Source organism: Clostridia bacterium (assembly GCA_012840125.1).
Lineage (GTDB): Bacteria > Bacillota > DULZ01 > DULZ01 > DULZ01 > DULZ01.
Window position 1 is genome coordinate 1 of sequence record DULZ01000026.1, and the last position, 57,671, is coordinate 57,671.

The following is a 57,671-nucleotide window of genomic DNA, read 5'->3' on the forward strand; positions in this document are numbered from 1 at the left end:
GGTCCTGCCGGCGGGATCGGTGGGAACGGGTGTTTCGGCCGGCGACCGGCCAGGGCCGAGCCTGCCGGAGGACAACAGGGTCGGCCAGGAAGAAAACCCACAGGTCCTTTTCCTGTGGGTTTTGGTCAGTTTTCTGGTCTTGATTCTCTACACCCTGCTGCAAAATGCGGGGATCCTGTGATCTCAGGAGACTTCCTGGAGGCCGTACAGGCGGCGGTAGAGCCCCCCTTTCGCTAAAAGTTCCTCATGGGATCCCCGTTCCACGATCTCACCCCGGTCCAGGACCAGGATTTCGTCCATGGCTTCCAACCCCGTGAGGTGGTGGGTGATCATGATGGTGGTGCGGCCCTCCATGAGGCGGTGGATAGCGGCCAGCACCTGTTCTTCCGTGACCGGATCCAATCCCTCCGTGGCTTCATCCAGGACCAGAATGGAGGGATTGCGCAGGAAAGTGCGCGCCAGGGCCACCAGCTGTCTTTGCCCGCCGGAAAGCTTCCAGCCACCTTCGCCGATGACCGTGTCAAGACCCTGGGGCAGGACCGCCAGGTGAGGTGCCAGGTGGACCCTTTCCACTGCTGCCAGGAGTTCCGCCTCCGTGGCATCCGGTTTGGCCAAGAGCAAGTTTTCCCGGATGGTGGCATTGAAAAGATAGGTCTGGCGGGAGACCAGGCCCACGGTGGACCACAGTTCTGCCTCGGAAAAAGAGCTTACTTCTCTGCCCCCGATGGTAATCGAACCCTCATGATAAGGCCAATAGCCCAGCAGCAATTGAGCGACGGTGCTCTTGCCCGCCCCGCTGGGCCCTATAATAGCCAATTTACCCCCGGCGGGAAGATGGAAACTAATGTTTCTCAGCACCACCTGCCCGGCATTGGGATAGGCGAAAGTCAGGTTGTGCACCCTTACTTCCCGGCCGGGATTGGCCATAGGCTGGGCAGCGGGTCTGGTGACGAAGGGGGGAGTATTTACCAGTGCCAGAACCCGCTCCCCGGCCTCTAAACTATCCTCTAAATGAGGGACCACCTGGGTCAGGTTGAAGATGGCCTCAAAGGCGGCCAAGACCCCCAGCGTCAAAGCAGCTACCCAAATCCCACGGATGTGCCCCGTGGAAGCAAAGTAGACGCTCAGGCAGAGGGTGGCAAACATGGCTAAATTGGCCAGCAATTGCGTCAAGGTGCCGGTCAAAGCGCTCCTGGTGTACACCAGCTGCTGCCATTGAGCAAAGGTATTGCCGTGGCCGGCGGCCTTTTCTGTCTGCCGGGCGGCCAGGTCAAAGGAAGTTACTTCCGTCAAGCCTTTGATGCTGTCTACCAAGGTGGTATTGAGCCTATCCCTGGCCCCGGCCAGCTCTTGCTTGAAGCGAGCCATTTTGCGCACCAGCCACGGCACGCCCAGGCCGGCCAAGCCGTAAAACAGGGAAAAGGAAAGAGCATACCCCCAGTGGAAACTGCCCAGCAGCACCGTGCCCACGATCCAGATTAACAGTGCCGTTAAAGGCGGCAGCAGTACCCGGAGGTAGATATCTTTCAACGCTTCCACATCGGCCACCAACCGGGCCAGGAGCTGCCCGCTGTGGTAACCCAGCAGCTGTCCCGGTGACTGTTTCACCAGGGAATCATAGATCCACAGCCTGATTCTGGTGAGGATGGCGAAGGTGGTGCGATGGTTGACATAACGTTCCGCGTACCGGAAAGCGGCCCGGGATAGACCGAAAAAGCGAACTCCGGCCACCAAGGTCATCAAATCCAGCACGGGCGGCTGTAGGGCGGACCAGGAGATTAAATAAGCGGAAGTAACCATGAGACCGACGTTGCTGCTGATGGTGGCAAAAGCCAGGACCAGTCCTAAGAGTACCGGTTTCCAGTAGGGGAGCATCAATCTGATAAATGGTTGCAGTACCGTCATCATTAAGCCACCCCCCGGTAGGCTTGGTGCAGCCGGTAATAAACCCCTTTTTGGGCTAACAAATTTTGATGGGTGCCCGTTTCCACGATGCGGCCCTGATCCAGGACCAAAATGCGATCGGCCATGGTGAGCGTGGATAAGCGGTGGGCGGTAATGAGGGCGGTGCGCCCCGCCAGGAGTCTTTCTAAAGCCTTTTGAATGAGTTCCTGGTGCTCCGGGTCCAGGCTGGCCGTAGCTTCATCCAAAAGAACCAAGGGGGCGTCCGTCAAGATGGCCCTGGCAATGGCCAGCCTTTGGGCTTGACCGGCGCTCAAGATGCGGCCTCCTTTGCCGATGACGGTGTCATAACCCTCCGGCAAAGAGGTGATAAATTCATGGCATTCAGCCTGTACCGCAGCCGCTTGAATGGACTGCAGGGAAGCATCCGGTTTACCCAAAGCGATATTTTCCCGGATGGTGCCGTGAAACAGGTAGGGAGTTTGGGGCACAAAAGCCACCAGTTTCCGCCAACTGCTGGGCTCCAAATCTCCCAGGGAAACACTGCCTATTCTAATTTCGCCCTGGGTAGGCTCCATGAAGCCCATCAGCAAGTGCAGGATGGTGCTCTTGCCCGCCCCGCTGGCGCCGACCAGGGCGACTCTTTCGCCCGGCTGCAGGGTAAAAGAGACATCGTGAAGCACCGGATTGCCGTTTGTATAGGAAAAGCTCACCTTTTCAAAAGTGATGGGCTCTTGGCACATGGCGGCTGTCGCCGGGATGGATTTGCCGTTCCCGGCAGGCAGGGGGCTGTCCAGCACGGCGAAGATGCTTTCCGCCGCTTTCAGGCCGGCGTTGCCGGCATGGTACTGGGTGCCCAGGTTGCGCAAGGGGGCATAGAACTCAGGTGCCAAGAGCAGGATAAAAAACGCCGTGGCAAAATCAATCCTGCCGAAAACCAACCGTAATCCTAAGGCCACCGCGACAATGGCAGTGCTGATAGTCATGAAGAATTCCAAAAAGAAAGCCGACAGGAAAGCAATTCTCAGCACTCCCATAGTCGCGGTTTCCCAACTGCGGCTCAGCCTGGCGATCACCTTACCCTGGGCGGCGGCCCGCCCCAATAGCTTTAGGGTCGGTAAGCCTTCCAGGACATCGAGAAAGTGGCTGTTCATGCGACCCAGAATATGCCACTGCTTCTTGGTCCAGCGCTCCGCCAGGTGGCCGATGAGGATCATGAACAAGGGGATCAAAGGTGCCGTCAAGATAAAAATAACGCCGGTCAGCGAGTCTTGCGGGAATACAGCGAAGAGAATCCCGGCCGGGATGACGGCGGCTAAGGCCAGGGAGGGAAGGTAGCGGGAAAAATAGACTTCCAGGGATTCCACCCCTTCAGTCACCGTATTGATTAAATCCCCGGCAGCCAGGGTGCGGCCGTGGACAGGCCCTTGTTGAAAGATGTGATCCAGTAAACGCTCCCGCAGGAAAGTCTTAATCCGGGTTGCGCCCCGGTGGGCCATGACTTCTCCCGCCCAGTGCACCAGGGCCCGGAGAACAATGATACCGAACAGCAAGGCCAGCCAGGGATACAGGTCTTTTGGCCCTTGACCTTCCAGAAAGGAATGGTTTACTATTTTAGCGATAAAATAAGCCTGGCCTAAGATCAGGATACCCGACAAGACACCGGATCCGATCACTGCAGCCAATTCAACCCGGATCCGTTTCGTCATTTTCATTAACCGGCGGTTTACCACGAGTATCCCCCCTTAAGTCTTGTAAACCCGGCAGTGAAAAAAGATAGGGCAACCGGCTCCAAACGGGGCGCGAGGAGTGTCCCAGAGATGGCAAATTAGGATTTCTACGCCTCCCGTCCAATCCCTTTATTTAACCGGCCGGTGACCCTTTTCTCTGCATGATATGCACGGCGCTCCTCTAGGCACCCCGGGGCGCCGGTTGCCCTTCGGTAGACCCGGGGCGAAGCGGGAAAGCTCCGCCGCCGGAATTAGTACTCCAGATCTTTCATATCCACGGGTTTTCTGAAGACCCAGTAAGCCCACACCTGGTAAGCTAAGACGATGGGGACCATAATAATGGCTACAATGGTCATGATGGTCAGGGTGGTTACGCTGGACGAAGCATTATAGATGGTCAAGCTCCAAGCCGGGTCCAGGCTGGAGACCATGACCCGCGGGAACAGTCCCGTAAAGACCGTGGCTACGGCAAACACGATGGTAAGGGCCGTGGCGATGAAGGACTTGCCGAACTTGCCTGCGCCAGCCAGCACATAGGACAGGATTAAAGCGACGGCGGCCAGCACTAAGGCGACCATGGAGATGAACTTGCCCAGAATGTCCGTTTCCAGCAGCATTAACGCCGCCATAGCCACAACAGCGACGATGGTGGCTAACCCTAAACGGGGCGCGAGTTTTTGCACCCGCTCCTTAATCTCTCCCTGGGTGCGCAGGCTCAGGAACAAGGCACCATGGTAGGAGAAGAGGAGCACAAAGGCCACGCCTGTCACCACGGTGAAGGGTGACAGCAGGGAGAAGAAATTCCCCACAAACTGCATGTTGGCATCAATGGGCACACCCCTAAGGAGGTTGGCCACCGCTACACCCCATAACAGGGCCGGGACCAGGCTGCCAAACCAGAGGCACCAATCCCATAAGGCCCGCCAGGTGGGATTGTCATCTTTGCTGCGAAACTCAAAGGCTACGCCTCGCACCATTAAAGCCAGCAGCATCAGGAACAGGGCGAGGTAAAAGCCGCTGAACAGGGTGGAGTACCAGTGGGGAAAAGCGGCAAAGATGGCTCCCCCGGCGGTCAACATCCAAACTTCATTGCCGTCCCAGAAAGGACCGATGGCATTGAAGACCACCCGGCGTTCCGCGTCGTTCTTTCCCACAAAAGGCAGCAGGATACCGGCGCCGTAATCAAAACCTTCCAGGAAGAAAAAGCCGCAGAACAGGACACCGACTAAGCAAAACCACAGTACGTTTAAGTCCATAAGGACACCTCCTCAGCTGGTACTGACGGCCGTTTGCCGATATCAATGCCTTCGGGACCTAACTTGGCGTATTTCACCAGCAAGTAAGCGTCGGCAATAACCAGCAAGCCAATCACCACCGTAAACACGCTCAAGGTGAGCAGCACCGCTCCGGCGGAAACATTGGGGGAAATGGCCTGATCCAGTTTCTGTAAGCCGTAGACGATCCAAGGCTGCCGTCCCATTTCCGCCACCACCCAGCCGGCCGTATTAGCAATGTACGGCAGGGCAATGGCCCAAGGCAAGACTTTCAGCAGTCCCCGGCTGTTTTCCGGTTGGCCGGAACGGGAACGGAAGAAGGCGGCAATCGCCAGCAGGATCATCAGCCCCCCCGACAGTACCATCAAGCGGAAGCTCCAGAACACCGGTTTCACCGGGGGGATGTAATCGCCTGGTCCGTATTTGGCTTCGGCTTCAGCCTGTAAATCCTTCAATCCCTTGATTTCGCCGGAGAACTTGTTGAAAGCCATAAAGCTGGTCATGGCCGGCAAGGAGATTTCCCAGTTGTTCTTCTGCTGGGCCTGGTTGATACCGGCTACGATGTTGAAAGGTGCCGGATCGGCAGTTTCCCACAGGGCTTCCGCCGCCGCCATTTTCATGGGCTGGGTGCGCACCAGGAACTGGCCTTGGGTATGCCCGATGACGGCCACCAGCAGCACGCTGATTAAACCGAAAACCGCGGCGATCCTAAAGGACTTGCGGAAGAAATCCAAGTTGCTCTTTCGCGCCAGGTGATAAGCGCTGACACCTAAGACGAAGAAGGATCCGGTGGTAAACCCTGCCGTGACCACATGGGGGAACTGGTGCCACACATAGGGGTTGGTGAGGAGTTCCAGGAAGTTGGTCATCTCGGCCCGGGTACCGGTCAAGACGTAGGCCACCGGGTTTTGCATGAAGGAGTTGGCGATTAAAATCCATAAAGAGGAGAGGTTACTGGCGATAGCTACCAGCCAAATGCTCAGGCAATGGACTTTCTTGGAAACCTTATCCCAACCGAAAATCCAAATCCCTAGGAAAGTAGATTCCAGGAAGAAAGCCAGCAGCGCCTCGATGGCCAAGGGCACCCCGAAGATATCGCCGACGAAGCGAGAATATTCAGACCAGTTCATGCCGAATTGGAAGACCATGACGATACCGGTGACGACGCCCAAGGCGAAGTTGATTACAAAGAGCTTGCCCCAGAACTGGGCCATTTTTTTGTATGTTTCATCATTAGTTCTTACATAAATAGTTTCCATGATGGCTGTCAGCAATGATAATCCAAGGGTCAGCGGTACGAACAGGAAGTGGTAGGCTGAAGTCAGACCAAACTGCCAACGCGCCAGAATTAGCTCAGTCATGAGTACCCTCCTTTACCTTAAAATTTATACCCAAACGGTAAACAATTATTGCAAACTACCCTCCTTTCTATTACAGAATTATGGATAGATTATGTGAAATTATAAGCAAGCCAGGGCAGAAAAGTAAAGGGCAGCTATCTCTTGCACTTGCGGCAGTTTTTGTATTGCTGGAGGAGCTCACCGAAATTATGCCGGGCCAGATCCTGGGCCAGTTTGTGTTGAATTTCACCAAGCACCTGATGCACCGGGCACCGATCAGACCAGTGCTTGGTACAATAATCCGCGTGGACGAAACAGCGGTTAATGGCAATCGGTCCTTCCACCGCTTCCACTACGTCCAACAAAGAGATCTCATGGGGCTCTTTCGCTAGGGCATAGCCCCCTTCCGGTCCGCGAAAGGAATGCAGGATGCCTGCTTTCACCAGGGAACGCAGGGTTTTGAGCAGGTAGCGCATGGGTATTTCTTCGTGTTCTGCGATATCTTTGGCGGTGACGACGACATCCGGTTCTAAACCGGCTAAGTAGAGCACTACGCGAAAAGAATAATCAGTGGCTTGTGTTAATTGCATTCTTTCCTCCAATGTATACCTCGCGAGTATAGTTTAATTTTAAAATAGCACGGTTTGGGTTCGCTGTCAATAATGATTATTAATTTGTAATAGTTTTGCAATAGATAAATTACCAGCTATTGGTTCAATTCGAGGTAATGCTAAAATTTTGATACTTCTCATTTTACTGGCAGGAAAAACCCTTTCTATGGCGAATCAATACGGCGAATTAATTCTGTGGAAATTAGTTTGGCCGGTGCTACGTGAACATTTTCACTTTATTGATGGCTGGGGTTTCGATTTCAAGGCCGGCGGCCTTGAAAAATATAAAAACGAGGAGCTGAGGTGCGTGTACAGAAAGGTAGTCCTGAATATCAACGGCATTGACCGGACGTTGATTGTCGACCCTGAGGCCACTTTAGCCAGTGTGCTGCGGGAACAACTGCTGCTCACCGGTTGTAAAGTAGGATGTGCTCAGGGGCACTGCGGCTGCTGTTCAGTGATCTTGAACGGCGAGGTGGTACGTTCCTGTGTCCTCAAGATGAGGCGGGTGCCGCCGGAAGCAAAGATCACTACCATTGAAGGTCTGGCCCGGCCGGACAACCTGCACCCGCTGCAAGTGGCTTGGATGGCTTACGGTTGTGCCCAGTGTGGTTTCTGCAGCCCGGGATTTATCTTATCTGCCAAAGTGCTGCTGGATCGGAATCCAAATCCCACGAGACAAGAGGTGCGGGATTGGTTCCAAAAGCACCGCAACGCCTGTCGCTGTACGGGGTACAAGCCCCTGGTCGATGCAGTCATGGCCGCAGCCAAAGTGTTACGGGGTGAAATGCGCAAAGAGGAATTGCTCTACCAGCCTGCCGGCAATAAGATTTACGGTACCACGTATCACCGTCCCTCAGCTCTACGGAAAGTGACAGGCACCTGGGATTACGGCGCTGACGTGGCGCTGCAAATGCCCCCCGGCACTTTGCACCTGGCCCTGGTTCAAGCGGAAGTTTCCCATGCGAGAATCCTAAAGATTGACACCTCGGAAGCGGAGAAGATGCCCGGCGTCTATAAAGTGGTGACCCATAAGGACGTGAAGGGCAAGAACAGGATCACCGGTTTGATTACTTTCCCCACCAATAAGGGTGACGGCTGGGATAGGCCCATCCTCTGCGATGAAAAGGTGTTCCAGTTCGGTGATGCCATTGCCATCGTATGCGCCGACACGGAAGCCAATGCCCGGGAAGCGGCGAAAAAGGTTAAAGTGGAGTTGGAGCCCCTGCCCGCTTACATGAGCGCCCAGGAGGCCATGGCGCCGGATGCCATTGAAATCCACCCGGGGGTCCCGAATATCTATTATGAACAAGGCATCGTCAAAGGAGAAGATACGAAACCGGTTTTTGAAACCGCCGACGTGGTGGTAGAAGTCAATACTGCCTGCAGCCGCCAGCCTCACCTGGTGCTGGAGCCCGATTGCGGCTGCGCCTATATAGACGAAGAGGGCAGGCTCACCATTCATTCCAAGAGTATCGGCCTGCATCTCCACCACGCCATGATCGCTCCCGGCATCGGCATCGAGCCGGAAAAACTGCGCCTGGTGCAGAACCCGGCCGGCGGCACCTTTGGGTATAAATTCAGCCCCACCATTGAAGCCCTGCTGGGAGTTGCTTGCCTGGCCACCGGGAAGCCCGTGGTGCTCCGGTACAACATGTATCAACAAATTACTTACACCGGTAAGCGCTCCCCCGGCTTTGTGAAGTGCCGGTTAGCAGCCGATAAAACCGGGAAGCTCCTGGCTATGGAAACGGACTGGACTATTGACCACGGGCCCTATTCCGAGTTCGGCGATCTCCTCACCTTGCGTCTGGCCCAGTTCACCGGTGCCGGCTATGATATTCCCAACATCCGGGGCAAAGGCCGGACGGTTTGTACCAACCACGCCTGGGGTTCCGCTTTCCGTGCTTATGGTTCGCCTCAATCTTTCCTGGCCTCGGAAATTGCCATGGATGTGCTGGCGGAGAAACTGGGCATGGATCCCTTTGAACTGCGTTACAAGAATATTTACCGGCCCGGAGCCACCACCCCGACGGGACAGGAGCCGGATGTATACTGCCTGGAAGCCATGTTTGACAAGCTGCGTCCCTACTGGGAGGAAGCCAAGAAGCGGTGTCAAGAGCTTTCCACGGATAAGGTCAAGCGCGGCGTAGGCCTGTCCCTGGGCATCTACGGCTGCGGCCTGGACGGCCCGGACAGCTCGGAAATCCATGTGGAATTGACCCCCGAGGGAGTAACCCTCTATGCCTCCTGGGAAGACCACGGGCAAGGCGCGGATATCGGCGCATTGACCCATGCCCATGAAGCCTTAAGACCATTGGGTCTCAAACCGGAACAAATCAAGCTGGTGCTAAACGACATGGCCTGCACCCCCAACAGCGGCCCCGCCGGCGGCAGCCGTTCCAACGTGATGACAGGCAACGCCATTAAGATCGGCTGTGAAATGCTCTTGAATGCCATGCGCAAACCCGACGGCACTTACCGGACCTACGACGAGATGGTGGCGGAAAACATCCCGTTGAAATACAGCGGTAAATGGGTCGCTTCCATGTGTACCCCTTGTGATCCCGAGACCGGCCAGGGAGCGCCTTTCCCGGTGTACATGTATGAATTGTTCATGCCGGAAGTGGAAGTGGACCTGGAAACGGGCAAAGCCCGGGTGGTCAAGTTCACCACGGTGGTCGATGTGGGCACCATTACCAACAAGACCGCCGTGGACGGCCAGATTTACGGCGGCCTGGCTCAAGGCATCGGCTTGGCTTTAAGCGAGGATTTCGAGGACCTGAAAAAGCATACCAATCTCCTGGCCTGCGGGCTGCCCTACATCTATGATGTACCCGATGATATCGAGATTATCTATAATATCACACCTCGTCCCTATGGGCCCAACGGCTCAGCCGGCGTGGGAGAAGCACCTTTGACTGCGCCCCACCCCGCCATCTTGAACGCCATTTACAATGCTTGCGGGGTACGGATCTATAAAGTGCCGGCCCTGCCGGAAGTGATTAAAGCCGAGTTGGAAAAGCTGGCTAACAAGTAGCAATAGTTTTCAGGAGACATCACGCAGCCGGTGCATGACGGCAGGCATCAAGTGGGATGCAGGTCCCACTTGATGCCGGTTTTCTACCGGAAAGGGGAAATTCCATGGATCAGAAAACCATGCGCGAACTGGAAGCAAAATGCATTCAAGAGAGTCCCCCGGGTTGTACGACGGCCTGCCCTGTGCATGTGGACGCCCGGGCCCTGATCGCGGCGGTGCAAAATGAGGACTTTGGGTCCGGTGTCAAAATATTTAGAAAAGTAGTGCCTTTTCCCAGGATCATCAGCCGGGTCTGTGATGAACCTTGTCAAGCCCAGTGTAAGAGGAAAGAAGCCGGTGATCCTATTGCCGTCAACGCATTGGAGCGAGCTTGTATGGAATACGGCGGCGACTGGGAACCCAAGCTTCTTCCGGTAGTAAAAAAAGGTAAAAAGATTGCGGTGGTGGGCGGTGGATTGAGCGGGTTGACGGTGGCCCTGGAACTGGCCCAAAAAGGTTATCCGGTGGTGATTTACGAAAAAGAAGGGGCTTTAGGGGGCAGCATCCGCGCCCTTCCCGCGGCCAAGCTGCCGCCGGAGCTGGTGGAGGCGGACCTGCGGGCGGTTCAGGAACATCCCTTGATTGAGATTAATCTCGGTATCGAAGTTGGGGCTGGTGGCTCCCCATCCCTGGTGGAACTCCTCCGGCAGTTTGACGCGGTTTACCTGGGTACCGGAAGGGGAGATGTGGCTTGTTTTGGGCCGGCCCTGGACAGCGAGGGACGGTTGAGCCCGGATCCCCTGACTTTGCAAACCGGCCATCCCCAAGTTTTTGCCGGGGGCACCCTGGCTCTCGGCGTGGCGGGTAAGAGCCCTATTATGTCCATTTCTCACGGTAAAAAGGCGGCCAACTCCATCGCCCGCTTGCTCCAAAATGTCTCCTTGACCGCCGAGCGAGACAAGGAAGGACCTTATCCCACCGCCTTGTATACCAATATCGCAGGAATACCACCTGCCAAAAGAGTCATGCCGGCCGACCCCCAGCAAGGCTTCACCCGGGAAGAAGCCTTGTTAGAAGCGAAGCGCTGTCTCCAGTGTGAATGTATGGAATGCGTCAAGGCCTGTGCGTACTTAGCTCATTACGGTGCCTATCCCAAACGCTATGTGCGGGAAATCTACAATAATCTTTCCATCGTCATGGGCATGCGGCATGCCAATAAAATGATCAACTCCTGCAGTTTATGCGGCATGTGCCGGGAAGTGTGTCCCAATGGATTAAACATGGGAGAGATTTGCCGGGCAGCGCGGCAGCTGATGGTCAGGACCGGCAAGATGCCCCCTTCCGCCCATGAGTTTGCCCTGCGGGACTTCCGGTTCAGTACCGGTGACCGGTTTGTCCTTCACCGGCACCAGCCCGGTTTTACCTCCAGCAGCGTCTTATTTTTCCCCGGATGCCAGTTGAGTGCATCCAAACCCCAGTATGTGCAAAAGCTTTACGAGTTGCTGTGCGGCAAAATACCCGGCGGTGTGGGCCTCAGCCTGGGCTGCTGCGGTGCCCCCGCCCAGTGGGCCGGCGCGGAAGAGCTTTTTCGCGAAACCCTGGCGAACCTCGAGCAAGAATGGCGGGCTCTAGGTTCTCCCCGGGTGATCACGGGCTGTCCTACCTGTTATAGCATCTTCCGCCAGGAAATGCCGGCGGTGGAGGTGGAGACCATTTGGACCGTGCTGGACCGGTTGGAGGTGGTGGAGGAAAGAGCCGGTACGGGACGCCCCCTGGTTCTGGCGGTGCACGATGCCTGCACCACCAGGCAAGATCAAGAGCTGCAGGATTGCGTGCGACGCATTGCCACCCAGCTGGGCCACCAGGTGGTGGAACTGGAGCGCAGCCGGTTGACAACGGATTGCTGCGGTTACGGGGGTTTAATGTCCTTTGCCAATAGGGAGGTGGCCCGGCAGGTGAGGCGGCGCCGGGTGGAAGAACACGAAGCGGATTACCTGGTCTACTGTGCCATGTGCCGGGATAATTACGCCAAAGAAGGGAAGAAAGTTTTTCACCTGCTGGATTTACTCTTTGGGGATCCCGCATTGACCGGTGCGGAAAAAGGCCCCGGCTTTTCCAAGCGGCAGGAAAACCGGGCCAAGTTGAAACAGTCTCTCTTGCAAGAAATGTGGGGTGAAACAGTGACCGGAGAACAAGCCGGGGTGAAACTGATTATTCCGGAACGGGTGCAAGAGCTTTTGGAAGAGAGGATGATTTTAGAAGAAGACCTGCAAGCTGTCATTGCCTATGCGGAGAGTACGGGTAATAAATTCAAGCATACGGAAAACAACACCTTTATTGCGTACTTTCGCCCGGTCACGGTTACCTACTGGGTGGAGTACAGCCCGCAAGGGGACGGCTTCTTGATCCATAATGCTTACAGTCACCGGCTGCAGATCGAAGGGTAGGGGGTATGGCGATGAACGGGGAAAACAATCCGGCCAAGGCTGTTATCTGTGCCAAATGCAATGAGCCGCTGGCCCTGGGAAAAGTAACCTTGTCATATTTAAACAACAGCTTTCCGGTGGACTTATATAAATGCCCCCAGTGTTCTTTAGTCTTCATTCCCGAAGAACTGGCTCTGGGCAAAATGGAGCAGGTGGAAAAGGCCCTGGAGGACAAGTAAATTTCGTCCCGGTCGCGGCAGGCCATGGCGGGCGTGACGACCGGTAAAGGGGTGAATAAGATGTTTAACGACGATTTCATCCGCATGCTGGAACTGCACCAGCAAGGGTTTCACTGCAGCCAAATCCTGCTGGCCCTGGGTTTGGAAAAACGGGGCCGGACTAATCCCGACTTGATTCGTGCCATGACCGGTTTAGCCGGGGGCCTGGGGTTTACCGGTAAACTCTGCGGGGCTTTAAGCGGCGGTGCCTGCCTGCTGGCCCTGTACGCCGGTCGAGGCAGTGTGGAGGAAAGAGGCGATGCCAAGCTGGACCTGATGATCAGCGAATTGGTGGACTGGTTTGAGGCCCAGTACGGAGGGCGGTACGGCGGCATAGATTGTGATGACATTTTGGAGGATAATCCCCTGAACCGGCCCCAGCGCTGTCCCCAGATTGTACGCGAGACTTATGCCAAAGTGGTGGAGCTCTTGACGGATCATGGTTATGACATAGAAGGATGACCGGTGGAAGGGGGGAGAACAGGTGACGGGGGGACCGGAACAACTGCTGGGCAGGACGGAAAGTGTTTGCCCGGAATGCTTGAAGGTGGTGCCGGCCTTAAGAGTGGCCGGGGCAGGCCAGGTCTACCTGGTGAAGGAATGCGATGATCACGGTGTCTTCCGCACTTTGATTTGGGAAGGAGAGGAGCATTACCGCCGCTGGGACATGGCCCGGCTGCCGGTGCGGGTGGACCACCCGGTGACGCCGGTGGACAAAGGTTGTCCCTATGACTGCGGGCCCTGTCCCGAGCACCGGCAAGACCCTTGCTGTGTGCTGCTGGAGGTGACGGGGAACTGCAATCTTAATTGTCCCATTTGTTTTGCCTCCGCGGCGGCGGGTAAAAGCCAGGACCCCTCCTTAGAGGAAATCCGGGATTGGTACCGCCGGCTGCATTCCCACGGAAGTCATTATAACATCCAACTGTCGGGAGGAGAACCGACGGTCCGGGATGACTTGCCGGAAATAGTCAGGCTGGGAAAGGAGTTCGGTTTTCCTCACCTGCAGTTGAATACCAACGGCCTCAGGCTGGCCAGGGAACCGGAGCTGGCCCGGAAACTGAAAGATGCCGGGTTAGACACGGTCTACTTGCAATTTGACGGCACCAGAGATGACATCTATCAAGCCACCAGGGGGCGGGCCTTACTGGAGGAGAAACTGGCGGCCATCGAGCACTGCGCCGCTGCCGGGTTAGGCGTCGCCCTGGTGCCGACCCTGGTAGCCGGGGTAAACCTGGATCATATCGGGGAGATCATTGACTTTGCCCTCAGCCGCATGCCCTATGTCAGGGGTGTTCATTTCCAACCTATCAGCTATTTCGGACGGTATCCCGGTGTCCCGCCGGTGCACCGGCTGACCATTCCCCGGATCTTAAGGGAAATCGAGGCGCAAACCGCCGGGAGAATGAGACAAGAGCATTTCGCTCCGGTTGGGGCGGAAAACCCTTACTGCACTTTTCACGGGAGTTTTACCCTGCAGCCTGACGGGACTTTGAAACCCTGGCGGGTCCAAGGCTGCTGCGGGCCTTCCCAAGAGCCGGTGGATCCGAAAGCCGGAGTGGCGAAATCAAGAACCTTTGTGGCCCGGCAGTGGTCTGCCCCGCCGCAGGCTGCCTGCTGTAACCGTGACCCGGCGGCGGGCCTGGATGAGCTCCTCCGCCGGATCCATACGTATTCCATCAGTATTTCCGGGATGGCCTTTCAAGACGCCTGGAACCTGGACCTGGAGCGGCTCCGGGACTGCAAGTTGTTTATTTTCAGTCCCCCGGGAAAACTCATTCCTTTTTGCGCCTTTAACTTAACGGCGCCGGACGGCCGGAGCCTTTACCGGCCCCGGCGAGGGGAGGATAGGCATGGGCCGGCCCCGCAGCAGCTTGGATGAGTGGGTGCGGGGGAAAGTGGGCCTCGGTCCCGGTGAAGAGCTGACCCGGGAAAAACTTGCAGATTACCAGCTGGGAAAACTCCGCGCTCTGGTGGATTACGTCTCCCGGCACAGCCCTTTTTACCGGCGGCATTTACAGGGTTATCCCCTGACCGCCCTCAATAGTTTGGACGACTTAGCGGAGCTGCCCTTTACCACGGAAGAGGATTTAAGGGCTGCCGGGTTAAAGATGCTGTGTGTCTCCCAGAGCCGGATCAACAGGATCGTCACCCTGGATACCTCCGGTACCACCGGCCGGCCCAAACGGATCTGTTTTACCCCTGCCGACCAGGCGTTGACGGTGGAGTTTTTTCAACAAGGGTTGGCCACCTTTACCTGGCCCGGGGAGAAAGTATTGATTCTCCTGCCCGGTGAGCGGCCCGGCAGTATCGGTGATTTGCTGGCCAGGGCCATGCAAAACCTGGGGGTGGTACCCATCCCCTTCGGCGTGGGACATAGCCTGGCGGAGATGCTGGCGAAACTGGCGGAGACCCAAGCCCAGGTGATCATCGGCATTCCGGTGCACGTGCTGGCCCTGGCCAGGTATCACCGGTTATGGGAACCGGAAAAAACCATTAACCTGAAAAGGGTGCTCTTGACCACGGATTATGTGGCTCAAGCGGTAGTGGAGGTATTGCAGGACAGCTGGCAGTGCGAGGTTTTCAGGTATTACGGCATGACGGAAATGGGCTACGGGGGAGGCATTGAGTGCCGCCGGCATGAGGGCTACCACCTGTACGAGGGAGATTTCCTCTTTGAAATCGTGGATCCGGTGCGGGGGACCAGAGTACCGGCCGGAGCCTGGGGCGAGGTGGTGGTCACTACTTTGACCAGAAACGGGATGCCCCTGGTCCGTTACCGCACGGGGGATATTGCCCGGCTGCTCCCGGAACCGTGTCCCTGCGGATCGGTGCTGGCCAGGCTGGGCCCCGTTAAAAGGCGGGTTAAAGGCTGGATCCGGGTGGATGACGAGACCGGTTTCAGCATCGGGGAGTTAGATGAAATCCTGTTTACCCTGCCGGGGGTGGTGGATTTTATGGTGTGGCGTTACGGTGCGGCGGAACCCTTTTGGTTGGAAATAGAGGTGGAGGCCATCGACCGGGCTTTAAGCCCCGGACAAATCAGGAGAGCCCTGGAGACGCACCCGGCCATGCAGTCATTGCTGGCCCAGGGCAGGCTGCAGCTCACCGCCCGGGGAATCCCGGCACCTGCTTGTTACCGACCGAAAACAGGTAAGAGGAGAATGGAGGTAAGAGTGACCCGTGGGCAGCCTTGAGAAAATGAAAGAGCAAATCAGCGCCTGTTGTCAAGCCGTGATGGAGCAGTTGGCCCAGGCCTGCGGTGATAATTATGAGGAATTGATCAAGAATTGGCTGGAAATCCATGCACATTATATACAAACCGTGAATTCTGTCCTGGAACAGTGGGCGGCGGGAGCATCCCCGGCCGGTGCCGCCGGGGATGCCGGTGCCATCTACGCCAGTGAAGCCGTGGTGGAGGTTGTTGAAGCCGGGACAGGAAGAGTCTTGAGGCGCAGGTTACCCATGGAATACTGGGAAACCGGCAACGGTATCAGGCTGGTGGGCGAGACGGTGGACGGGGTGGCCACGCACCTGGCTTTCCTGTCGGAAACCGGGGTCTTGCGCATGAAAGACATTTTAGGGCAAGGGCCGGATACCCCCCGTTGTGAATAAAGTGCGGCGGCTGTAGGGGAGCCTATTCCCTTGCAGCCTCTTTTTTTTGCCCGGGGACCGGATGCTTGGCAGGAGGGTAAGCTCCGGCTGGACAGGACGACCCTGGCTGTGTATAATGAGACCATGGGTGATTCCTCATTCAGTAGACATCATACCCGGCCGGGGAATGGTTCTTCCCAGGCCGGGGGATGCGGCGCTTTTACCCCAGAATGTCAACAATTAGGATAAGCCGGAGTTGATTATTATGAAAAAACTGAAAATTGAGACACGCCGCGGCCTCCGCATGGCGGTGGGGAAAAGGTCTTTCGCCGGCTACAGCCTCAATACCTGCTCTTACTGGGTGGACGGGGTCATCGTGGATACGGGACCGCGCAGCTTAAGAGCGGGGTTTCGTGCTTTTCTTGCGGCACAGCCGGTGGAAAAGGTGGTGCTGACCCACAGTCATGAGGATCACTGCGGCAACGCGGTTTTATTCAATGAAAAAGGCATACCCGTCTACCTGCACCCCGGTACCGTGGACCGGGCGGCGCAGCCGGTCCGGGTGCCTTTTTACCGCTGGGTTTTTTGGCGGCCCAGGTCCCCGTTTAAGGCGGAACCCTTGCCGGGGGCCATCGAAACCGCCCGGGGAAAACTGATCCAGGTGATCCCGGCGCCGGGACATGCGCCGGATCATGTGGCCTATCTGTATCCTGAAGAAGGCGTTTTATTTACCGGCGATTTATTCGTCAGCACCACTACCAAATTAGGCATGCGTGAGGAAGATTATGCTGCCTGGATGAACACCCTGGCAAAGCTGCTGGAGTATGATTTTGACCTGATCTGCTGCGGTCATGCGGGGATGGTCCCCAACGGCAAGGAGATGCTGGCCAAGAAACTGCACAAGCTGCAGGAACTTAAGGAAAGCATCCTCCATCTGAAGGAAAAAGGGTGGAGTGACCGGGAGATCGAGAGAAAACTGTTTCCCCACACCAGGAAAGTGGAGCTCCTGTCCGGGGGAGAATGGGGTTCCATTCATATCGTCCGTGCCTTGATGAACACCGGCAAGTGAGACCCCGGATCCGCGCCGGGGCAGGGGATTTCTCCCTGCCCCTTTTTGCCATGGTTGTGCTATCATTTTATATAGGATTTGTCGAAACCCTTATTGTAATCAACATGGAAAGGAAGCGCAGGACATTGTTTGAACTGGTCATTACCAATGGACTGGTACTGGACGGAACAGGTAGGGAAGCACAACCGGTGGATGTGGCGGTGGACCGGGGCAAAATAGCAGCCCTGGGCGCCAACTTGGCGGCCCAAGCCGCCCGGGTGATCGATGCGGGAGGTCAGTTCGTCACCCCGGGTTTTATCGATATTCATAGCCACGGGGACTTGATGCCTTTTATGGGGCCTCCCGTTCGTTACGCCAAGATCCTGCAGGGGGTAACGACGGAAGTCACCGGCCAGTGCGGTTTGGGTGTGGCTCCTTATTTAAAAGATACCATGGCGGGCTGGCGGGAATACCTTACCCCCATCACCGGCAATCCCGGCGACGAGCTGTGGGACTGGCCGTCCTTCGGGGATTATCTGGAGGCACTGAGGAAAGCCTCTTTACCCGCCAATATGGCTCCCCTGGTTTCTCATGGGGCCATCAGAGCCCAAGTCCTGGGCTTGGGTGACGTCCAGCCCACCGGGAAAGACCTGGAGCGCATGGGCGCCATCCTGAAGGACAGCTTTGAGGCCGGGGCTTTTGGTATTTCCTTTGGCCTGGCTTATGTGCCGGGGGTTTTTGCCCCGGCGGAAGAGGTGCTGGCTTTGGCCAGAATCGCGGCTGCTTATGATAAAGTGATGATGGTCCACATCCGGAATCACGGGAGGCTGGTGGAGCAGTCCCTCCGGGAAGTGCTGGAGATCGCCCGCGAAACCGGGGTGAGGCTGCAGATCTCCCATCTGAAATCCTATGCCAACCGCCGGTACGGGGTGGAGGCCGACCGGCTGATTGCCCCGGTGGAGGAAGCCAAGCAGCAGGGGGTGGATGTGGCTTTCGATGAGCACCCCTATACGGCTGGGAGCACCACCCTGTCCCAAATCCTGCCTCCCTGGGCCAAGGAGGGAGGGGGCGCCCGCATCGTGGAGAGACTGGGGGACCCGGCGGTGGTGGCGGCCGTCAAGGAGGCCATTGAGCGGGTGGATCAGGACCACTGGGACAATTACGTGGGCATGATCGGCTGGGACAATGTGCTGGTGAGTTCGGTGTGCTGCCCGGAAAACAGGGAGTACCAGGGAAAAAGCATCGCGGAGATCGCCCGGCTGCGGGGCGAGACAGAGATGGAGGCGGCGATATATTTGCTCACCAGCGAAAAGGCTGAATGCGGGATGGTTATGCGGGACGTTTTCGCCGAAGCAGACAACCGGCTGCTGATCCGGCATCCCCTCTGCCAGATCGGTTCCGACGGATTGCCGACCGGGAACCCTCACCCGCGGCTCTACAGCGCTTTCCCGAAATACCTGGCCCACTACATCCGGGATCTAAAGCTTTTGGATTGGCCGGAAGGGATCAAGAAAATTACGAAGGACGCCGCCGACCGGGCCGGGATCAAAGACCGGGGTACCATTACGGTGGGGAAGAGGGCGGATCTGGTCATCTTTGATCCTGATCAAATCCGGGACCGGGAAGATTACCTGCGCCCGGAGCGAGTGCCGGCAGGGATTAGTTATGTGTTCGTCAATGGGAACATTGCTGTTGCCCATGGACAGGTGGCCTGCGATCACGGCGGGCAGGTTTTGGGTATGTAAGTGTGGCGTGTCACAATGAGGTGCGAGCATGAAACGATTTAAGGTGTGGCTGGTGCTCCTGCTGGTGGTGGCCCTGGTGCCCGGTTGTGGTTTGGCCACCGGCGCCGGGCCGGACCGGCCTATCCACCGGGTGGGAGTGCTGGTAGGGACTGATTTCCGGTTGGCTAAGGTGGAGGGTCTGCTGGACGGCCTGCCGGTTTACGGGTATGTGCCCGGGGAGAATGTGGAACTGGTCATCAAGAACGCGCAAGGGGACAATAGCCAATTGGGGCGCCTAGCCCAAGAATTGGCCGATGCCGGGGTCGAAGTGATCGCGACTGCCGGCCGGGTGGAGACGGAGGCGGCCAAGGAAGCGGTGCAGGCAGCGGGTATCCCCATCGTTTTCATGGGGCTGACGGGCCTTAGAGAAGAAGGGCTGGTGCAGGACCTGCTGCATCCCAAAGAAGGCCTCACCGGGGTGCATAATGATCATGCCGCTTTGTCGGGCAAAAGGTTAGAGTTGTTAGTCAAATTGCTGCCCGGGATCAAGAAAGTCCTGGTGCTCTATGATCCCCAGGTGGTACCCACCCGGGAGGCTTTGAGAGCCACCAGGGCAGCGGCGGAGAAAACAGGCACCGGGATTGTCGAGGCTCCGGTGACCACCCCGCAGGATATTGAAGCGGTGCTGGATCGGGTGGAAGGGGAAGTGCAGGGAATTCTTCTTTTGCCCAGCGTCTTCCTGGAAAGTACCGGAGCCCGGGCCCTGGCGCCCCTAGCCTTGAAACTGGGGCTGCCGGTGATGGGGGTGGAATACTCGGAAGAGGTGCAGGGGCTGTTTGCTATTTACGGGATTACTCCCTATGACCAGGGTTACCAGGCGGCCCGGATCCTGGCCAAGGTCTTATCGGGGCACCGGGCCGGGGATATTCCCGTGGAACCGCCGTCGGTGCTAAAACTGACGGTGAACCTGGAGGTGGCGGCCCAACTGGGCTTAAGCCCGGATCCGCTGCTGCTTGGCTTTGCGGACCTGATCTGCGGGGAAGGAGGCGATAGCCTTGACCCGTAAAGGGATCATGTCCTGGTGGCACAGCATCAGATTTCGCTTGCTGGCTTTCGGGGTGCTGATGTCGATTGTTCCCTTGACGGCCCTGGGGTATTTCAACGTACAGGCGGCCGGGCGGAATTTGGAGCACACTATCAGCCGCCAGATGGAGATCAACGTTCAGCGGTTGGCGGCAGACCTGGAGTCCTTAATCGGAGGCGAGCTGGCCACTGTCGCCACCCTGGCCAAAGTGGTGGAACCGGGACTGGTTTCCGGCAGCCGGGACCGGCAGGAGGGGATGCTCTATACCTTGTTGAAGGAGGCCCCGTCCCTTGAGGATATTTCCCTGGTGGATCACCGGGGAGTGGAAATAGCCCGTGCTTCCCGCCGGCAAGTAGTAGGCCGGGAATACCGGCATTTGGGCGGTATGGAGCCGGTGAAGCAGTTATTAGCCGGGAATGATGCCTGGAGCCGCACTTTCATCGACAGTTACGGCCAAGTGCGCCTGGAAAAGGCCGTTCCCATCCGGCAAAAGGAAACTGGAGTGATCCTGGGCGGTTTTGTGGCGGAAATAAGCCTGCGCGGGGTGATGCATGAGCTGACGAAAAGGCAGCCGGAACACCAGGGGCGGGTTTTTGTAGTGAACCACCGGGGACAACTGGTGGGACACGAGGATTTCAGCCAAGTCCTGGCGCAGAGAGATGTGCGGCCCAGCCTGGCGGTGAAGGAGTTTTTGGCGGGCAGCCAAAGCCCCGGGGAAAACCGGGCCCGCCGTTATCTGGGCTACGACGGGGTAGAAGTGCTGGGGGTGTGGGCTCCGGTGCCCAGCCTGGGCTGGGCGGTGGTGCAAGAAATGCCGGTGGCCCAGGCCTTCCAGCCGGTGCACCGGCTGGCGAGCCGGTTGGCGCTGGGCGGCCTGGCCCTGGTAGCAGTGGTGACTTCTTTAAGCATCTTCTTCGGGGTCCGCTTCAGTCGTTCCCTGGAAAAACTGGAAAAAGGGGTGGAGGAGATCAGGAAAGGCAATCTCCGTCATCCCATACCCGTGGAAGGGAAAGATGAATTAACCAGCCTGGCGGAGACCATCAACCGGATGCGGGAAGAACTGCTCCTGCGCCGGCAGCAGGAAGAGGCTCTGTGGCAAGCGGAGAAATTATCATCGTTGGGGCTGCTGGCCTCGGGGGTGGCCCATGAAGTGAATAATCCCCTGGGTATCATGCTGGCCCATGCCCAGGACCTGAAGGAGCGGCTGCCGGAGGAAGGGCAGGCCTTAATGGAAAGCGGTGAGCTGGAGGAGTATTTGGACACCATTATCCGCCAAACGAAGCGATGCAAGGAAATTACCGGCAGTTTGCTTAGTTTTGCCGGGTACCGGCAGGGAGGCCGGGTAGAGGTGGAACTGGGGGAGGCTTTGGCAGCCACGCTAAAACTGCTGGAATTCCGGCTGCGCAAGCAAGGGATCCAGCTGGGCCTGTCGCTCCCTGCCGGTCTTCCCCGGGTGATGGTGCAAAAAGGCGAGCTCCAGCAGGTTTTTCTCAATATCTTGACGAATGCGATGGATGCCATGCCCCATGGAGGAAGGCTGTCCATCGAAGGAACCGTGGCCGGGGGGGAACTGGTCCTGGCCGTGGCTGATGAAGGAGTAGGTATCAAAGAAGAGGACTTGCGGTCCGTTTTTGATCCTTTTTACACTACGAAAGCCCCCGGTCAGGGTACCGGGCTGGGGTTGCCCATTTCCTACAGCATCATGCAAAGGCTGGGGGGTAAGATCCGGGTGGAAAGCACTTTCGGGCGAGGCACCACGGTGTATCTTCATTTTCCGCTGCCTGAGGAGGGACAAGATGAAACCGGCTATCCTGGTAGTTGATGATGAAGCGGATTTCCGGGACTTAATGGTGAAAAGGTTAACCAGAAAGGGATACGGTGTCAGCGGTGCCGCCTGCGGCGAGGAGGCTTTGGCCCTGATCCGGGACCGGATGTTCGAGGTGGCCCTGGTGGACCTGAAAATGCCGGGCATGGACGGATTGGAGCTTTTGGGACATCTGCGGACCGTGTCCCAGGAGACGGAAGTAATCATTCTCACCGGTCACGGGACCACCGAGACGGCGGTGGAAGCCATGAAAATGGGCGCCTATGACTATTTGACGAAGCCCGTGGACCTGCAGGAATTGCAAGTGCTCATAGAAAAGGCGGTGGAAAAGGCCGCTTTAAGGAAAAAGAATTTTGGCTTGACGGCGGCGCTGGTCAGGGAGCACAGCGGCAGTTTTCACGGCATGCTCGGTAATTCCCCGGCCATGGTGCGGCTGCGCACCTTGATCAGCAAGGTGGCGGACAGTCCCAGTCCGGTCCTGGTAGAAGGAGAAAGCGGTACCGGCAAAGAAATGGTCTCCCGGGCCTTGCACTTTACCAGCCGCCGGGCTAAAGCGCCCTTTATCGTGGTGAACTGCGGTGCTCTGCCGGAGCAGCTGATGGAGAGCGAGTTGTTCGGTCATGCGAAAGGGGCTTTCACCGGGGCCCAGTCCACCAAGCCGGGGCTGGTGGAAATGGCCGACGGGGGCAGCCTCTTTTTGGATGAGATCGGGGAGATGCCCCTGGGGCTGCAGGCCAAGCTCCTGCGTTTCCTGGAAAGCGGGGAGTTTCGCCGGGTGGGTGATACCCGCCTGCGCTGGGTACAGACTCGCATCATCGCCGCCACCAACCGGAATTTGCAGCAGGAAGTGGAGGCAGGGAATTTCCGCGAGGATTTGTTCTACCGCCTGGCGGTGGTGAAAATTTATGTGCCTCCGCTCAGGGAGCGCAAGGAAGATGTACCCCTGCTGGCTAATTTCTTTTTAAAAAGAAAATACCCGGACAAGGAATTTGCCCCGGCGGCGCTGGAAGCGCTGCAAGCATACGATTATCCGGGCAATGTCCGGGAACTGGCCAATCTGGTGGAACGAGGGGCGCTGCTGTGCGAAGGGAATCTCATCCAGGTGGAAGACATGTTTGGCGCCGGTGTTCATCCAACGGCCGGCAACCGGCGACTCGAGACCCTGGAAGAATTGGAAAAACGCCATATCAAGCTGGTCCTGGATTATACCGGTTGGGATAAGAAGACGGCGGCGGAAATCCTGGGCATCAGCCTGCGCAGCCTGTACCGGAAAATAGAGGCTTATGGTCTGCATACCGGGTGACGGGGTGGGAAAAGTGATTGATATTTATGATATCTTAAACAGTACCAGCAATTCTATCATTGCCATTGACAAAGAGGGCATGATTATTTACTGTAATAAAAAGCTGGCGGATTTTATCGGGCTTCCCGAACACGGGGTATTAGGGAGGCATGTGCTGGAGTTTTTCCCGAAAACCGGTATCCTGGAGGTCCTGCAAGAAGGCGTGCCGCAGCTGGGGCGCCGGTTGAAACTGAAAGACGGCGTCTATATCACCAACCGGGATCCCATCAAGAAAAACGGTGAAATCCTGGGCGCCGTGGCCGTCTTTCATGATATTACTAACCTGCAGGTGCTGATTAACGAACTGCACAGCGAAAACGAGCGGGTGCGGGAACTGCAGGAAAGGCTGCACACGATTTTGGAGCTTTCCTCCGACGGGATTATTGCCGTCAACAAGAATAACATTGTCACCATGGCCAACCAGGCTTTTGCCAGGCTGTTGGACAAGAATGCCTCTGATTTAATCGGTCGGAATATTTATGATTGTTATCCTAATCCCAAGTTCCCGGAAGTGATGCAAACGGGGGTGCCGGAATACGGTTATGTCACCGAACTAAACGGTCACCATATTATTGCCAACCGGGTGCCCATCAAGAAAAACGGGGAAATTGTCGGGGCCCTGGGCGTGGTGGCTTTTAAAGATGTGGATGACCTCTACGCCCTGGCCCAGAAAGTGGACCGGCTCCGGGAGGAGCTGGCATATTACAAGGACGAACTGGAGCGGGTGCGGAAGGAGAGGTTCGGCCTGGACCGGATCATTGGGGAGGCCCCGGGTATGCGGATGCTGAAACAAATGGTGCGCCGGGTGGCCCAGACCTGCTCCACCGTGCTCATCCGCGGGGAAAGCGGTACCGGCAAGGAACTTTTTGCCCATGCCCTGCACCTGGAAAGCAAGCGCCGGGGGGAGCCTTTTATCAGAGTCAACTGCGCTGCCATTCCGGAGAACCTGCTGGAGTCGGAACTCTTCGGTTACGTGGAAGGGGCTTTTACCGGAGCCAAAAAAGGAGGGCAAATCGGCAAGTTCGAGTTGGCCCATAAAGGAACCATTTTCCTGGATGAGATCGGGGACATGTCTCCCCACATGCAAGCCAAGCTCCTGCGCGTGCTGCAGGACAAGACCATTGAAAGGTTGGGGGAGGGGATTCCCCGGCAGGTGGATGTGCGGGTGGTGGCGGCCACCAACCGTAATCTGGAGGAACTCATGGCCAATCACCATTTCCGGGAGGACTTGTATTACCGCTTAACCGTCGTGGTCTTAAATGTCCCCCCTCTGCGGGAGCGGAAGGAAGACATTCCCCTGCTGGCCGGGCATTTCATTAAGCAGTTCAACCGGCAGTTCGGGCTGAGGGTGGAGGGGCTGGCACCGGAAGTGCTGGATTTGTTCCGGCGCTATGATTGGCCCGGCAATGTCAGGGAACTGCAAAACGTGATTGAGCGGGCTTTTAACTTGATGGACGGCCCGGTCATTGAGCTCAAGCACCTGCCCCTTTACCTGGTGGAAAAAAGCAGCCGCGCCCGGGTAAACGCCGCCATTGCCAGGGGCCTGCCCTATGCCATGGCCCAGCTGGAAAAAGAAGCGATTACCGAGGCCTTGAAGCTGACGAAAGGCAACCGTAATAAAGCCCCCTCCCTGTTGAACATCTCCCGGGCCAGCCTGTTCAACAAAATCAAGCGATACGGGATTAAGGGCTAACCCCGGGAGAACCGTCTAAAATTTAGACCGGTCCAAATCTTAGACTCCAGTCCGGCGGTTTGTTTTGTACCCGGTCCGTTTATCCCTTTGCCGTTGATTGCGGTCTAAAATTTGGACCGGCCCGGTAAAAGCAATTTGGCTCGGAAATAAACTGAAAATTCCCCTAAATCCAGCAATACCAAAGATTCGTGTTAGTTAGTGTTTTAACAAAACTCCGCGGCACGATCTTTGCAGTCCATGGGTGGCGGATCTTATAAAGGGGGAGGAATTGCATGGGTGTAAAGAACAAGAAAATGTCAATCGAAGAAGCGGTGAGCCTGATAAAAGACGGTGATTCCGTCACTTTCAGCGGTTTCACCATTTGGCGCAGGCCGATGGCCTTAATTTACGAAATTGTCAGGCAACGCAAGAAGAACCTGCACCTCATTGAGGTGAACTCCGGTACCCACGGGGAGATCCTCATCGGTGCCGGCTGTGTGAAAGTGTGGGAGTCCTGCTGGATTGGCCATGAACTGTACGGCAAGCTGGGGGCCAACCTGGCCCGTAAGGTTAAAGCAGGCGAACTGGTAGTGGAAGATTACAGCCATTACCAGATGCTCCTCCGGTTCACGGCGGGAGCGATGGGAGTGCCCTACCTGCCTTGCCGGGCTTCCCTGGGAACGGATATTCTCAATCCCGATTATGACATGCTGTCCGTTCACGGGCTGCGGGACGGGAGCAATCCTGCCATTCCAAAGCAAAAATTCGCCTACGGGCAGGATCCATTCTACGGTGAAGGAACAATCATTCATGTGCCGGCGGCCCGGCCTAATGTCTGCATTGCCCATGTCCAGCAGGTGGGGGAAGAAGGTACGGTACGGGTCTACGGGCAGCGGTATTCCGATGCGGAAGCCATGAAAGCGGCTGACACACTCATTGTGGTGGCGGAGGAAATCGTGCCGGAACACGTGTTAAGGCAGGATCCCAGTGCCAACCTCATTCCTCACTACCTGGTGGATGCCATTGTGGAAGTGCCTTGGGGTGCCCATCCCACGGGCTGTTACGGGTATTATGAAGTGGACGGTGCTTTCATCCGGGAGTTTTACAGCCGCACCAAGACCCAGGCAGGCTTCGATGAATGGGCCGAAGAGTGGATTTTCGGTGTTAAGAACTTTGATGAATACCTGCAGAAATTAGGGTTCAAGCGGCTGGACGCCCTGCGGGCCAACTCGGCTACGAAATACAGCACGCGGGTCAGGAGGGGAGCGGTCTAATGGAGTGGCTCAATAATCACGAATATGCCCAACCGGGTGAATACAAAATCATCGAGTACCTGGCGGTAGCCGGCGCCCGGGAGATCCGGGACGGGGAAACGGTCTTTGCCGGTACCGGTTTGCCGATGCTGGCGGTGACTTTGGCCCAAAAGACCACTGCCCCTAGAGCGGCCATTATCTACGAAGCCGGCTCCATGGACGGGAGACCCATGGACTTGCCGGCGTCCGTGGGGGATGCCCGCTGTGAATACCAGGCTTCCGTGGTATCCGGTTTGTTTGATGTTTTCAACCAGCTTCAAAGGGGATCCATTGACCTGGCTTTCCTGGGAGGGGCGGAAATTGACAAATACGGTAATGTGAATACCACCGCGATAGGTGATTACCGGAACCCGGAGGTGCGGCTGACGGGGAGCGGCGGTAACCCGGACATCAATTCCCTGGCCAGGCGCACGGTGTTTATCATGTCCCAGGAAAAGAGAAGGTTTAAAGAGCAGGTGGATTACAGCACTTCCCCCGGCTGGCGGGTGAAAAAATGGCCCGGCGGGGAATGGGTCAGCCGGCAAGAGGCTTTCGGTCCGGTGTTCCGGGGCGGTCCCGTGGCGGTGATTACGGATATGGCCGTGTTCCGGTTTGATGAGGAGACCGGGGAAATGTACCTGCACTCCGTGCATGCGGGCTTTACCCCCAAGGATGTGCAGGATAACGTGGGCTTTGCCATCGATGTCTCCCGCTGTACCGGGGAAACAACACCCCCCACGTACCATGAATTATATTTACTGCGTCATGTCATCGATCCGGAGAAACTGTTTATCCGGTAGTCAGAATAAAGCGAAATCTTTTGCAAATTAGCCGGTGAGGAGGAGGCAAAATGGTGCAGTCGGTGATAGTGAGTGCGGCGCGCACACCTTTCGGTAAGCTGGGCGGTGCTTTGAGGCCGTTGAAAGCGACCCAGTTAGGCGGTATTGCCATTCAAGAAGCGGTGAAAAGGGCTCGCATTCCCGATTCCATTATTGATCACGTGATTATGGGGCAAGTGCTGCAGGGCGGGTGCGGCCAGATCCCGTCCAGGCAGGCGGCCAGGGCGGCCGGTATTGCCTGGGAGGTGCCTTCGGAAACCATTAACAAGGTTTGCGCCTCCGGTTTGCGGGCCGTGACCATGGCGGATCAAATGATCCGGGCGGGAGATGCCCAGGTGGTGGTGGCAGGTGGCATGGAAAGTATGAGCAATGCTCCCTATTTCGTGCCGGATGCCCGCTGGGGCCTCCGGATGTTTGACGCCAAGTTTGTGGACCTGATGGTGCATGACGGTTTGTGGTGTGCCTTCTATGACCGCCATATGGCTATCCACGGGGGAGAAGTGGCCAAGGAATACGGCATCAGCCGGGAAGAACAAGATGAATGGGCCCTGAGGAGTCACCAAAGAGCCGTTGCCGCCATGGACAGCGGCCGGTTGAAGGATGAGATCGTCCCGGTGACCATCATCAAGAAAAAAGGCGAGCCCGAAGTGGTGGAATTGGATGAAAGCCCGCGGCGGGATACCAGCCTGGAAGCCCTGCGGAGATTACCGCCTGTATTCGACCCGGAAAACACCGTGACCGCCGGGAATGCCCCGGGGGTCAATGACGGTGCCGGGGCCCTGGTGATCATGTCCGATGAGAAAGCCAGGGAACTGGGCATTAAACCCCTGGCCAGGATTGTGGGACACGCTTCCGTTTCCAAAGAAGCCAAATATATTGCCACCGTGCCCGGTTTGGCCATTAACAAGCTCCTGCAGAAGCAAGGCATGACCATCGATCAAGTGGATTTACTGGAGGTCAATGAAGCCTTTGCCGCGGTAGCCCTGGTCAGCGGCAAGATTGCCGGCTGGGATCCGGAAAAAGTGAACGTGAACGGGGGCGCCATCGCCTTTGGCCATCCCATTGGGGCCAGCGGGGCCCGGATCCTGATGACCCTTATCTATGAACTGAGGCGGCGGGGCGGCGGCACCGGCATAGCCGCCATCTGCAGCGGCGCCGCTCAAGGGGATGCGGTGATGGTGAGAGTGGACTAAATACCGGGAAGGAGGAGCTAAACCATGCCGTACCTGTTGACGGAAGAACAGAAAATGATGCGGGAGATGGTCCGGAAATTGGCCCAAAACGAAATCGCACCCCGGGCGGCGGAGATCGACCGCACCGGTGAATTCCCCTGGGAAAACATTAAGCAGATGGCGGAACTGGGCTTGATGGGGGTGCCCATTCCACAGGAATACGGGGGTGCCGGGTGTGATTTCTTGTCCTACATCCTTACCATTGAGGAGATTTCCAGGGCCTGTGCTTCCACGGGAGTCATCCTGGCCGTGCATACTTCCGTAGGCACCATGCCCATTCTCTATTTCGGCACCGAGGAACAAAAGAGAAAGTATATTCCCAAGTTGGCCGCCGGGGAATATATCGGTGCTTTTGCCCTCACAGAACCGAATGCCGGCTCGGATCCGTCCAATTTGGCTACCACCGCCAGGCTGGAAGGGGATCATTATATCGTGAACGGCAGCAAGATCTTCATTACCAACGGCGGGGTGGCGGACGTCTATGTAACCTTCGTGCGCACCGGCCGGGAAAAGGGGCATAAAGGGATTACTTGTCTTTTGGTGGAGAAGGATACGCCAGGTTTCTATATCGGCAAAAAAGAAGAGAAAATGGGTCTCCACGGTTCCCAGACCACGGAGTTGATTTTTGACAACGCCCGGGTACCGAAGGAGAACTTGCTGGGCAAGGAGGGTGAAGGCTTCAAGGTGGCTATGGCCCTGCTGGACGGGGGACGCATCGGCATTGGTGCACAGGGGCTGGGCATCGCCCAGGCGGCTTTTGACGCGGCCAAGGAGTATGCCAAGCAAAGGGTCCAGTTCGGCCAGCCCATTGCCGAATTCCAGGCGATTCAATTCATGCTGGCGGATATGGCGACGAAGATTGATTGCGCCCGCTTGTTAGTTTACCGGGCGGCCCGGTTGAAGGACATGGGGCTGCCTCACAGCAAAGAAGCTTCTATGGCCAAGATGTATGCCACCGACACGGCCATGGAAGTCACCACCAACGCCGTGCAGATCCTGGGCGGCTACGGTTACTGCAAGGAATACCCGGTGGAGCGCTACATGCGGGATGCGAAGATTACCCAGATTTATGAAGGCACCAATCAAATCCAGCGTCGCGTCATCGCCAAGCATCTACTTAAAGAATAATGAAGGAGAGGAGAAAGGGGCATGGATATCAAGAAAGCCATGGTAGTCGGTGCAGGTCAAATGGGTTCGGGCATTGCCCAAGTGGCGGCCCAAGCCGGGCTGGAGGTGCTGCTGAACGACCTGAAAGATGAGTTTGTCAGCCGGGGCTTGGGTGTTATCGAAAAGAATTTGGCCCGGAGTGTGGCTAAAGGGAGGATGACGGAGGAAGAGAAGGCCAAAATCTTAAGCCGGATTAAACCCTCCACCAGCCTCCAGGATGCCGTCGATGCCGATATCGTCATCGAGGCGGCGGTGGAAAACATGGCTGTGAAAACCCAGATCTTCAAAGACCTAGATCAAATCACCTACCCCCATACCATTTTGGCCACCAACACATCATCCCTGCCCATTACGGAAATTGCCGCCGTGACCCGCCGGCCGGACAAGGTCATCGGGATGCACTTCATGAATCCGGTGCCGGTGATGAAGCTGGTGGAAATCATCCGCGGGTTGGCCACCGGTGACGACACCTTTCAGGTGGTCAAGGAGCTCAGCGAGCGCATGGGCAAAGTACCGGTAGAAGTCAATGATGCGCCGGGCTTTGTCAGCAACCGGGTGCTCATGCCCATGATCAACGAAGCCATTTACTGCGTGTATGAAGGGGTTGCCACACCGGAAGCCGTGGACGAGGTGATGAAACTGGGGATGAACCATCCCATGGGCCCCCTGGCTTTGGCTGACTTGATCGGGCTGGATACCTGCCTGTCGATTATGGAAGTACTGTATGACGGTTTCAAGGACAGCAAGTACCGTCCCTGCCCCCTGCTGCGAAAATACGTGGCTGCCGGTTGGCTGGGCCGGAAAACCGGTCGCGGTTTCTACGTCTATGAATAGCCGGGTGTTACGGGAGGAGGATGACCGTGAGCTGGAACAATGTTACGCTGGAGCGCCAGGGCCCGATTGCCCTTTTGACCATTAACCGGCCGCAGGTGCTCAACGCTTTAAATGAGGAAACATTGCGGGAATTGGAAGCGGCGTTGGATGAAATAGCGGCGGACCGGGAAATCCGGGTGGTCATCATCACCGGTGCCGGGGAGAAAGCCTTTGTTGCCGGAGCCGATATCGCCTTTATGCAAAATCTTACCCCGCTGGAGGCCAAAAGGTTCGCCAGGCTGGGGCAAACGGTGTTCAGCAAGATTGAAAACTTGCCCCAACCGGTGATTGCCGCCATCAACGGTTACGCCTTAGGCGGCGGCTGCGAGCTGGCCATGGCCTGCGACATCCGGGTGGCCAGCACCCGGGCTAAGCTGGGCCAGCCGGAAGTGAACCTGGGTCTCATCCCGGGCTTCGGCGGGACCCAGCGGTTGACCCGGTTGGTGAACCCGGGCATCGCCAAGGAAATCCTGTTTACCGCCGACACTTACGATGCGGAGGCGGCCAAGCAGATGGGGTTGGTGAACCATGTGGTGCCGCCGGAAGAGTTGATGCAGTTTTGTAAAGACATGGCGGCCCGCATCGCTGCCAAGGGGCCGGTGGCGGTGCAGCTGTGCAAGGAAGCGGTTAACGACGGTTTGGAGATGGATTTAGAAAAAGCCTTGATTCACGAAGCGGATCTGTTTGGCTTGGTCTTTGCCACCCGGGACCGGGCGGAAGGAATCGCCGCCTTCCTGGCCAAGCGGAAACCGGAATTTAACGGCCAATAATCCATGCCGGGCCGGTTGAGCGATTGCGCCCCGGCGGCGGGCTGCAGCAAGCGTCCATCCCCCCTTGGACCCGCTGCCGGGGCCGCCCCGGCCCGGCATAAAGGATTATAACTAAACCTGATGAGGTAGGAGGAATGACCTTGATTTTTAAGCTGAGTGAAGAACAGGAAATGATCCGGAAAACGGTGCGGGATTTCGCGGAAAATGAAGTGGCACCGAAGGCAGCCGCCATGGATGCGGCGGAGGAATACGATTATTCCCTCTGGGATAAGATGGCGGAACTGGGTTTTTGCGGCATACCCTTCCCCGAGGAGTACGGCGGTGCCGGGATGGACAACATGTGCTATGCCATTGCCATCGAAGAGTTGTCCCGGGTCTGTGCCTCCACGGGGGTGCTGGTGTCCGCTCATACCTCCCTCTGTTCCTGGCCGATCTATGCTTTCGGTACGGAAGAACAGAAGCAAAAATATCTCGTGCCCCTGGCCGGCGGCAAGAAAATCGGTGCTTTTGGGTTGACGGAGCCGGGAGCCGGTTCCGATGCCGGGTCCATCAGTACTTCCGCCCGGTTGGACGGGGATGAATACGTATTGAATGGCACGAAGATTTTCATCACCAACGGGAAAGTGGCTGACATTTACGTGGTTATCGCTTCCACAGATAGAAGCAAGGGACACCGCGGCACGGCTGCTTTTATCGTGGAGAAAGGCACTCCCGGTTTTACTTTTGGGAAGAAAGAAGAGAAAATGGGCATCCGGGCTTCTGCCACCTACGAGTTAATCTTTGAAAACTGCCGCATTCCCAAGGAGAATATGCTGGGGCAGGACGGGCAGGGATTCAAGATTGCCCTGCAGACACTGGACGGGGGCAGGATCGGTATTGCCGCCCAGGCGCTGGGCATTGCCCAGGGTGCTTATGAGCAGGCCCTCAATTACAGCAAAGTAAGAGAACAGTTCGGCAAGCCCATCGGCTCTTTCCAGGGGATGAGCTGGATGCTGGCGGACATGGCTACGCGGATTGAAGCCGCCAGGATGATGGTCTACCGGGCCGCTTACTTAAAGGATGCCGGTGAACCATACAGCAAGGAAGCGGCCATGGCCAAGCTGTATGCTTCCGAATGCGCCATGTGGGTAACCACCAAGGCGGTGCAAGTATTCGGCGGCTATGGCTATACCCGGGAGTACCCGGTGGAGCGTATGATGCGGGATGCAAAGATTACCGAGATTTACGAGGGAACCAGCGAAGTCCAGCGGATCGTAATCGCTGCCAATATCTTAAAATAGGTCTTCCGCCAACAGCCGGGACACTCCTTTTTCGCGGGAAAAAGGAGTGTCCTTGTGCCGGAAACCTGTCGACAATTTGAGAATTGTGTTTCGAAGAAAGCAAATAGAACTTATTGAGAGAAAAAGGAATTTCGCAATGATTATAGAAATTATATAGAAACAATTTGGCAATGATGTTGTGAAACACCAAGGGGGGTGATATCTGCCAAAGAGTGTGGGAGAAAGCTTATTGACGCTGCAGTGAGGAGGGTGGCAAGCTCTGCTGGTAGAGCGCGGCTATCAAGCAGGGCGTCCCGCAACCACCGGGTGTGCCAAGGCACAAAGATTTTACTTTGTGAGCAATGACACAGAATGTTAAAGGAGTGTGGAGAACAGAATGAGAAAGCATTGGTGGCTGGTCGCTGTATTATTAGTATTCTTAATGGCTCTACCGGTCTTCGCTAATCAAGCCATTAAGATCTACATCAATGGGCAAGAAGTGCAGACCGATGTGGCCCCGCAAGTTATTAACGGTCGTACCTTAGTGCCGTTGAGAGCCATTGCTGAATATCTTGGCAGCCAAGTCGATTACGATACCAAGACCAATACCGTTAACATTTCCGGCAAGTCCGGTTTAGATGTGGTTGAGGCCATCAGCGCGGAATGGGCTACCGCCGGACACGCTAGTGGCGGCCACCCGTTGTCCTATGCCGGTATCCGGTCCGGTTGTACACCTTGTCATTCCGGCAACATGCTGCAAAGAGCTTTAACTGACAATCCTTTCAACCCGGCTTTCGAATCCGTTGAGGGCGGGAAGTACGCTTTTGATCCCCACGACGCCGAAATGCCGACTCCTATTGATTGTGCGACTTGCCATAGCGGCACCGGCGCCCAAATTATGGAAACAGGCGTAGTTCCCGGCAAATTCAATGTATTCGAGCCCGGCACCGATTGGGAAGTTGGCAATGCCAACGCTCTCTGCTTCACCTGCCATAACGGCAGAAGAAATGTGAAGGCCATCTACGAATCCTGGGTCACCGAAGGTGCCACCAGGCAAAGAAGCTACCCGCACCATGCTGTTGGCGCTCTGGTAACCGGTAAAGGCGGCATGGAATACCCGGATGCTACTTATAGGCATACTGTCGCCCATGAGAACCTGGGCTGCGTTGGTTGCCATATGCCTAATACCAACGGCTATGTCTCCCACAAGTTCTCTGAAGTCGATATCGCCACCTGCCAGAAATGCCATGGTGCCGGCATGACCGACCTGCACATGGGCGGCGGCCTGCAGAAAGACCTGGAAGGCAAGCTGGCCGAGCTTGAACAGCTGTTGCTGTCCAAGGTGCCCGGTGCGGTCAGAATCGGTACCGGTAACTCCGACTTCCCGTTTGTGGATAAGGATAACCAGCTCATCGACATCAACACCCTGCCTGTTGAAGTATTGGTCGGTGCTTACAACTACGTCATCGTCAAGCAGGAACTCGATGAGTTCGGTAAAGGCGTCCACAACCCGAGTTATGCCAGGTCCTTGCTGGACGAGTCCATCCAGAGACTGAAGTAACACCGGTTCATTAATTAGCTAAGCCGCGCACAACCCCGTCCCAACCTTGAAACGGCTGGGACGGGGTTTTTATTATGTCCGGTCGGGAAACATTCCCGTATCTGCGTATGCTGATGAACCCCACCGGGGAGATCCCAGATAATTTCCCAACCCTTGGTTTTGCATGATTGAATTATCGCCGGAGGTAACATATAATGCTAATGAGAGATATTGTTCCTAGAAAGTTTACCCATTGGGTAAACAATGGAGATAAAAACCGGCCGGAGACTATCTGCACGGAACCGTTTATTGCCGCCGTTGTGCCGGGGCTGTGGTGCAAAAACGGATAGGGGTAAGAGATCTGTTGGGCAAAACCGTTGAACAAGTATTCGGTGTCAAAACCGGCAGTACTTTTGTAGGCAACTTTTTGAAACATAAAAGCCCCTTCGCCGGTGAATATATGATCGGCAGTCAACTCTTCCATATTGTGGTGGGGGAGATTTCCGGAGAAGATGAAATCCTTTATAAGATTTTTTATTTTCCGGTTAAAACCCGTGATGATACTGCTAATCATCATATTTTACAAGACATGGTTTGTGAACTTGCCGGGAAAAAAGGTTACGCCAGTGTTGATTGGATCCGGTACATTTCCGATGACCACTGCAAGCAGCTTGTTTCCTGCCTGATTAGCCACGAGCACAGTACTAATCCCGCGGAATACTGCCCATACCAGCACAGTTGTGCATTTCATCCCGTCTATAGTTCCATGCAGTTAGACCGGAGAGCCTTTGACCGGGTAACTGTGGATCTTGCCGGTGAGGTTTATCTAAGAGCCCTTGAAAACCGGCCATTGCCTTTGCCATTAGCCAAGAAAAAAATCGCCTGCCGGGCTCTGGATCTGAGCCTGGGAGGCATGAAGCTTCGCCTGAAAGGAATTCATTTACCCGTAAACAGTGAAGTGAAGATAGTATTTGAAGAGTTTGACGCGGAAGGTACCATTGTTTGGAGCGAAAGGATGGGAGAGGACAGCCTGGCCGGCGTCAAGTTTGTTAAGCTGGATGAATTGCAGCAGCGCCGTATCATCATGGCCATCAACAAGAGAAGACTTTGAAGTTGTTGGCGGCTGAAACCATGGAGGACATTGACGTTTCTTACCGGTGGACCCGGTGGTGTTTGCCAAAAAGAAGAGCTAAGCCGTGACAGGCTTAGCTCACTTTTGGTGCGGCGGCCTTGATGGCATCCGACACCCGGTTGAACTTCTGGAAGTTGTCTACAAAGAGCTGGGCCAGCTTTTCCGCCTGCCGGTCATAGGCGGCCGGATCAGGCCAGGTGGCCCTGGGATCCAGCACTTCCGCCGGGACGCCGGGACAGGCCCTGGGGACGGCCAGGCCAAAGACCGGGTGGACGGTAAACTCCTGCCGCTCCAGTTCCCCGTTTAGAGCGGCAGTGATCATGGCCCTGGTGTAGGGGAGGTCCATGCGCTTGCCGGTGCCGTAGGGGCCGCCGGTCCAGCCGGTATTCACCAGGTACACCCTGACCTGGTGCTCGTCAATTTTCTTACCCAGCATTTCGGCATAGACCGCAGGATTCAGGGGCAGGAAAGGGGCGCCGAAACAGGCGGAGAAGGTGGCTTGCGGTTCGGTGATGCCTCTCTCCGTGCCGGCCAGCTTGCTGGTGTACCCGGATAAAAAGTGATACATGGCCTGCTCTTTGGACAGCCTGGCAATGGGGGGCAGGACGCCGAAAGCATCCGCCGTCAGGAAAACAATAACCTTGGGATGGGCTGCCACCCCCGGAATCAGGGCATTGGGAATATGGTCCACCGGATAAGCGGCCCGGGTATTCTCCGTTAAGCGGTCATCGTCATAATCGGCCAGGCGGGCCGACTCCTGCAGGATCACGTTTTCCACCACGGCGCCGAATTTGATGGCCTGGTAAATCTGGGGCTCCTTTTCCGCGGAAAGGTTAATGCATTTAGCGTAACAGCCCCCCTCGATATTGAAGATACCGGCCTCGGACCAGCCGTGCTCGTCGTCGCCGATAAGAAACCTGTTGGGATCGGCGGACAGGGTGGTCTTGCCGGTGCCGGACAAACCGAAGAACAGAGCCACCTGGCCATCCTTGCTTTGATTGGCGGAACAATGCATGGAAAGCACGTTCTTCTGGGGCAAGAGATAGTTCATCACACTGAAGATGGATTTTTTTATTTCGCCGGCATACTTGGTGCCGCCAATCAAGACAAGCCTATCCGTGAAGCTGATGATGATGAAAGCCTCCGAGTTGGTACCGTGCACCGCCGGGTTCGCTTCAAAACCGGGGGCGCTGATCACCGTGAATTCCGGCCGGTGATGGGCCAGCTCCCCCGCGGCCGGGCGTAGGAATAGTTGGTGGGCAAACAGGTTGTGCCAAGCGTATTCATTGATCACCCGGATAGGCATGCGGTAGGTTTTGTCCGCCCCGGCGAACCCGTCAAAGACGAAAAGTTCTTTATTTTTCAAATAAGCTAAAACATCAGCATAGAGGCGGTGGAACTTGTCCGGTGCGATAGGGCGGTTCACCGGACCCCAGTCGATCTGGTCCCGGACGGCAGGGTCATTCACGATGAAGCGGTCATTAGGAGAGCGGCCGGTATACTTGCCGGTTTCCACCGCCAGGGCACCGGTGGAGGTAAGCCGTCCTTCTTGCCTGGCCAGCGCCGCTTCAACGAGCTGGGGTACGGACAAGTTGAAGTGGACTTTTTTTGCCTGCAATGGAAAAGGATTCAATTTCATCGTCCCCCTCAGTAAATTTTTTACTTCCTCTCGGTTCCTATGCAGGAGGAATTTGGATGGCTTCCATATAACAATATTACCTTAATTACAATCATTTTGCATCGATCTTTTTCGTACAAGCCGGGACTTGGGCCCAGGCAAAAATAGGACTTAAAGGGTACATCACCTTATGCAATAATAAATGTATATCAATCTGCCCTGAGTCTTGTTGCCTGCACTCAAGATGCCGTTCAGGAGGCAATCATGTATTTAGGAAGCGTCAGGTTTTACAAGCACGTCATCTATTTGTCCATGGCCCTGATCCTGGTGGGATTAATCCTGGGGATCTATGCGCTGGGTAAAGAACTCCTGGGCAGGTTTACCCTGCCATCCGCCGGAGCTGCTGAAACGGTGGCGGCAGCGGTGGAGGAAGTCATCCCCCCTCCCCCGGAGGCGGAGGAAGAGGCGGTTCAGCCCGCTGCCTTTGACCAGCTTCCCTATCAAACTGCTTTTCCGGAGCTTTACGCCCTGCCGCCGGCAGCTCAGCGCCAGGCCCAAAACGTGGCCTACCTGACTTTTGATGACGGGCCTTCTGCCAGGACGCTGGAGATCTTAGATATCCTCAAGGAACACGAGATTAAAGCCACCTTTTTTGTGGTGACGGAAAACTGTGATGCGGAAATCTTAAAACGGATCGTGGCCGAGGGGCATGCCATCGGCATCCATACCCACAGCCACAAGTACACGGAGATCTATCGCTCGGTAGAGGATTACCTGGCTGACTTTCAAAAAGCGTATGATATAATTTACCAGGCGACTTCGGTGAAACCGGATATTTTCCGTTTTCCCGGGGGCAGCATCAACTCTTACAACCGGGGCATCTACCAGGAACTGATCTCGGAAATGTTGAGACGGGGCTTTGTGTATTATGATTGGAACATCTCCACGTTGGATACGGTGCCCCGGATCAGCGCGGAAAAAATCATCCAACATGTGGCTTCGTCCATCCAGGGGCAGAGCAATTTGTTTATCCTGGCCCATGACAGCGGGGATAAGAGGAATACGGTGGAGGCTTTGCCGGAAATCATTGACCTCGTCAAGGCCAGGGGATATGTCTTTGATAAGATTGAAAATTCAGTTAAGCCTGTGGTTTTTGCTTATCCCGAATAATCATCCTCTGACAGCGGGGCATGACGGTCTAAACTTGTCAAGTAAAGGAGGATATTAGTCATAAAATAGCGAATTGTTGGGAGATGGAAAATTGTACCCCAATCCGCAGTTAGGAGGGTCAGCATTCATGGTCAGCAATTTCAAACAAGCTTGGCGAGAAGTGTTTTCTTTCAGCAAGGCTTCCGGCAGCGGTGCCCAAAACGAGACCGGCCATGGCCTTCCGCAGAATAACCTCGTGGATACCGCAGGCGGGAAAGAGACGGCCGCGCCGAAAGGGCCTGACCAAAAAGAGGACAAGCCTTATTACAAGAACGCTCCCAAGCCCAGATTTGATGAAAGCAGTACTACCTACATTACCAGGTCCACCATCATTAAGGGTACAATTCAAACGGATGGGGATTTGAAAATTGCGGGCCGGATCGAAGGCAATGTGGAAGGGCGCAACATCGCCTTGATCGGGGGAAGGATCATCGGCGATGTCAATTGCACCAACATGGAAGTGGACGATGCCCGGATTGAAGGAAATATTACTGCTTTGGAAGCAGTGCACATAGGCAAGGAAAACGTGATCCTGGGCAATGTGGCCGCCAACCGGGGTAGGGTGGCCGGGAAAATAAAGGGACATGTCACCGTCCAGCAAGATCTGGAGGTCGAAGCGGAAGCCGTCATCCTGGGCGATATTACGGCGGATTTGATCAGCGTCCAGAAGGGTGCTGCCTTGCAGGGTAATGTAATTGTGGGACGGGAACAGGTTAATTCCGTCGCGCAAAAAATCCAAGAGGCAAACGATACCCTGGATTCCTAACTGGGGAAAGAAAACTGCTTGAAGTCCTGAGACTTGAAAGCAGTTTTTTTATTTGCGCCGGTGGGTTTTGTGGATCCACTTAAGCTCCGGTTCACAACCACGGCCCCGTGGGCGATTGGGGAAGAAACCGTGAATTTTGCCATTTTGGCAAGACTTCTTTGACAAAATGGCAAGAATCACGGGGGTCACCAAGCCGTGGTACCGGCCGGGGCAGCTGCTGCCCGGGGCGTAAACCGGTACGGGGCAGGCTTTAGGCCGGGTGAAGGCCGGCCTTTTTTATTTGGCACGCTCCTTGCTCATTCATTACCGGTGCAAAACATCGACGCAGGGAGGTAGAAGGACATGAAACCATTCGGTACTCCGGCCAAGGCGGAGACGCCGACCGGGGATGGGCCTAAGTGGGCCATGGTGATTGACTTGGCTAAATGTATCGGCTGTTCTACCTGTACGGTAGCCTGCAAAGCCGAAAATCGCACACCGCCGGGGGTTAGTTACAATGTGGTCTTGACCCGGGAAAGGGGGCGTTTTCCCCAGGTCACGGTGGAGCATATACCCAGGCCCTGCATGCAGTGCGAGCGTCCGGCCTGTGCCCAGGTCTGCCCGGTGAAAGCCACCTATAAGATGGCCAACGGTATCACGGCGATCGATTATGAACGCTGTATCGGCTGCCGGTACTGCATTACCGCCTGCCCTTACGGCGCCAGGTCTTTTGACTTCGGCCACAGTTACGAGCAGGAGATGATTTCCTTCGACGCAGTCCAAGCACCGGAATACGGGGTTGACCGGGGCCCGCGAGAGGGGTCCAAATCTCCCAAGGGCACGGTCCGGAAGTGTACTTTCTGTTTCCACCGGCTGTCCCGGGGGGAGGAGCCGGCTTGTGTGGAAACGTGCCTCGGCGATGCCAGGTACTTTGGGGATCTCAGTGACCCAAACAGCATCGTATCTAAACTGGCGGCCGGTCCTAGAGCCTTTTATTTAAAAGAATCCATGGGCACTTTGCCCAGGGTCATCTATTTAAAGTGAGGTGGTGCACATGACAACTGAGGTCAAAGCAATGCCGGAGCAAGCTGCGGTACCGCGCAAATCCACGGGACTCATGTTATGGTATGTTTGCCTGCTGGCGACCGTGGCGGTGGGATTTGCCGCCATTGTGACGCGAGCCGCCCAGGGCTTGGGTGTGACCCATTTAACCAGCGATGTTCCCTGGGGAGCATGGGTAGCATTCTATATTTACTTCGTAGGCTTGAGCGCAGGAGCGTTTCTCCTCTCCTCGCTGATCCATGTCTTTGATATGCATCATCTTGAAAAAGTAGGAAAAGACGCGACCCTGGTGGCCATTATCGCCATGATCCTGGCCCTGGCCTTTATCTTGATCGATATCGGGCGGATGGACCGGTTCTGGCATGCCCTGGTCTACGGCAATATCACCAGTGTCCTGGCTTATGAAGTGCGCTTTTATGTGGTCTATATCATCCTGTTGGCTGCCGAGTTGTGGCTGGCCATGCGCCGGGATCTGGTGCTTACCGCTCAGGGTACGGGCCCAAGGGCTGCCCTGGCCCGCATCCTGAAACTGGGCAGCCGTGATACTTCGGAAAAGGCCCGGCAAAGAGACCTGCGCTGGTTGAAAATACTGGGTGCCATCGGCATTCCCATCGCCATCTTTGGTGTGCACGGGGGAACCGGTTTGCTGTTTGCCGTGGTGAAGGCCCGGCATTACTGGAATACGGCCATTTTCCCCGTGGTGTTTGTGGTATCGGCCCTGGTATCCGGTACCGCCCTGGTCACCGCCATTTACATCATCAAGACCAGACTGGCGGGCAAGCAAGTGGATGGGAACCTGCTGCAGTCCTTGAGCGGTCTCATGATGCTGTTCCTCTTGGTTGACATTGGCCTGCAGATCTTCGAGTTCATCGTCAGTTTTTACGGTCTCCAGCCGGAGGCGCTTCATTCCCTCCATTACATGCTGGCGGGGCCCCATGCCGGGGTATTCTGGCTGGTACAGGTGGGTGTGGGGATGATCATCCCGATTGCCTTGTATAGCATGAAAGGGGCTCGCCGGTCGCCGGTAGCTATGTTGGTGGCGGCGCTGGCCATCCTCATTGGTATTTTGGGCGTGCGTTTCAATATCGTATTGCCGGCCCTGATACCGCCGGTACTACCTGGGTTGCCGGAAGGACAGTACTATCCTACCGGGTCGGAATGGATGGCTTCCGGCGGCATTATCGCCATGGGCATGCTTCTATATACTTTGGCGGTTCGCTTATTACCCATTGATGAGTCTTAAGGAGGAAGGCGATGATGAAGACCAAGAAGACCTGTTGGCAGTTGACTAGACGCAATTTTATTAAAGGAAGTATTCTCATCGGTGGTGCCGCTGCGTTGACACCCGTCATGGCGAAAGAGCGGGGGGATCACCGCCCGGCGCCCTGGTACGACAGCCCCCACGGGGTTGGTCAAGATTTTGAGGATTATGATGCCACTAATGTGATCTACAGCCTTTGCGAGCAGTGCAATACCCACTGTACCATCAAGGTGGTGTTCAAGGAACAGGAGGGGGTAGCCGCCGGTCCCAGTGTGGTGCGCAAGATTGCCGGTAACCCGTACAGCCCCCTCAATACCCAGCCCTTTGGGCAGATTCCTTATGAGACTTCCCCGGTGGAGGCTGTCAAAGGAAAAGGGGACCCGGCGGTGGACGGGCGGTCTTTCCGGGGTGGAAGAACTTGTCTCAAAGGACAGGCGGGGATCCAGACGGCTTACGATGCCTTGCGGGTAACCCAGCCCCTCAAGCGGGTGGGACCCAGGGGCAGCGGTGAATTCCAGACCATTTCCTGGGAGCAGGCCATCAGGGAAATACTGGAGGGAAGCGATTTAGGGACTCCCGGCATCAAGGAGTGCAACAAGTTTGTGCCCCAGGGACAGGTCATGGCAGACTGGGAACTGGTCAAAGCCGGTGAGATGTCTCAAGCAGATTTTGACCGGAAGTACGCCGGCGTGCTGATCGATACCAAGCATCCGGACTTGGGGCCTAAAGTCAATCAAATCGTCAGCCTGGTGGGGGACCGGAGGGATTTCATCCAGGAACGCTTTTGGTTCAAGTCATTAGGCAGTATCAATACCATCCATCACGGGGGCATCTGCGGTATGCCCGGGGTGATGGGCAATGTGCAGTCTTTTACCGGTCCCCAGAAAAAGCGGATGTACAGTGACATTGATCATGCGGAGTACCTGATCATCTGGGGCACGGATCCTTTCGTGGCCAATAAAGGGCCCAGTTGGCTGGCGCCTAAACTAATGAAGGCTCTGGAGCGGGGCATGAAGCTGGTCGTGGTGGATCCCCGCATGAGCGCCGCGGCGGAAAAGGCCCACCGGTGGCTTCCCATCATTCCCGGGACCGACGCTGCCCTGGCCCTGGGCATGGCCCGGTGGATCATTGAGCACAAGCGGTACGACGAGCGGTACTTGCTGAATCCGAACAAAGAGGCAGCTAAGGCCGACGGGGAACCCACCTGGTCCGATGCCACTCACCTGGTCAACTTGAGCGACCCGAAGAGACCGAAATTGAAGGCCGCGGACCTGGGCATCGGGGGTAATGAGTATGTGGTGCTGCAAAACGGTGTGCCGGTGCCGGCGGACCAAGCCGCCGAGGGTACTCTGGAAGTGGATACCACCATTAACGGCATCCGGGTGAAATCCGCCTTTACCCTGTTTAAAGAGAGATGTTTTGAAAGGACTTTAGCGGAATATGCCCAGATATGCGGTATTCCCGCCCAGGACATTGCTGCCGTGGCGGAGGAATTTACCTCTTACGGGAAGAAGGCGTCCATCACCTCTTACCGGGGACCGGCCATGCATACGAATGGTTTTTATGCTATCCGGGCCATCGCCTGCCTCAATCACCTGTTGGGCAACTATGACTGGAAAGGCGGGGCCATCTCCAGCGGGGCCCAATACAGCCCGTTAAGCGGTCTCTATGATCTCTTAGGTGTACCGGGCGAGCGGACCGCCTGGGGAGTCACCATGTTTCGCCGGGGTCCTTATGAAAAGAGCAGTCTTTTTGCCAGGGACGGCTACCCGGCCAAACGGCCCTGGTTCCCCATCGGCAATCACGCTATTTTTGAGGTGCTTCCCAGTATCGGGGAAGGGTATCCCTATCCCATCAAAGCTTTATTCATTCACCGGATTGCGCCGACTCTTTCCGCAGGGGACGGGGAGAGAACGCTGGAAATCCTGAAGGACACGGAAAAAGTACCCTTGCTGGTAGTGTCGGACCTGGTGGTCAGTGAAGCGGCATCTGTGGCAGACTACATTTTGCCTGATTTGAGCTACCTGGAAAGATGGGGTTTTGAAACCATCTACCCGAACCAGCCGTTAAAACTAAGCCATTTCCAGCAGCCGGCTACCCGGGTTTTCGACGGGCCCAGGGCTTTTGAGGATGTGCTCATCGAAATAGGCAAGGCCCTTAACTTGCCCGGGGTGGGGGATAATGCTTTCCCCGACGGCAGTCACCTGCACTGCGCCGAAGACTTTTACCTCAAGCTGGTGGCGAACATTGCTTTCGACGGAGAACCGGTTCCCGATGCCGGCCCCGAAGAGCAGGCATTGTTCATCACCACCAGGCAAAAGGCCCTGGGTCCCTATTTCGATGAACAAAAGTGGCGGCAGGCCGTGCGGCCCCAGGAATGGCCGAAGGTGGTCTATGTCCTGAACCGGGGCGGGCGCTTTGAAGCCCCCGGCCGGGAGTATGTGGGCGAGCACATCAAATATCAATACGGCAACCAGGCGGATTTCTATTCCGAGCGGGTGGCCCAGCACCGCCATTCATATACCGGGGAGTATTTTGACGGGCTGCCCCGTTACGAACCCCAGCGCTTCTTCAACGGCGAGGAAATCCGGGATGATGCTTATCCCCTGTACATGATCAACTGGAAAGCCCATTATATCGGCACCCACCGGAACATCAGCGATGCCTGGTTAAGGGAAATTGAAAGGGAAAACTTCTTGTGGATTAATCCCGTCGATGCCGTGGCCAGGGGCATTAAAGACGGTGATCCGGTTTTGATCAAGTCGGCCAATGCCCAGGTCCAAGGCGTCGCCAAAGTCACCGAGCGGATCCGGCCGGGGGTGGTAGGCAGCAACTACAATTACGGGCATTATGCCTACGGTACCGTGCCGGTGAAGATCGACGGCAAACCGACCGCGACGGACCCGGTTTACGGTCATGTACCCTGGGCCCAGAAGCCCCACAGCGGTTATGCCGGGCCGCGCCGGGCCGGCTTTTCGGCCAACCTCCTCCTGCGGCATGATGAAGCTCTCCACGGGGGAACCATCTTCGATCCGGTGGGAGCAGGACCCGGGCAGTTGAGCGGCAAAGTGGAGGTATTAAAACTATAACCGGGAACAGCGGGCGAACTGTGTGATAAACGGTTCGCTCGCTTATTTCATGCACACTATTGACTTTAGCTCCAAATCATTGTCTCTTGTATCTAAGGGACTAATGGGATACAGGTTAGACAAAGTCTTTGAAAAAATGCTGCTTTCTTAAATTAAATTAAATAAAAGTCAGAGTTTTTCATGGTAAAATAAGAATAGAGGAGGGCGTCCAAGGTGAGACGAGAGGGGTGATGGGATGAGAGAAAAGGTCTGTCAATCCATTCTTTACAATTCCCCTATCGGATATGCCTATGTCAGAGCTCTAACGGATGAACAAGGATTGGTTTGTGACTTTGAGGTCTTGGATGTGAACCGGGCTTTGGAGGAGTTAGTCGGGGCGAAAAGTGAGGAGATTGTCGGCAGGCGGGTCACCCGGCTCTTACCGGATCTGAAGGAGAGCAGGTGGGATTGGTTTGCCTATTACGGTGAGCTTGCCCTTGAGGGCGGGAATAGGGAATTTACTTATTATTCGGAAAAACTGGGCAAGTGGTTGCGCGTGCAGGCTTATGCCCCGGAAAAATACCATATTGTTCTCTTTCTTAACGACATTTCGCAAGAAATACGGCAAATCCGGGAATTGGATACCTTATTCAAGGTGTCGCCGGATTTGCTTTGCGTTTTAGGGCGGGATTACAGCATCACCAGGGTTAACAAAGCTTTTGAACAATTCGCCGGGAAGAAGGCGGAGGAACTGGTGGGCGCGGGACTCTTGAGTTTTACTTACCCGGCGGATCGGGAGTATACCCGGGCTAAACTGGAAGCTTTAGCGTCACAGGACGATCCTGTTAAGTTTGTCAATCGCCTTTACGGTCATGACGGGGCCTATCACTATCTGGAGTGGCACGGCTTAGCCCACGGTTCCCAGCTGTATTTGGCCGCCAGGGACATTACCCACAGCCGGATCGAACGGGCCTATTTCGAGGCGCTGTTTTTGAACAGCACCGATGCCATGCTTTACTTTGACCGGGAAACGAAGGTTTTTAATCTCAACAAGCAGTTTACGGAATTATTCGGTTATACATTAGAAGAGCTCAAGGGAGTGCCCTTGTGCCAGTTCTTCCCCCCTGAGCCGGAGGACGGGCCGGCGTTGTGCCAGCGGATCCTGCAAGGAGAGAGCGTCGCCCTGGAGACCGTCCGCATCAGTAAATCCGGCAGGCGCATTCCCGTGGCGGTGAAAGGGGGACCGGTCTATATCGACGGCGAGTTAAAAGGCGGTTTTGCCGTGTACACGGATATTTCCGAGCGAAAGGCTTATGAGGAGCACTTGAAGCACCTCAGTCTCCATGACCAGCTGACGGGGTTGTACAACCGGAATTTCTTTGAAACCCAGGTTAAAATCATTGAAAAAAGCAAGCGGTATCCCATTTCCGTTATCGTCTTTGACGTGGATGGCTTGAAACTGGTCAATGACACGCTGGGACATGCCCAGGGTGATAAGCTGCTGCAGCTGATTGCCAATGTGATTGCCAAATCCCTCCGGGCCAGTGATTTCCTGGCCCGCATCGGCGGCGACGAGTTCGTGGCGGTGCTGCCGGAAACCGATGAAGAAACGGTCCTCAAAATCGCCGACCGCATCAGGGCCAACATCCGGAAAGCCAATGAGGCATCCAAGGAGTTCCCCGTCAGCGTTTCCGTGGGTGCGGCAACGGCGGCAAACCACTATACCACCATCGAAGAAGTCTTGCGCAAGGCCGATGAAAGAATGTATCATGAAAAACTGGTGGAGAAACGGGGCACCAAGGGAGAAATGCTGGCTTTCCTGCTCAAGGCTTTAAGAGATATGAATGCCGGGAAAAATGAAACTTAAATTGTGCCCAAGTGGAACTTTTTCTCTTCCTCTTCTTTCCTTCAAATAGTTTTTATGGTATTATAGGATTGAGATGGCGGCAACGCTCCTGGTGGAAAGGGTCAGCAACCATGTTCTTAACTCAGGAAGAGATCTTCCTGTTCAACGAAGGAACTTTTTACCACAGCTATCTAAAATTCGGAGCTCATCAGGTTAAGTGGAACGGTATGACGGGAGTTCACTTCGCCTTGTGGGCTCCGAATGCTTATCGGGTCAAAGTGGTCGGGGATTTCAACGGCTGGCGGGGAGACAAGCATGAAATGCACCGGCGGGCCGGCGGGGTATGGACTCTCTTTATCCCGGGCCTGGCCGAGGGGGCATTATACAAATACGAAATTACGACGCCTGCGGGTGAAGTTTTCCTGAAGGCGGACCCTTATGCTTTCTACGGGGAACTGAGGCCCGGCACGGCTTCCATCGTTTATTCCCTGGACGGGTACCCCTGGCGGGACCACAAGTGGCTGAAGAAGCGCCGCCGGTCCCGGCAGAAGGCGAAACCCCTCAACATTTACGAAGTCCACCTGGGCTCCTGGAAGCGTAAACCCGGCGGGGACTTCTACAGTTACCGGGAGCTGGCTGAGGAACTGATTCCCTATGTCAAGGACATGGGTTTTACCCACTTGGAACTCTTGCCGTTAATGGAACATCCTTTTGACGGTTCCTGGGGCTATCAAGTGACGGGATACTATGCCGCCACCAGCCGGTACGGTACGCCCCGTGATTTGATGTATTTTGTGGATGAATGCCACCGGCATGGGCTGGGCGTGATCCTGGATTGGGTGCCGGGGCATTTTTGTAAAGATGCCCACGGGTTGGGACGCTTTGACGGTTCTCCTTTGTTTGAAGAAGAGGAGCACCGGGAATGGGGTACTTATAAATTCAACTTCCACCGGCGGGAAGTCTGGAGTTTTTTGATCAGCAACGCCGTCTTCTGGTTGGACAAGTTCCATGTGGACGGCCTGCGGGTGGACGGGGTTACCAGCATGCTGTATCTGGATTACGCTAAAGAGCCGGGGGCCTGGCAGCCCAACATCTACGGCGGCCGGGAGAACTTGGCCGCGGTAGCCTTCCTGCAGCAGCTGAACGAAACGGTAGCCCGTTATTTTCCCGATGTGCTCATGATCGCGGAAGAGTCCACCGCTTGGCCCAATGTTACCAAACCTCCCCGGGCAGGCGGGTTAGGTTTTCATTATAAATGGAACATGGGTTGGATGAATGATACTTTACAATACGCGGCCACGGATTTTCCCTGGCGGCGGGAAAGGCATCATCTCCTTACTTTTTCCATGATGTACGCTTTTGCCGAGGATTTCATCCTCCCCCTGTCCCACGACGAGGTGGTCCACGGCAAGAAATCCTTAATCGGCAAACTCCCCGGTGACTACTGGCGGCAGTTTGCGGGCCTGCGGTTGCTGTACCTGTATCAAATGTGCCACCCGGGGAAAAAGCTGCTTTTCATGGGCGGCGAACTGGGGCAGTTTATCGAATGGCGGTACTATGAAGGGTTGGAATGGTTCCTCCTGGCCTATCCCATGCACAGAAAATTGCGAGAATTCGTACGAAAGATCAACTGGTTATATCGTCAAGAAAGGTGCCTCTGGGAATTGGACGGCGGTTGGGACGGTTTTCAATGGCTGGAACCCAACAACGCAGCCCAGAGCGTCTACGTCTTTTTGCGGCGGGCCAAGGACGGCGCCTTCCTGCTGGTGGCTCTCAATTTCCAACCGGACTATTACCCCGTCTACCGGATCGGTGTCCCGGGCCCAGGCCGGTATGCGGAAATACTAAACAGCGATGATCCCCGGTACGGGGGATCCGGCCGGCTGAACCGGGAACCGGTAGAAGCGGAGCCGGTACCCTGGCAGGGACAGGAATACTCCATTGTCATCGAGCTGCCTCCTTTGGCAGGAGTTCTACTGAAACCCGTGCCTGCATAGCATTGATCTTGTGTGTGGTGAAGGAAGAAAGGAGGGCAGGGCGTGTTTGCTACGAAAGAAAGCTTTTGCGAAGCTTACCTGGCCAAATTTGCCGAAACCCACGGGAAATCCTTTGAGGAAAGCACCCCCTGGGAAAGGTATCAAACCCTGGTGCTCCTGGTGAAGGAATGGTTTGCGGAGAACTGGGTGGAGACCAACAATGCCTATACCAGGGACCAGGTGAAGCAAGTCTATTACTTTTCCATGGAATTCCTCATCGGGAAACTCCTGTCCTATTACCTGCTGAACCTGGATATCAAAGAGACGGTGGAGGCAGGTCTTAAAGACCTGGGAACCAGCCTGGCAGAATTGGCGGAAGTGGAAAAGGACGCCGGGTTGGGCAACGGGGGCCTGGGCAGGCTGGCGGCATGTTTCTTGGATGCCATGGCTTTCCTGGGTATCCCCGGGCACGGCAACGGCATCCGGTACAAGTACGGCCTGTTTCAGCAGAAGATTGTCAACGGCTACCAGGCCGAGGTGCCGGATAACTGGCTTAATAACGGTTATCCCTGGGAAATCAGGAAACCGGACAAGGCCGTGGTAGTTAAATTCAAAGGAGATGTCAAAATTAGCCTGGTGGACGGCAAGCTCACCTTCCGCCACGAGAATTATGAACCCATCCTGGCGGTACCTTACGATATTCCCATCGTCAGTTACGAGAATTACGGGACCATCAATACCCTCCGCCTCTGGAGTGCGGAGCCCATGGTGGAGGAATTTGACCTGGCCAGCTTTTACCGCGGGGAGTTCAGTAAAGCCCTGAGCTACAAGTCCGAAGTGGAGGCCATTTCCAATATCCTTTACCCCGATGACAGCAGCCAGGCCGGCCGGGAGCTCAGGCTGAAACAGGAGTATTTCTTCGTGGCTGCCGGTTTAGGTTCCATTGTGCGGCGGTACAAGAAAAAGAACGGCTCTTTGAAAGATTTCCACCGAAAAATTGCGGTACACATCAATGATACCCACCCGGCCCTGTGTATTCCTGAACTTATGCGGATCCTGATGGATGAAGAAGGCCTGGGATGGGAAGAAGCTTGGAACATTACCGTCAACACCATTTCCTACACCAACCATACCATTATGCCCGAGGCGTTGGAAAAATGGCCGGTGGATATTTTTAAATACCTACTGCCCCGGATCTACATGATTGTGGAAGAAATCGACCGGCGTTACCGGCTGGAGATGCAGGAAAAATTCCCCGGCAACCGGGAGCTCATCGAGCGGACGGCGGTGATCCGGGACGGGCAGGTCTGGATGGCCAATTTGGCGGTCATCGGCAGCCATGCGGTGAACGGGGTGTCGCGCCTGCATACCCGGATCCTCCAAGAACACTTATTGAAGGACTTCCACACCATCTATCCCTACAAAATCAACAACAAGACCAATGGAGTCAGCCACCGGCGTTTCCTCCTGGAAGCCAATCCTAAACTGGCGGCTTTGATTTCGGAAGCCATTGGGACCGGCTGGATCACCAGGGCGGAGGAGTTGGAAAAGCTGTTGGCCTACCAGGATGACGCAGCTTTTTTGGAAAAGCTGGCCCAAGTGAAACAGCATAATAAAGAGCAGCTGGCGGAAATCATTGCCGCCAAAATGGGTATCCGGGTGGATCCGGCTTCCGTTTTCGATATCCAGGTCAAGCGGATTCACGCCTACAAGAGGCAGCTCCTGAACGTACTGCGCATCATGGATTTATACAACCGGTTAAAGGAAAACCCGCAGCTGCCCATCCATCCTCACACCTTTATTTTCGGCGGCAAGGCCGCACCCGGCTATCACTACGCCAAAACCGTCATTAAGCTCATCAATACTGTAGCCCACAAAGTCAACCGGGATCCGGACGTAGCCGGCAAGATGAAAGTGATTTTCCTGGAAAATTTCAACGTCTCCTTAGCGGAAAAGATCTACCCGGCGGCGGAAATCAGCCAGCAGATTTCCACTGCCAGCCGGGAAGCTTCCGGGACGGGCAACATGAAGTTCATGCTCAACGGGGCCATTACGTTGGGCACCTTGGACGGGGCCAATGTGGAAATCAAAGAAGCCGTCGGCGAAGACAACATTTTTATCTTCGGTCTGAAAGCGGAGCAAGTGATGCAGTTTTACCGGAAAGGGGGGTACAATGCCTGGGAGGAATACCATGCTTATCCTCGTTTGCGCAAGGTAGTGGACCAGTTGATCAATGGTTTCTTCAGCGAGGCGGAAGGGGAGTTTCGGGTCATCTACGATTCCCTCTTACGGGATAATGATGAATTCTTCGTTTTAAAGGATTTTTGCCCCTACGTGGAAACCTGGCAGCGGCTGAACCAGCTTTACAGCAACCGGAGGACCTGGCAGAAAACTTCTCTCATCAACATTGCCAAAGGGGGCTTGTTTGCCGCCGACCGCACCGTGAAGGAATATGCGGAGGACATTTGGCGGGTTCCTTACCGTACCTGATCACGGGGAGAGGGAGGAAGGGAGAGGAGGAGAGAAAATGCCGAAAAAAGAGATTATCGCCATGTTACTGGCCGGAGGCCAGGGGAGCCGGTTAGGGGCCCTCACCAAAAAGATTGCCAAACCCGCCGTTTCCTTCGGCGGGAAATATCGCATCATCGATTTCAGCTTGAGCAATTGTGTGAATTCCGAGATCGATACGGTGGGAGTCCTCACCCAGTATAAACCCCTGCTATTAAATTCCTACATCGGCATTGGCACCGCCTGGGACCTGGACAATGCTTTCGGTGGGGTGCATATCCTGCCGCCTTTTGTGGGGGAGGACGGGGGCACCTGGTACAAGGGTACGGCCAACGCCGTTTACCAGAATATCGATTTTATCAACCATTATGATCCGGACTACGTGCTGATCATTTCCGGGGACCACATTTACCAGATGGATTACCGGTTAATGCTGAATTTTCATAAGGAAAAGAACGCGGACTTGACCATTTCCGTCATTGAAGTGCCCTGGCAGGAGGCTTCCAGGTTCGGGATCATGACTTGCGATGCCGGCGGCCGGATCGTGAAATTCAGTGAAAAGCCCGCCAAACCTGACAGTAATCTGGCTTCCATGGGCATTTACATTTTTAACTGGCCCGTACTGCGCCAAGCCCTGATCGAAGATGAAGAAAACCCGGCCTCGGAGCATGACTTCGGCAAAAATGTGATTCCCATGCTGCTGAACCAGGGCAAGCGGCTCTATGCCTACCGTTTTCAAGGTTACTGGCGGGATGTGGGCACCATTGAGAGCTATTATGAAGCCAACATGGCTCTTTTACGGGAGGAGCCGGAGCTGGATCTTTACGGGGGACCCAGGGTATTCTCCAACTCCGATGTGCTGGCGCCCCATTATTTAGGCCCCCAAGCCAAGGTGGTGGACAGCCTGGTCAGCAACGGGTGTATTGTCCTCGGTGAAGTGGTCAATTCCATCCTGGCACCGGGGGTTCTGATCGGGGAGAGAGCGGTAATCCGGGATTCCATTATCCTGCCGAATGCCGCGGTGGGAGAGGGAGCTCGTTTGTCCCGGGCCATTGTCATGGAAAGCGTGCGCGTGGAGCCGGGCTGCCTGGTCCAACCGGACTTGCCGGGCAAAATTGCCGTCGTGGATGAGCAGTTGTGCCAGGAGACTTTATCCTTCCGGGAAGCCCTGGCGTAGTACGGCTGAAAGCAGGAGGGGATGGAGATGGGACATGTTATCGGGTTAATTGACAGCGGTTGTCCCGCCGTGGAAATGATGGGATTGACCACCGGCCGGCCCCTGGGCGCGTTGCCCTTCGGGGGCAGGTACCGGCTGCTGGATTTTTCTTTATCCAATATGGTGAATTCGGGACTGCGGACCGTCGGCATCATCACTCCCTTTCATTACCGTTCGGTGCTGGACCACCTGCGGGCGGGAAAAGAATGGCTATTGGATCGGAAAACGGGCGGCTTGTTTATCTTGCCCGGTTACGGCAGGGAGGGCAAAAGCCTGCGGTTTTCTTTAAGGGATCTCGTTTTCAATGCCGATTTTTTCCACAAAGACCGGGCGGAGCATGTGATCATGAGCTGCAGCAACCTGGTGATTAACATTCATTTGGCGGAAGCCGTGGAGTTCCACGTAGGCGCCGGGGCTGACGCTACTTTGATCTACCTGGACGCTGCCGGTGCGGTACAGGAGGAACCGCAAGGGCTTTTTGTGGAGTCGGGGAAAGATGACCGGATCCGGGCCATTGAGGCAAAACCGGGGCCGGGGTACAAGTTGTTCCTCGACATGCTGGTCATCAGGAAGAAATTCTTATGGGAACTGCTCCAAAGCCGCGGGCCGGCGCCGGAGGTGGATTTGCTGGCCGTGCTGCGGGAGCTGCTGGCGGAGGCCAGGGTGCTCGGTTTTCCTTTCTCCGGTTATGTGGGCCGGGTGTACTCGGTACAGAGTTATTTCCGGTGCAGCATGGATTTGCTGCAGCCCCACATCCGGCAGGAGCTGTTCATGGGTCCCCGCCGGATCCATACGAAAATTGCCGATAACCCGCCCACCCGCTACGGCGCCCGGGCCCTGGTGACCAATTCCCTGGTGGCATCCGGCTGCAAAATTGAAGGACGGGTGGAAAACAGCATTATTTTCCGGAATGTGTATGTCAGTCCCGGTGCGGAGATCAAGAATTCCATCCTGCTGCAAAAAAGCTGGGTCGGGAAAAATGCCTGTTTAGAAAACACCATCCTGGATAAGTTCGTGCGGGTCAAGGACCGGGAGCAGCTGCAGGGGAATGAGGAAAGCCCGGTGGTGATTGCCAAGGCCGCCTTGGGAAAAACAGGGGGAGAGATCGCATGAAAGTACTGTTTTTGATTAGCGAAGCGGCACCTTTTGCCAAGACCGGCGGCCTGGGCGATGTGGGAGGCTCCTTGCCGCAAGCCTTAAATCGAATCCGGGGGGAAGTCAGGGTGATGATGCCCCTTTACGGCACCGTCCCCCATGAACTGCGGCAGGGGATGAGGCACGTGGCCGATTTCCCCGTCAGCTTGAGCTGGCGCCGGCAGCCGTGCGGGCTGTGGGAGTTGAAACACCGGGGCGTCCACTACTATTTCCTCGACAACGAGTACTATTTCGGGCGGCAGGGCCTCTACGGCTATCAGGATGATGCGGAACGATTTGCCTTCTTTAGCCGGGCTGCCCTGGCAAGCCTGGTCTACCTCACGGGCTTCCGGCCGGACCTCCTGCACTGCCATGACTGGCATGGGGCCCTGGTGCCGGTGCTGCTGAAAGAGTTTTACCGGCAGGACCCGTATTACTACGGGCTGAAGACCCTGGTGACGGTGCACAATTTGAAACACCAGGGCATACTGCCCCGGCACGCCCTGGGAGACCTGCTGGGACTGGGCGAAGGAACGCCGGCGGCCCGCCGGCTGGAACACCGGGGGGTCATTAATTTCCTCAAAGGAGGACTGCTGGCGGCGGATGGGATTACCACCGTCAGCCCCACTTATGCGGAAGAGATCCAGTATGCTTTTTACGGCGAAGGATTGGATCATATCCTGCGGGACCGGCGGGACAGGCTGTGGGGCATTCTAAACGGCATCGACACGGAGCTGTACAATCCCGCCCGGGACCCTTATATTTTCGCCAACTACACCGGTCCGGAAGGCAAAGGAGCCAATAAAGGGGCCCTGCAGCGGGAGTTCCGCCTGCCGGAAGAGGGCAGCATTCCCGTGTTGGCTTTTGTTTCCCGCTTAGTGCCCCAAAAGGGATTGGATCTCATCGCCCATATTTTGGATGAACTGCTGCAGGAGCCGATCCAGCTGGTGGTGCTGGGCAGGGGGGAGCAGCGGTATGAAGAGATGTTTCGCTGGTTTGCGGGGCGGTATCCCGACCGGGTGGGGGTGCGGATCGATTTTGATGAAGCCTTGGCCCGGCAAATCTATGCGGGGGCGGATATGCTGCTCATGCCTTCCCTGTTTGAGCCCTGCGGGCTGGCCCAGCTGATCGCCATGCGGTACGGCACGGTGCCCATTGTCAGGGAAACCGGCGGGCTGAAAGATACCGTGATCCCTTATAACCAGTACACCGGGGAAGGCACCGGTTTCAGCTTTGCCAATTATAACGCCCATGAACTCCTGTTCACCGCCCAAAGGGCCATCCGGATTTACCGGGAAGAGAAGGAGACCTGGCACAGGCTCCGGAACCAGGCTTTCCGGCAGGACTTCAGCTGGCATAACTCCGCCGGTCAATACCTGCAATTGTACGACCGGCTGCTGCAAGGAGCGGTGTAACCCCAAAAGGTGGTGGAACTTTGCCCGGGATGAAGGTTTGCCATGATTCACACAGCTCTTTTTACCGCAGCCCCTTTGGGGCCGTGCCCTGTCAAAGTACGGTCCGGCTGCGGTTAACGGTGGAGGGGCCGGAACCCCTGAAAGAGTGCCGGCTCCGCCTGTGGGAGGAAAGAGCGGGGAAAGAGGTGCTCCTCCCCATGCAGGCGACGGCGGTGGAAAGAACGGGAAATACGGTCCGGCAGGTGTTTGAAGCCGGTTACCGAGCCCCCGCCGAGCCCGGCCTGGTGTGGTATCATTTTCACCTCCACCTGGCAGACGGGTTGCTGTATTACGGCAACAACCGGGACGGGCTGGGAGGAGAAGGAGCCTTGTACCCCCATGAGCCTCCCGGTTACCAGATCACCGTGTTCCGGCCCCATCAAGTCCCCACCTGGCTAAAACGAGGGGTGATGTACCAGATCTTTGTGGATCGTTTTTACCGGGATGAAGAGTATTTCCTGGAGGCGGGCAGGAAACGGCTGGCCCAGCAGCAAGGGTTGTGGCAGGCGGATTGGTACGACACTCCTTTTTATATCAAAGATGCCGCCGGCCGGGTGACCCGCTGGAACTTCTTCGGCGGGAATCTGCCGGGAATCAAGGCGAAATTGGATTACCTGCAGGAGCTGGGGGTGACGATTCTATACTTGAACCCCATTTTTACATCCTCCAGCAACCATAAATACGACACCGGCGATTATTTAAGCATCGATCCCCTGTACGGCGATGAAGCCATCTTTGAGGAACTGGTCCGGGAGGCGGCCCAACGGGGGATTAAGATCATTTTAGACGGCGTCTTCAGCCATACGGGGGCGGACAGCATTTATTTCAACAAATACGGCCGCTACCCCGGCGTCGGCGCCTTCCAATCGCCGGAGTCTCCTTATTACCGCTGGTATCTTTTCCGGCAGTACCCCCAGGTATACGAGTGCTGGTGGGGTATTGACGCGCTCCCCAATGTCAATGAAATGGAGCCATCCTACCGGGAATTCATCTACGCCGGGGAAAACAGCGTGGTCCGGCACTGGATGAAAAAAGGGGTGAAAGGCTGGCGCCTGGACGTGGCCGATGAACTGCCCGATGCCTTTATCAAAGAACTGGGGCAGGCGGTGCGGTCCCTGGACCCGGAAGCGGTTTTGATCGGGGAAGTATGGGAGGATGCTTCCCATAAGATCAGTTACGGGAAGAGGCGGGAGTACCTTTGGGGGGAAGAACTGGATGCGGTGACGAACTATCCATTGCGGGCCATTTGGCTGGATTTTCTCCTGGGCCGGGCGGACGCGGCCCGTTGCCATCGCCGGGTGATGAGTCTTTATGAGAACTATTCCCGGGAGCACTTTTACGCGGCCATGAATTTGATCGGCAGCCACGACCGGGCCCGGGTTTTGACCCTGCTGGGGGAAGCGCCGGCGGAAGGAGAATTAACGGAGGCGGAGCGGGAACAATACCGGCTGCCCCCGGCGCAAAGACGGCTGGCCGTCAGCCGCCTGAAGCTTCTCTCCTTAATGCAGTTGACTTTTCCCGGGGTACCCTGTATTTACTATGGCGATGAAGCAGGCCTGGAAGGCTACTCGGATCCTTATAACCGGGGGACCTACCCCTGGGGGCGGGAGGACCGGGAACTGCTGGATTGGTACAAGCGGGTGGTGAAGCTCAGGCATGAATATGAGGTGTTGACGGAGGGAGAATTCCAGTCTTTTTACCAGGGGGAGGATGTTTACGGTTTTAAGCGAAGGGGTCCAAAGGAAGAAATCATCGTCCTGGTGAACCGGCATGTTTCCCAACGGCGGCGGGTGATGCTGGCCCCGCCGGGCGGGGACGGGGAAACCGGTGGGGCGCTGGAACTCTTGGAAGGAACGGTCATTGATGCTGTGCAGGGCCCCGTGGAGCTGGACTTGCCGCCTTTGGGTGCGAAAGTGATCTATTATAGGAAAAAGAAAGCCTATGGTAAGAGAGGCCCCGCCCTTCCCCGGAGGGCCGGGGTGCTGCTGCCGGTGACGGCCCTTCCTTCCGCCTGGGGTATCGGGGACTTAGGGGAGAACGCGTACCGGTTCATCGATTTCTTGCAGGCGGCCGGGCAGGGCATCTGGCAGGTCCTGCCCTTGAACCCTTTGGGAGAGGGCAATTCCCCTTATTACAGTCCCGGTGCCTTTGCGGGCAATCCTTTGCTGATCAGCCCGGAACAGCTGGTGGCCTGGGGGCTGCTGCTGCCGGAAGAAGTCCGGCAGGCCCTGGCGGGAATCGCCGGGGGGTTGAAGGCGGGGCGCGTCAATTATGCCCTGGCCAGAACCGTGAAAGACAAATTATTCCGGCAAGCTTTTGCCCGGTGGCGGGAAGGAGGGACGCGGGGTGCCGGGGGAAGCCTGGCCCCATTGGGGTCCCATTACGAAAAGTTCCTTCAAACCCAAGCTTACTGGTTGGAAGATTACTGCCTGTACACGGCTTTGAAGGGGGAATTCGGCGGTGCTCCCTGGTATGAGTGGGAGGAGGACCTGGCCCGGCGCCGGCCGGAGAGCCTGGCCCGGTACCGCCGGGAGCTCCGGGAAGAGATCGCCTACCAGGCGTTCCTGCAGTTTCTCTTCCGTTATCAATGGGACCGGCTCAAATCTTATGCCCGGCAAAAAGGGATCCTCCTGTTCGGGGACCTGCCCATGTATGTGGCCCCGGACAGCTGCGATACCTGGGCGCACCGGGAATTGTTTGCCCTGGATGCCCAGGGAAAGCCCGCTCAGGTAGCGGGCGTGCCCCCCGATTACTTTTCCGCGACCGGGCAGTTGTGGGGCAACCCCTTATACAACTGGGAGCGCTTGGGGCAGGAAGGATTTGCCTGGTGGGTGCGCCGGGTGCGCCATGCCCTGCAGTTCTTCGACTATCTCCGGTTGGACCATTTTCGGGGTTTTGAAGCCTACTGGGAGCTGCCGGTGGGCGCCGGGTCCGCCGCGGCAGGGCGGTGGCGGAAGGGACCGGGAAAGAGGTTTTTTGAAGTATTGGAGGAAGCTTTAGACGGTCTGCCCCTGGTGGCCGAAGACCTGGGGTTTATCACGCCGGAAGTGGCGAACCTGAAACACATTTTTCAACTGCCGGGGATGAAGGTATACCAGTTCAGCCAGGCGGAAATGCTCGCCGGGGGAGAACGGCAGGTGGTGTACTACACCGGTACCCATGACAACGATACCCTCTGGTCCTGGGGCGTGGAAAATAATTTTCCCGGGATCGGGGAAACATGCCAGGTAGAGGCCATGACGCCGCAAGAGTACTGTGCCTCAATTATTGGGCAGCTGTATCTCACCCCGGCCGCCTGGGTCATCGTACCCATGCAGGATATCCTGGGACTGGGACGGGAAGGGCGGATGAATGTGCCGGGAACCCTTACCGGCAACTGGGAATGGCAGTTGGACTGGGGGCTGGTGACCGGAGCAGTGACCCAGTGGCTGGGACAGCTGGCCGCTGCCAGCGGGCGGCTGGAGGGCCCGGCCATGGGAACGTCCGGGCCAGATTTACGACGTTAACGGAGGTCAGCATAAGTGTGGGATAGGTATAAAAAATATTTATTTCATGACGGGGACCTGGGCTTGATACTGGATATCAGCACGGTGCCTTTTCCCGA

The 57,671-nt window shown here is 56.1% G+C and carries 42 protein-coding genes (1 of these 42 running past the window's edge); 36 read left to right on the top strand and 6 right to left on the bottom strand.

Translation table 11 applies throughout. The features are described 5' to 3' along the window. Positions 1 to 181 (top strand): hypothetical protein (locus tag GXX34_02765; protein HHW06446.1); only part of this gene is annotated, 181 nt, incomplete at its 5' end. A 2-nt stretch (positions 182 to 183) separates the two neighbouring features. On the opposite strand, the gene cydC is transcribed toward GXX34_02765, so the two are convergent. From cydC to GXX34_02790, 5 genes are all read right to left on the bottom strand, one after another. Further along, on the bottom strand, positions 184 to 1,908 hold the full coding sequence (gene cydC, locus GXX34_02770; GenBank protein HHW06447.1) for a thiol reductant ABC exporter subunit CydC: 1,725 nt from the start codon (positions 1,906 to 1,908) through the stop codon (positions 184 to 186). Continuing rightward, entirely contained in the window at positions 1,908 to 3,635 is a 1,728-nt protein-coding gene (gene cydD / locus GXX34_02775) for a thiol reductant ABC exporter subunit CydD (GenBank protein ID HHW06448.1), read from the bottom strand. The genes cydC and cydD overlap by 1 nt, the downstream gene beginning before the upstream one ends. Positions 3,636 to 3,883: 248 nt before the next feature. Next, positions 3,884 to 4,888, bottom strand: coding sequence for a cytochrome d ubiquinol oxidase subunit II (gene cydB / locus GXX34_02780; GenBank protein HHW06449.1), 1,005 nt, complete (start codon positions 4,886 to 4,888; stop codon positions 3,884 to 3,886). Further along, positions 4,879 to 6,267, bottom strand: coding sequence for a cytochrome ubiquinol oxidase subunit I (locus GXX34_02785; protein HHW06450.1), 1,389 nt, complete (start codon positions 6,265 to 6,267; stop codon positions 4,879 to 4,881). The genes cydB and GXX34_02785 overlap by 10 nt, the downstream gene beginning before the upstream one ends. Before the next feature lie 134 nt (positions 6,268 to 6,401). Next, positions 6,402 to 6,836 (bottom strand): Rrf2 family transcriptional regulator, encoded by a 435-nt coding sequence (locus GXX34_02790; protein ID HHW06451.1) that lies wholly within the window; start codon positions 6,834 to 6,836, stop codon positions 6,402 to 6,404. 187 nt (positions 6,837 to 7,023) lie between these two features. Here GXX34_02790 and GXX34_02795 point away from each other — a divergent pair, with 187 nt between their 5' ends. The 22 genes from GXX34_02795 (at position 7,024) to GXX34_02900 (ending at position 34,949) form a co-directional block, all read left to right on the top strand. Continuing rightward, the gene (locus tag GXX34_02795; GenBank protein ID HHW06452.1) at positions 7,024 to 9,897 is read left to right on the top strand and encodes a molybdopterin-dependent oxidoreductase; all 2,874 of its coding nucleotides are present in this window, start codon (positions 7,024 to 7,026) and stop codon (positions 9,895 to 9,897) included. Between the two features lie 104 nt (positions 9,898 to 10,001). Further along, positions 10,002 to 12,323: an FAD-dependent oxidoreductase gene (locus tag GXX34_02800; GenBank protein HHW06453.1), complete on the top strand. Its 2,322-nt coding sequence runs from the start codon at positions 10,002 to 10,004 to the stop codon at positions 12,321 to 12,323. A gap of 11 nt (positions 12,324 to 12,334) precedes the next feature. Further along, the gene (locus tag GXX34_02805; protein HHW06454.1) at positions 12,335 to 12,541 is read left to right on the top strand and encodes a hypothetical protein; all 207 of its coding nucleotides are present in this window, start codon (positions 12,335 to 12,337) and stop codon (positions 12,539 to 12,541) included. A gap of 60 nt (positions 12,542 to 12,601) precedes the next feature. Beyond that, positions 12,602 to 13,042, top strand: a complete 441-nt coding sequence (locus tag GXX34_02810; GenBank protein ID HHW06455.1) for a C_GCAxxG_C_C family protein — start codon at positions 12,602 to 12,604, stop codon at positions 13,040 to 13,042. Positions 13,043 to 13,064: 22 nt separating this feature from the next. Continuing rightward, a complete protein-coding gene (locus GXX34_02815) occupies positions 13,065 to 14,459 on the top strand; it encodes a radical SAM protein (GenBank protein ID HHW06456.1) in 1,395 nt (464 codons plus the stop codon). Then, a complete protein-coding gene (locus tag GXX34_02820; protein ID HHW06457.1) occupies positions 14,431 to 15,774 on the top strand; it encodes a phenylacetate--CoA ligase family protein in 1,344 nt (447 codons plus the stop codon). Before GXX34_02815 ends, GXX34_02820 begins: the two co-directional genes overlap by 29 nt. Continuing rightward, positions 15,761 to 16,192, top strand: a complete 432-nt coding sequence (locus GXX34_02825; GenBank protein HHW06458.1) for a hypothetical protein — start codon at positions 15,761 to 15,763, stop codon at positions 16,190 to 16,192. The genes GXX34_02820 and GXX34_02825 overlap by 14 nt, the downstream gene beginning before the upstream one ends. A gap of 244 nt (positions 16,193 to 16,436) precedes the next feature. Beyond that, positions 16,437 to 17,240, top strand: coding sequence for an MBL fold metallo-hydrolase (locus GXX34_02830; protein ID HHW06459.1), 804 nt, complete (start codon positions 16,437 to 16,439; stop codon positions 17,238 to 17,240). Between the two features lie 125 nt (positions 17,241 to 17,365). After that, a complete protein-coding gene (locus GXX34_02835) occupies positions 17,366 to 18,964 on the top strand; it encodes a D-aminoacylase (protein HHW06460.1) in 1,599 nt (532 codons plus the stop codon). A gap of 28 nt (positions 18,965 to 18,992) precedes the next feature. Then, positions 18,993 to 20,009, top strand: a complete 1,017-nt coding sequence (locus tag GXX34_02840) for an ABC transporter substrate-binding protein (protein ID HHW06461.1) — start codon at positions 18,993 to 18,995, stop codon at positions 20,007 to 20,009. Next, complete coding sequence (locus GXX34_02845) at positions 19,999 to 21,849, top strand: HAMP domain-containing protein (GenBank protein ID HHW06462.1); 1,851 nt, start codon at positions 19,999 to 20,001, stop codon at positions 21,847 to 21,849. The genes GXX34_02840 and GXX34_02845 overlap by 11 nt, the downstream gene beginning before the upstream one ends. Continuing rightward, entirely contained in the window at positions 21,824 to 23,155 is a 1,332-nt protein-coding gene (locus tag GXX34_02850; protein HHW06463.1) for a sigma-54-dependent Fis family transcriptional regulator, read from the top strand. The genes GXX34_02845 and GXX34_02850 overlap by 26 nt, the downstream gene beginning before the upstream one ends. Continuing rightward, positions 23,136 to 24,887, top strand: coding sequence for a sigma 54-interacting transcriptional regulator (locus tag GXX34_02855; GenBank protein ID HHW06464.1), 1,752 nt, complete (start codon positions 23,136 to 23,138; stop codon positions 24,885 to 24,887). Before GXX34_02850 ends, GXX34_02855 begins: the two co-directional genes overlap by 20 nt. A gap of 272 nt (positions 24,888 to 25,159) precedes the next feature. Beyond that, positions 25,160 to 26,140, top strand: a complete 981-nt coding sequence (locus GXX34_02860) for an acyl CoA--acetate/3-ketoacid CoA transferase subunit alpha (protein HHW06465.1) — start codon at positions 25,160 to 25,162, stop codon at positions 26,138 to 26,140. Next, positions 26,140 to 26,958 (top strand): acyl CoA--acetate/3-ketoacid CoA transferase subunit beta, encoded by an 819-nt coding sequence (locus GXX34_02865; GenBank protein ID HHW06466.1) that lies wholly within the window; start codon positions 26,140 to 26,142, stop codon positions 26,956 to 26,958. The genes GXX34_02860 and GXX34_02865 overlap by 1 nt, the downstream gene beginning before the upstream one ends. 50 nt (positions 26,959 to 27,008) lie before the next feature. Then, the gene (locus GXX34_02870; GenBank protein HHW06467.1) at positions 27,009 to 28,190 is read left to right on the top strand and encodes an acetyl-CoA C-acetyltransferase; all 1,182 of its coding nucleotides are present in this window, start codon (positions 27,009 to 27,011) and stop codon (positions 28,188 to 28,190) included. Positions 28,191 to 28,214: 24 nt separating this feature from the next. Then, positions 28,215 to 29,357, top strand: a complete 1,143-nt coding sequence (locus GXX34_02875) for an acyl-CoA dehydrogenase (GenBank protein ID HHW06468.1) — start codon at positions 28,215 to 28,217, stop codon at positions 29,355 to 29,357. Between the two features lie 21 nt (positions 29,358 to 29,378). Beyond that, positions 29,379 to 30,230 (top strand): 3-hydroxybutyryl-CoA dehydrogenase, encoded by an 852-nt coding sequence (locus GXX34_02880; protein ID HHW06469.1) that lies wholly within the window; start codon positions 29,379 to 29,381, stop codon positions 30,228 to 30,230. A gap of 20 nt (positions 30,231 to 30,250) precedes the next feature. Continuing rightward, positions 30,251 to 31,039: a crotonase gene (locus tag GXX34_02885; protein ID HHW06470.1), complete on the top strand. Its 789-nt coding sequence runs from the start codon at positions 30,251 to 30,253 to the stop codon at positions 31,037 to 31,039. Between the two features lie 140 nt (positions 31,040 to 31,179). Further along, entirely contained in the window at positions 31,180 to 32,319 is a 1,140-nt protein-coding gene (locus GXX34_02890; GenBank protein HHW06471.1) for an acyl-CoA dehydrogenase, read from the top strand. A 376-nt stretch (positions 32,320 to 32,695) separates the two neighbouring features. Further along, positions 32,696 to 33,859, top strand: coding sequence for a hypothetical protein (locus tag GXX34_02895; GenBank protein HHW06472.1), 1,164 nt, complete (start codon positions 32,696 to 32,698; stop codon positions 33,857 to 33,859). Between the two features lie 313 nt (positions 33,860 to 34,172). Further along, positions 34,173 to 34,949, top strand: coding sequence for a PilZ domain-containing protein (locus tag GXX34_02900; protein HHW06473.1), 777 nt, complete (start codon positions 34,173 to 34,175; stop codon positions 34,947 to 34,949). A gap of 94 nt (positions 34,950 to 35,043) precedes the next feature. On the opposite strand, the gene pckA is transcribed toward GXX34_02900, so the two are convergent. Then, on the bottom strand, positions 35,044 to 36,609 hold the full coding sequence (gene pckA, locus GXX34_02905) for a phosphoenolpyruvate carboxykinase (ATP) (GenBank protein HHW06474.1): 1,566 nt from the start codon (positions 36,607 to 36,609) through the stop codon (positions 35,044 to 35,046). A gap of 243 nt (positions 36,610 to 36,852) precedes the next feature. Here pckA and GXX34_02910 point away from each other — a divergent pair, with 243 nt between their 5' ends. The 13 genes from GXX34_02910 to GXX34_02970 form a co-directional block, all read left to right on the top strand. After that, complete coding sequence (locus tag GXX34_02910; protein HHW06475.1) at positions 36,853 to 37,758, top strand: polysaccharide deacetylase; 906 nt, start codon at positions 36,853 to 36,855, stop codon at positions 37,756 to 37,758. A gap of 127 nt (positions 37,759 to 37,885) precedes the next feature. Then, positions 37,886 to 38,563 (top strand): polymer-forming cytoskeletal protein, encoded by a 678-nt coding sequence (locus GXX34_02915; GenBank protein HHW06476.1) that lies wholly within the window; start codon positions 37,886 to 37,888, stop codon positions 38,561 to 38,563. A 342-nt stretch (positions 38,564 to 38,905) separates the two neighbouring features. After that, positions 38,906 to 39,586, top strand: a complete 681-nt coding sequence (locus GXX34_02920) for a 4Fe-4S dicluster domain-containing protein (GenBank protein ID HHW06477.1) — start codon at positions 38,906 to 38,908, stop codon at positions 39,584 to 39,586. 73 nt (positions 39,587 to 39,659) lie between these two features. Continuing rightward, positions 39,660 to 40,847, top strand: coding sequence for a polysulfide reductase NrfD (nrfD, locus tag GXX34_02925; GenBank protein ID HHW06478.1), 1,188 nt, complete (start codon positions 39,660 to 39,662; stop codon positions 40,845 to 40,847). Between the two features lie 14 nt (positions 40,848 to 40,861). Beyond that, a complete protein-coding gene (locus tag GXX34_02930; GenBank protein ID HHW06479.1) occupies positions 40,862 to 43,954 on the top strand; it encodes a molybdopterin-dependent oxidoreductase in 3,093 nt (1,030 codons plus the stop codon). Positions 43,955 to 44,189: 235 nt separating this feature from the next. Continuing rightward, a complete protein-coding gene (locus GXX34_02935) occupies positions 44,190 to 45,800 on the top strand; it encodes a diguanylate cyclase (protein HHW06480.1) in 1,611 nt (536 codons plus the stop codon). 110 nt (positions 45,801 to 45,910) lie between these two features. Further along, entirely contained in the window at positions 45,911 to 47,776 is a 1,866-nt protein-coding gene (gene glgB / locus GXX34_02940) for a 1,4-alpha-glucan branching protein GlgB (protein ID HHW06481.1), read from the top strand. Positions 47,777 to 47,818: 42 nt separating this feature from the next. Continuing rightward, positions 47,819 to 50,245 (top strand): glycogen/starch/alpha-glucan phosphorylase, encoded by a 2,427-nt coding sequence (locus GXX34_02945; protein ID HHW06482.1) that lies wholly within the window; start codon positions 47,819 to 47,821, stop codon positions 50,243 to 50,245. Positions 50,246 to 50,282: 37 nt separating this feature from the next. Continuing rightward, entirely contained in the window at positions 50,283 to 51,440 is a 1,158-nt protein-coding gene (locus GXX34_02950) for a glucose-1-phosphate adenylyltransferase (protein ID HHW06483.1), read from the top strand. Between the two features lie 27 nt (positions 51,441 to 51,467). Continuing rightward, complete coding sequence (glgD, locus tag GXX34_02955) at positions 51,468 to 52,592, top strand: glucose-1-phosphate adenylyltransferase subunit GlgD (protein ID HHW06484.1); 1,125 nt, start codon at positions 51,468 to 51,470, stop codon at positions 52,590 to 52,592. After that, positions 52,589 to 54,028: a glycogen synthase GlgA gene (gene glgA / locus GXX34_02960; protein HHW06485.1), complete on the top strand. Its 1,440-nt coding sequence runs from the start codon at positions 52,589 to 52,591 to the stop codon at positions 54,026 to 54,028. Before glgD ends, glgA begins: the two co-directional genes overlap by 4 nt. 29 nt (positions 54,029 to 54,057) lie before the next feature. Next, the gene (locus GXX34_02965) at positions 54,058 to 57,573 is read left to right on the top strand and encodes a bifunctional glycogen debranching protein GlgX/4-alpha-glucanotransferase (GenBank protein HHW06486.1); all 3,516 of its coding nucleotides are present in this window, start codon (positions 54,058 to 54,060) and stop codon (positions 57,571 to 57,573) included. A 15-nt stretch (positions 57,574 to 57,588) separates the two neighbouring features. Further along, positions 57,589 to 57,671, top strand: the 5' end (the start) of a protein-coding gene (locus tag GXX34_02970; GenBank protein ID HHW06487.1) for a glucose-6-phosphate isomerase. Its footprint extends 1,519 nt past the window's final position; the window shows 83 of its 1,602 coding nt (coding positions 1–83); the start codon lies at positions 57,589 to 57,591; its stop codon lies off the right edge, out of view.

Bases quoted from the DNA above. Each gene is read 5' to 3' on its own strand.
- cydC (HHW06447.1), bottom strand. From the start codon at position 1,908: ATGATGACGGTACTGCAACCATTTATCAGATTGATGCTCCCCTACTGG.
- cydB (HHW06449.1), bottom strand. From the start codon at position 4,888: ATGGACTTAAACGTACTGTGGTTTTGCTTAGTCGGTGTCCTGTTCTGC.
- GXX34_02785 (HHW06450.1), bottom strand. From the start codon at position 6,267: ATGACTGAGCTAATTCTGGCGCGTTGGCAGTTTGGTCTGACTTCAGCC.
- GXX34_02790 (HHW06451.1), bottom strand. From the start codon at position 6,836: ATGCAATTAACACAAGCCACTGATTATTCTTTTCGCGTAGTGCTCTAC.
- GXX34_02795 (HHW06452.1), top strand. From the start codon at position 7,024: ATGGCGAATCAATACGGCGAATTAATTCTGTGGAAATTAGTTTGGCCG.
- GXX34_02800 (HHW06453.1), top strand. From the start codon at position 10,002: ATGGATCAGAAAACCATGCGCGAACTGGAAGCAAAATGCATTCAAGAG.
- GXX34_02805 (HHW06454.1), top strand. From the start codon at position 12,335: ATGAACGGGGAAAACAATCCGGCCAAGGCTGTTATCTGTGCCAAATGC.
- GXX34_02810 (HHW06455.1), top strand. From the start codon at position 12,602: ATGTTTAACGACGATTTCATCCGCATGCTGGAACTGCACCAGCAAGGG.
- GXX34_02820 (HHW06457.1), top strand. From the start codon at position 14,431: ATGGGCCGGCCCCGCAGCAGCTTGGATGAGTGGGTGCGGGGGAAAGTG.
- GXX34_02830 (HHW06459.1), top strand. From the start codon at position 16,437: ATGAAAAAACTGAAAATTGAGACACGCCGCGGCCTCCGCATGGCGGTG.
- GXX34_02840 (HHW06461.1), top strand. From the start codon at position 18,993: ATGAAACGATTTAAGGTGTGGCTGGTGCTCCTGCTGGTGGTGGCCCTG.
- GXX34_02850 (HHW06463.1), top strand. From the start codon at position 21,824: ATGAAACCGGCTATCCTGGTAGTTGATGATGAAGCGGATTTCCGGGAC.
- GXX34_02855 (HHW06464.1), top strand. From the start codon at position 23,136: ATGGTCTGCATACCGGGTGACGGGGTGGGAAAAGTGATTGATATTTAT.
- GXX34_02860 (HHW06465.1), top strand. From the start codon at position 25,160: ATGGGTGTAAAGAACAAGAAAATGTCAATCGAAGAAGCGGTGAGCCTG.
- GXX34_02865 (HHW06466.1), top strand. From the start codon at position 26,140: ATGGAGTGGCTCAATAATCACGAATATGCCCAACCGGGTGAATACAAA.
- GXX34_02870 (HHW06467.1), top strand. From the start codon at position 27,009: ATGGTGCAGTCGGTGATAGTGAGTGCGGCGCGCACACCTTTCGGTAAG.
- GXX34_02875 (HHW06468.1), top strand. From the start codon at position 28,215: ATGCCGTACCTGTTGACGGAAGAACAGAAAATGATGCGGGAGATGGTC.
- GXX34_02880 (HHW06469.1), top strand. From the start codon at position 29,379: ATGGATATCAAGAAAGCCATGGTAGTCGGTGCAGGTCAAATGGGTTCG.
- GXX34_02885 (HHW06470.1), top strand. From the start codon at position 30,251: ATGACCGTGAGCTGGAACAATGTTACGCTGGAGCGCCAGGGCCCGATT.
- GXX34_02895 (HHW06472.1), top strand. From the start codon at position 32,696: ATGAGAAAGCATTGGTGGCTGGTCGCTGTATTATTAGTATTCTTAATG.
- pckA (HHW06474.1), bottom strand. From the start codon at position 36,609: ATGAAATTGAATCCTTTTCCATTGCAGGCAAAAAAAGTCCACTTCAAC.
- GXX34_02910 (HHW06475.1), top strand. From the start codon at position 36,853: ATGTATTTAGGAAGCGTCAGGTTTTACAAGCACGTCATCTATTTGTCC.
- GXX34_02915 (HHW06476.1), top strand. From the start codon at position 37,886: ATGGTCAGCAATTTCAAACAAGCTTGGCGAGAAGTGTTTTCTTTCAGC.
- GXX34_02920 (HHW06477.1), top strand. From the start codon at position 38,906: ATGAAACCATTCGGTACTCCGGCCAAGGCGGAGACGCCGACCGGGGAT.
- nrfD (HHW06478.1), top strand. From the start codon at position 39,660: ATGTTATGGTATGTTTGCCTGCTGGCGACCGTGGCGGTGGGATTTGCC.
- GXX34_02930 (HHW06479.1), top strand. From the start codon at position 40,862: ATGAAGACCAAGAAGACCTGTTGGCAGTTGACTAGACGCAATTTTATT.
- GXX34_02935 (HHW06480.1), top strand. From the start codon at position 44,190: ATGAGAGAAAAGGTCTGTCAATCCATTCTTTACAATTCCCCTATCGGA.
- glgB (HHW06481.1), top strand. From the start codon at position 45,911: ATGTTCTTAACTCAGGAAGAGATCTTCCTGTTCAACGAAGGAACTTTT.
- GXX34_02950 (HHW06483.1), top strand. From the start codon at position 50,283: ATGCCGAAAAAAGAGATTATCGCCATGTTACTGGCCGGAGGCCAGGGG.
- glgD (HHW06484.1), top strand. From the start codon at position 51,468: ATGGGACATGTTATCGGGTTAATTGACAGCGGTTGTCCCGCCGTGGAA.
- glgA (HHW06485.1), top strand. From the start codon at position 52,589: ATGAAAGTACTGTTTTTGATTAGCGAAGCGGCACCTTTTGCCAAGACC.
- GXX34_02965 (HHW06486.1), top strand. From the start codon at position 54,058: ATGAAGGTTTGCCATGATTCACACAGCTCTTTTTACCGCAGCCCCTTT.